Genomic DNA, 46108 nt, shown 5'->3' with positions numbered 1-46108 from the left:
CGTTTTCGCCAGCTTGATCAGGTCTTCCTTCGTCAATGGATTGTCCGGATTGGTTGAGATTGAAAAACCTTTACCACCTTCTTTCCAGCTAAGCGTATTGCCGAGTTGCATGTGATGTTTCTTTGTCATGTCCTCAGCGGATGTATAAACATAATCTTTTTCTTTCACTTTTGCTTTCCCGTCTTTATTTTCAAGGCGTGAACTCGTCAATTGGATATAATCCTCTCCATTCGTGTACGTTAACACGATATAGTTGGTATATGTCCAGTCAACCTTTTTGGAATATATCTTCTTCCCTAATTTTTTAGCTTCGGCTTTCATTTCTTCGGTATATTCAATGATGTGCGGACCAATAATTTGTGCCTCTTCGAAGGTATAGCCCTCTGGCAAGTCAGCAGGTTGTTGCGGCCTCGCCTCCTTCACACTGGATACTTTCTTCAGATAGTCCTCATATTTATCATAGCCACCCTTGCCGTTGCTGTACCCCCAAACTTCGCGGCCCTTTGGTTGAAAACTGCTATATGTCAGATAGTTATCAAACGGATTTTTTTTCAATAATTCGTTGATTCTAGCTATCTCTTCTTTTTCTAGTTTCTCCCCTTCGCTTTCAGCCTTTGGTTTAGCGGCCGCGGTCTTCAGGGCAATATCGCTAGAAGCGGGGGACTGGGCGGCCCCCACATCGTTTCCCTTCGCATTTACCAGCGTCACGCTGCCAAGCGCAACAATAAGCGCCATCCCCCAAATGGACAAATGATAGGATTTTTTATGAAATCGCTTGATCATTAACAATCTTTTCTTCATTTGTTTATGCGTCGCAGACAATCCGGCAATCCCTGGTTGATGTTGCGTGCCTGACAAATGAAAATGCTCCAGCACATGGATGATGGTGTGCCCGTATGTATTGATATGCTGCAGATTTGGCTCTGAACTCATCCGATTCAGTACACATGCATCGCAGGCCATCTCCTGATCCTGCCTTGCTTTATGTACGGCAAGCCACAACAATGGATTAAACCAATGGAGAATGAGCAGAATGTGCATCATCCAATTCACCGCCACATCCCGCCGCTGTATATGCGCGAATTCGTGCGCCAAAATACACCGAAGCTGATGCTCTCGCAGCGTAACGAGCAGACTCGGCGAAACAACGATCGCCGGCTTGCGAAAACCGACTACGGCAGGCCCAGGAATGCGCTCACTGGCTACAAACCGCACTTCCCGCTTTACGCCCATTAGCTGCTTCGTTTCCTGGAATACGGCCGCTAACCAAGGCGTATCAATACATCGGCCCGCGCGCAGAGCTTGTGCCAATCGTAGTTGGTCGTATGCTGTCTTCGCCGCAAGAAACAGCACGCCCGCAAGCCACACCGACATCAGCAGATGGATGAATCCCATTGGCTTGAACCCGCTCCACCCGATACTTATGTCCTGCCCAGTTCCCGATTTATGGGACGGATCTGATACTTCCTCATTTCCTCTTATTAGGCTGCTTTTCTCCGGGGCGTAGAAACGGTCTGCTTGAGCTGTCTCTTCGTAATCTCCCCCTGAACCCTTCTGCCATTGCTGCCAAGCTGATGGATTTGAAGTTTGTTGTTGAATTCCGGGCGCTAAGATATCCACAGGCAGAACATTGTATAAGCTCAGCGAGGATTCCGGCGCCCAAGGGAGCAGCAGACGAATCGCCACAGGCAACCAGAGCCAATATTTCCATCTCGCCTCAAGCCTTTTGCGCAGCAGAAATTGCAAACTCAGGACAAGCACGACCAGGATGCCGGCCATTAACGACCCGCGAATGACCCAGCCGAAGAACGACAATAAACATTCGTTCCATGCAGGACTCATCAGGGTTCTCTCTTTTCCGATTCCCCGTCGCTGCGGTTTTCGTCAAACAATGCCTTCAGATCCTCGATTTCTTGCGCATTCAGCTTTTTATCCTGCAAAAAGTTGGCCAACATCGGCTTCAATGCTCCGCCATACAGTTTTTTCATGAACGATTTGGTTTCGGACCGCAGGTACTCCTGCTCGCTGATAATCGGATAAAATAATTGGGTGCGCTTCGAACCCTTTTCCAGCTTCGCACCCGCCGCTTCCTTCTGCACAAGACGACTGAGGAGCGTCCGAGTCGTATTCGGGCTCCATCCCATTCGATCTGCCATTTTCTTGACGACCTCGCTCGAAGGACAATTCGGAATTGACCACAAGACGCGCATAACTTCCAACTCTGCATCCGTAATGGGCGGTATTTGATTCATGTATACAACCTCCAAAATCAACGTGAAAAACTACGTATGTAGTTACAAATCATGTTACAACTGTAGTCTGGTTAAGTCAACATACTTTGTGCAGAATGCAGTGATGTAAGAGGTCGGGGGCTAGGCCCCCTCCTGCTCGATTTTGATGTTGCTTTTCATCGTCTTACTCGCTCTTGTACCGTTCCAGCGCCATGGCTGCCGCTTCCCGCATCCGCTTCTTCACATACGAACCTTTCATGACGCGGATGCGCTTTCCGAGAAAGCGAATTTTAGTTAAGAGGAACTCCACTTCGTCTCGAGGAAGAAAAATTTGAATCTGGTACGTATTATGCTCCTCGTCGTAGACCACGTTCTTCTCGAAGCAGGAGAAGGCGTACAAAATACGGGACAGCTCTTGATTATAATCGCGAATCACTTCAATGACGATTTCGGACTTGTGCGGATGCTTGAGTTGGGCGAGTTGATCAAGAATGCGCTCCGTCTCCGATGGCGGAACCGGTTCCTCGGACAGCGAGAGAATGCTGCTCAGCTTCGTGGACATAAGTCTCCGCTGCCGAAGATGGTACCAGAGCAGGTACCACTCCCGCTTGATCATGGAGTATTCCAATTGATAAGGAAAGCCCTCGTGTTCCGTATGTACACGGCCGGTTCGGACCACGTAGCTGATCCGAATCCCCATCTGTGCTGCAATATATCGCCGCAAAGGACGAAGCAGCGGGTGATAAACATGCTTTTCCTTGCTTTTGGCCTTCTCGATGAGATGATGAGAAGTATCCATCATCACTTCCGCGTGAAGGATGCGGTTCAACTTGGCCAGCGTCTCTTCCGGGAACGCCTCGGCAGCCGCAGGATGCGCCAGCATCGTCTTCAACCAAGCCCGTTCCTGGGAGGTAACGATCAGCGTTCCGGCCTCCTCCAGCCGGGAGAGAATTTGGTAGTTGAAGATTTTTTCAAATGGATTCATAATACGCGGCGATCTCCTTCCATTCCTCGATCAATTCTTTGCGAAGATGCCGGGGTTCAAGCACTTCGCAGCTCGATCCGAAGCTTCGAAGCCATGGCTTGATCTCCATAATGCCATTTACCGTAATCTCGTAGACGAAGGAATGCTCATCTTCCTCGACGATTTCTCCCCACTGACCTTGCAGTTGGACCCGCTGCTTGATGAAATTCGGTTCATCGGGTTCCGGATGATAAAAGCGGGCGCGCACCTTCACGGGGCGGCCGGTATCGATTAACCAGCTTCTCTGAAGCTTGTCCATCATGGCTGCCGTGTTCTGCTGAAAGGCCTCTTCCGGCACGGATTCCGCCTCTTCGAGCTGTGTTATCCCTTCCATACGGAATTTGCGAATCCCTGCCCGGTCGCTGCTGAGCAAATACCAACGCCCGTACTGATGATCGTACACAATTTTAAGAGGGCATGTTTTGTGCCATTTTCCTTCGGCCTCCCGCTCGAAGCGCGGGTTCGTCTGTTGTGCTGCATAGCTCTTCTCGGCCTTGGGCGAGAAATAAAGGAAACGTATCCTTCGGTGATTGCGAATCGCCCGCAGGAGGATGAACAGATGGGCCTCGTCCAAAATTCGAGAAGGGTAGTGGTATTTGTAAATGAGAGGATCGGGAATGCCGCTTCCTTCATGAATGAGCATCAATTGTCTCTTCAAGACATCCCGCAGCAGATATCCTTGGACCGAAGGCACCTGCGTATTCGCCATCACATCCACGAAGTCATATACATCGGAGAGCTCTTCGGCCGACAGTTGATGCAAGAGCTCATTGTGCAAGCGATAGCGATAAGGGCGAGCAGCATTCTCTTTGCAGACTACACCGACCGCTTCAAGATATTTCAGGTCGGATCGAATCGTCTTCTCATCCGGCATAGCCACATCTGCCGGGGTTCTGCTGCAGCATATTTCCATCAGCTCTGTCACCGTCATTGCCTGCTCATGCAGCGCCTCCAAGATGATCGAGATGCGCAAGGATTCGGATTCCTTCAACGACTTGGCGCGGAATAAGAACATGAGGACCGGCTCCTTCGTGTCATAGCAGCTATGCCGGAGCGCCTCCGACAGCTCCTGGCTCTGTGTAGGCATGGACTGCGGATAGGCAGCCGCAGCTATCTCCTTCAAGCGGCGAGTTGTCTTATCAAAAGTATGTACAGAAATTCCGAGCCGTTCTGCGAACTGCTGCCGGTTATAGGCCCCGCTCGTCAGCATCAGCATGCGCAGAACTTGAATTTCCTTATCAAAGCTCTCCTTTGCCACTGTTTTTCCCCTTTCCTTCTATTGCTGTTCCATTTATTGTAGCAGGCGAACAAAATTAGAAAGTATGAAGTAATTTCCTTCGCAATACATGGCAGGGAGTTCATCCGATTGGACTCTCTGTTTTTTCGATCACACAGATAAACAGATAGGCCGATCGAGCAAGACTTAGCGCTTGTCGGCTTTATCCAGTAGCGACGTCCAATATCGGGCCGTGCGCAATTGGAGCAGTCTGCCAGTAAATTAAATGGAAGGATATATTTCCTTCTTGTCGAATGTAATGACTTAGCATGAAAAGGCAGGGGAATGAACATGGAGAATCTCAAAAACAAAAAAATACTTATTGTGGACGATGATTTGGATATTCGAACCATGATTGATATGCTGCTGCGCAAAGAGGGGTATTATCGAATTTATGCAGCACCCAATAGCGAGACTGCATTAGCCATTTGTCGCATAGATAAGCCGGATATCGCGATATTAGACGTGATGCTGCCCGATCAGGATGGATTTGCTTTGTTGACAGCTATACGTCAGTTCTCCAGCATACCTGTGCTGTTTCTGTCTGCCCGCGGAGAAGATGAAGATCGTCTGCTTGGGCTTGGACTTGGGGCAGACGATTACATCGTGAAGCCCTTTTTGCTGCGTGAACTGATACTTCGGCTGAACGCCATTCTGAAACGAGCCTATCAGCCGCAGGAACGAGAGCGATTGCCAACCTTTCAATTGGAGGACTGTACGGTAGACCTGGAGAGTGCAATCGTGCACCGTGAGCACGGAGAACAGCCGTTGACTGCGAAGGAACATGCCCTGCTGGTGGAACTGTATGAGAACCGGGGAAGAATTGTGACAACGGATGCGTTATTTCAGGCAGGATGGGGAGATGTCGACATCGGGTATGAGAATACATTAATGGTGCACATTCGGCGAATTAGAGAGAAGATTGAGTCCAATCCTTCCAAGCCGCGCAGTCTCCTTACCGTAAGAGGTCTCGGCTACAAATTGATTGTTAAGGAGCCGTAAGCCGATGGATGACGTTATCCGCATTATTCGCCGCTTTACGGGGATTACATTCGCCATTTTTGCCGGAATGATCGTATTGAATGCGGTCATGTTGAGCCTGTTCATCTTCAAGGAAATAAATAGCGGGCACTCCCCGCAGTCTGTACTGGAGTACGTAGCGGATCATTTGCGGCGGAAGGATGGAAGCTATGAATTGCATGGTCGAGCCGAAGAATTGCTGGCGGAGAACCAGGCTTGGGGCATGCTGCTCAATCCGGACGGGGACGTGATCTGGGAACACCGCTTGCCGGAAGAAGTGCCGCGTTCTTATACATTGACTGAGGTGGCGAAGTTTTCCCGGCATTACTTGCAGGGATATCCGGTATTTGTATGGGAAGTACCGGATGGATTGGTTGTCATCGGCTACCCGAAGAACAGTTACGCCAAGTATCAATTTTCTTTTCTTGCCTCTTGGGTAAGCTCTCTTCCTAAGCGGACATTGTTTCTGCTATTGGGCAATATTGCGCTTGGCTGCATGCTGTCCATTATTATCGGTACCCGTCTTGCCCAGTCTTTGAAGCCGCTTGCAGGTGTGGTGCATGCTCTGGGCAAGGAGGAAGCCGTGCATGTGGAGGAGAAAGGTATATTCGGCCATCTTGCCAAAAGCATCAATGACACCGCCGAAATGCTGCAAGAAAAGCATGTTGCTCTTCGCGCCCGCAATGAAGCGCGTTCCAATTGGATTGCCGGAATCTCTCATGATATTCGCACACCGCTATCGATGATTCTGGGCTATGCCAGCGCCCTGGAGGAGAATGAGGCCGTGTCTGAAGAGCAGAGACAGCAAGCGGCCATCATCCGCCAACAAGGAGAGAAGCTTCGTTCACTGGTCAATGATCTGAATCTTGTATCCAAGTTGGAATATGATATGCAGCCCTTGAACGTCAAGCCGACTCGCTTGTCCGCTCTTGCCAGACAGATAGCAGCAGACTATTTGAATCACGGGCTTGATGAGCGATTTACGATAGAGGTGAAGGTCATGGACGAGAACATTCAGGTAGAGGCGGATCAGAAGCTGCTCCTGCGGGCCGTTACGAACTTGGTGCAGAACAGCATAGACCATAATCCGGCCGGATGCGTCATCAAGCTGATCGTTCGCCGTGAGTCCGGTCACGGCACTTGTCAATTCATTGTAGCTGACAATGGCGGCGGCATTCCGCGCAGAGAGCTGGCGAATGTCGTCGAGCTTTTGTATACTTCTACCCGGCCGGATCCGCTTCCGAACGGTCACGGCTTAGGATTGCCGATGGTGGCGAGAATTGCCCAGGCTCACGGCGGACGGTTGGTATTGGACAGTGATACCGGACAAGGCGTACGGGCAATGATTGAACTGTCCAGCTATGGTTCTGCGGGAGAAGGATAAATAGGAAGGAAAAAGAGAATAAAAAAATATTATTTACAAAATAATACATCTATGATAATATAAATATATAAGGGTTTTACATTACTTTAATTGAAATATAAGGAATATATAAACTCTCCCTTATACTTACCTGCACGGATTTGACTATCGCTTACTGAGGTCTTCAATTTTTGAATATGCTGTGTCTATGCACTTTCCAACCTCTTCATCATCAATCGCGGGCTATTCTACCAGATAACCTATGACTGCTGCCGGCAGAAGGAAGCATCTCAATCCTGGTGTATACGCTTATTTAAGCGAATACATATATTACAGCGATCAAGGAGGTGTCAGGTCTATGAAGCATTTCGATCTGGAAGCATTGAAAGCAATTGAAGACATCAATGATGAGGAGCTCATGACGCTTACCGGGGCAGGCAGTGTGGAAGCTCTTGCAAGCGGCGGAATCATCTGTACCATCAGCCATGAATGCCATTATAACTCGGTGTCCCCATCATCCTGGGCTACTTGTTGCAAGTAATTGTTCTTGAAGGTGAGCACATAACTTGCTATGACTCGTCATAGCAGTTATGTGCTCAAACACATTATAGGGCATGCCTTTCATTATTTTGCAGTGAAGGAGACGGAACAATGAGGATAACGGAACTCTTGGACGATCCGTGTTGGGGTGAAGCATTGAATGTGAAGGAACGTTATGAGCAGATCGTTCGCGTTCCTGACAACCTGGAACAGCCGCAAGATACCGTGAGGTTGCAGCAGTGGATAGAGAAATTTTTCGGGGAGCGCGACTTGCTGGAGCAGCGGATTGTTGCCGACGGGATGGACCCGGATTGCTTCTATGCGATCATAGATGCGCCTGACACGATTTACGACTGCTCTCAGGCAGCATGGTTTCAAGAATTGGTACAAATCTTTACGGCTCAAGAACAGTATAATCTGGACACTTATCTCTATGTCAACAAGGAAGAGATCCCTTTTATGGACTTCACGCACCCCTTTCTTCAGCGAACGATACGCGTGCTGGAGCAAGGGCTGGATGATGTCGAGTGGATAGGGAAAGGGAAAGTGATTGGCATCGTTTTGAAAATCGTAATGGACAAAGTGTTCCACCTCTCTGTAAAAACATTAATTTACGAGTTAAATAAATCACGCTTACACCAGGAACTGCAAGGCGAGACGCCGAATCAACGCTACAAGTCGTTTACCCAAGTAAAGACGGGGAGCTATGAAGACATTCTGGCCCTGCTGGGCGAATATCCCGTGCTGGCTCGAATGCTGTGTGAAAGCCTGATTCGCATCCATTCCAACATGTTGACGGTAATCCAACGATTGATACACGACAAGCGTGAGATAGAACAAGCTTTTCAAGTTAGACTTGACAAATTGATTGATATTCATTTCCTCGGTGACATTCACAACGGGGGGGCTTGTGTGCTGCGGCTGGAATTTTCCAATCAAGTCAATCTTATTTACAAGCCAAGAGATTTGTCTGTAGACAGGGGTTTTGCACATTTATTAGCATGGTTGAATGAGAAGGGGATACATAAACCTTTCAGCATCACGAGGATGCTCAATAAAGGAGAGTATGGGTGGCAAGAATATATTGCCTATGAAGCATGTATAGATGAAAGCGGTGTCGAGAGTTATTTTGAAAGGCAGGGCCAGTATCTTGCGTTGCTATACGCAACCAATGCAACCGATATGCATATGGAAAATATTATTGCGCATGGCGAACATCCTTTCCTGATCGATTTGGAGTCATTATTCCATCATCAAGCCTTCGTCAGCATGGAGGAGAAGCCAGCATATTCCGCACTTGAGAAAACGGCCGTTATTTTGAATGATTCGGTATTGAAGACCAATATGCTTCCTGCATTGGATGCCAATTTTCTGTACCATAGCGATCTTAGCGGCCTGGCAGGGGATACGGTGCAGACGTTAAGCACGTATGAAGTTATTGATAAAAATACAGATACGATGAAGATTCGGCGAAGCAAAATCGAGGTTGAAAAGCATACTCACTTGCCTTCTTTCAACAACCAGCCGATTACGCCGAGGACCTATATGGATTTGGTCAAGCGCGGGTTCTATCAATGCTACCGGCTTATCTCCTCCCATAAGCAGGAACTGGGAACCTTCATTGATAAGTGGTTCCACGGCTGCGTAGTGCGTACCATTATACGGCCGACCATTACTTATTTCACCTTGCTGGAAGCGAGCAACCACCCCAAATATTTGAAGAGCGGCGTAGATAAGGACTTGTTGCTGGATCATTTGTGGGCGATGCTCAAGCAAGATCCGAACCGAGCGCAAGCGATCCGGTGCGAATGCAGCGATCTGTCCAGCGGCGATATACCGATGTTCAGTACGAGAATTGGTGACATTTCCCTGCACCATCATCAATGCAATGAGGCGATCATCCATGCCTATTCTACCGATATTATAACGACAACGTTGAAGAAGATCGAGCGAATGAATGAAGACGATGCAAACCTGCAGTGGGAATTTATCGAAAGAACGGTTCAGACCAAATATTTGTTGCAAGACACCTATACGATGGAGAAAAGCAAGTTGAGCGTTTCATGGGAGCAAATTGAACCCTATATGGACAATGACGTTGACAAGCAAGCGTTTCTTGAAGAAGCGATTCGAATCGGAGATTACATTAAAGATATTGCAGTATTGGGGGATGACGGCCAGACGGTATCATGGATTAGCATGGGGATGGACGCCAATGAGCGGCTTATTTATAAATCCTCTGAACTAGGGTTGTACAACGGGGTAACGGGCATCGCCTATTTTTATATTTATTTGGCCCAGGCAAGCGGAAATAGGGAATATGACCGTTTTGCCGATTTGTGCATCAACACGGCATTGGAAATGATAGAGCGAAACGTTGATAAAAATGTATCCGTATTCACGGGGTATGGCTCGCTGTTGTACCTTCTGTTGCACAAAGCAGTGCTGACAGGCGAAGCGGTACTGGCTGATAAAGCGATTCGTCTGTTGGATATACTGGAACAACTTATTGATACCGATGAGCATCTCGATCTTATCGCGGGTTGCGCAGGCACTCTGATGACATGCGTCGATTTCTACCATGCGTTTCATGCGCCTAAAGCGTTGGATGTCGCTATAAAATGCGGGCAGCGTCTCTTGGACAAATCGCAGCAGATGGAGACCGGCATTTCATGGGTTACCTCGTCCATTCATTCCATCCCGCTCAGCGGTCTGGCGCACGGGAGTGCAGGTATCTGCCTTAGTCTTATGAGGTTATATGAAGCGACAGGCGATCTCAAATATTACGAGGCCAGTATGGAAGGCATTCGATATGAGAATAGCTTGTACCTTCCGCAGGAAAATAACTGGCTGGACCTCCGGTTTTCCCAAGGAGAGGTTCCGGATGGTCATCACGTGATGTATTGGTGCAATGGTGCGCCTGGCATTGGCTTGGCAAGAATCGGAACGAGCAGAATTCGCGAGTCAGATGTTCTCACCGCGGATATCAACAGAGCGCTGGATAAGACGATGAAGGACGGATTTACCGAAGTTAGCTACTCGCTGTGTCATGGCGATATGGGGAATTTGGAGCTTATCATGCTCGCGGCAGACGATACTCAGGATGCGCGGCTGGAGAAGTTTGTGAAGGGCATGAGTCACTATATATTGGCGCAAGTACGGGAAAATCAAATGCATTGGAAATGCGGGATACCTGGAAGACAGCAAATTCCTGGACTGATGCTTGGACTCGCGGGTATCGGTTATCAACTGCTCAGGCTGCACAATCGTCAATTGCCATCTGTGCTGCTGCTGGAAGGTCCGGGGCGCATGTCCAGACTCCAACAGCCGACGTGTCCTGATCTGGAGTACAACAATGCCTGAACGTACGTCGTGGCTGGCGCGGCTCAAGCCCCGGAAGAAAGTGCCTGTCCGCTTACAGATGAATCAATATGATTGCGGCCCAAGCTGTTTGCACATGATATTGGCTTATTATGGATACGAAGCTGATTTTTCGAAGCTGAAGGAACGGTTTACCGCCATTGGAAATGGAAGAGATGGCAGTTCCATGCTGAAGATGAAGGAAGTAGCAGAGACGTACCAGTTAACCTGTATGGCGAAGAAGGCGAATGCCGATCAATTGGACAATGGCTTTCTGCCTATTATTTTATTCTGGGAACATAAGCATTTTGTCATCTTGGAGCAAATATCCAGACGCAAGATGTACACGATCATCGATCCAAGCCTAGGAAGGCAGGTGCTCTCCAAGGAAGAGTTCTCCGATAAATACTCTGGAGTGTTTCTGTTTGCTGGTCCGGGGGAAGAATTTCATCCAGGGAAAGAAAAGAAATACAACAAGCTGGAGTTTTTCACAAAGATTATTAACAATAATAAAAGGTTCTTCCTACTGGCTGTAGCGTTGGCGCTTGTCTTGCAGCTTGTGGCGGTGGCTGTGCCTGTATTCATGCAAATGAGCGTGGACGCCGCCCTGGAGTCTGGACAGTATTCATTCGTTACCGTCATTATTGCGGGAATGCTCTTGCTCACGGTATTGCAGCTTTCTTTTGGCTACTTCAAAGAGATATGCATCGTGAAACTGCAAGAACTGCTCGATTCCCAATTAACGAACAGGTTTGTTAACCATCTGCTGCGCTTGCCGTACAAATTTTTTGAAGTGCGCTCGCGCGGGGACTTGATTCTCCGGCTCAACAGCAATGTGACGATACGAGAACTGATGTCGCAGAAATTCATCTCTACCGTCATTCATTTGCTGCTGGTGGTGGTCACTTTTTCTTATATTTTCATTCAGTCGAAGTTGGTCGCTGCAGGCTTGCTTATGATGGGAACAATGCAAATATGCGTCTTTCTCGGGACCCGGAGCAAGTTCAAAAAGCTAACACAGACCCAAGTCGTTTCGCAGAGCATGGCCGGATCTTTTATGACAGAAGCATTGGAGGGCATGTCCACGATCAAATCGCTCAGTATTGAGGATACGATTGGGGCCAAGTGGAAGCAACTGTTCGGCTTGCAGTTGAAGGCGGTAAAGGAGAAGTCGTTCTACCAAGCGAAGATCAACACGATGAATCATGCGTTCAATCTATTGACACCGCTGCTGGTGCTGGCTACCGGAATTTATCTCGTCATTCATAACAGCATTACAATAGGCATGCTATTCGCCTTTCAATCCTTGGCGATGTCCTTTATCGGGCCTCTCAATTCCTTGGCGCTTATGCTGAATGATTTCGTTATGGCGGATACGTTGCTGGATCGGATCTACGATGTGATGCATGAGAAGGCAGATACCCCGGATCATGCGAAGCCCCAAAGGCAGATAGCCAAATTGCAAGGGAATATTCGAATTGAAGGGGTTAGTTTTCAATATACCGATTACAGCGGCTATGCGCTGCAGCATATTGATGTTGATATAGAGGCAGGTCAAAGAGTAGCTCTGGTCGGGAAGTCTGGATCAGGCAAAAGCACGCTCGCCAATCTATTGGTTGGATTGTATATGCCGACGACGGGGGCAATCTATTTTGACGGCTGGAAGATCACAGAACTGGATAGGAAATCATTACGGCAAAAAATTGGGATTGTGCTGCAAGATAATTTCGTATTTAATCGTACGATCTACGATAATATTACGATGCATGCTCCTGCGGCAACGATAGAGGATGTACAGTGGGCAGCCCATATGGCAGAGATTGCGGTCGATATCGAGAAGATGCCGATGAAATACAATACCATTATCTCGGAATCCGGCACGAATCTGTCTGGCGGCCAGAAGCAGCGCATGGCCCTGGCCCGGGCATTGGTGAATAGGCCGAATATCCTGCTTCTCGATGAGGCCACCAGCGCGCTGGATACGGTCACGGAGACAAGGATTGGAGACAACTTGCGGAGCTTGAATTGTACGCAGATTATTATAGCGCACCGGCTGAGTACGATCATTGCATCGGATATCATCTATGTTCTGGATGAGGGGATGATCGTGGATGCAGGCTCCCATGAGGAATTAATGAGCCGCTGTCATCATTATCGCCAACTTGTTGCCTCTCAGCTTGCCGATCATCGGACGCATCAACGTGTATAGCCGTCACGTTCTGGCAGCGGCAGAAGTGCAGGAGGAAGTGCAATGGGCTGTCCCGGAAGTCATCAAGGATGACAAGCGGACAGCCCTGCTTTGTTTGATAATACTACGGCTGGTACCGTTTCTTTACACGCTCGGGCAGATCATCGTACGGAATCTCCTGCCAATACGTGACCCCACGGAATGTCGTCGTATACAGTTCCAGATATGCGCCTTCCCGCAAAGACTTGCTGGAAGTGAAGTTCAATACCTTCTCCTCTCCCCGAGTGCTATAAGCAGGAAGGTTGTATTCATACCGGCCTTCACTGTTTTTGAAGGCTTCTTTATTGTTAACTTGCGTATAATACGGCGTCTTTCCTTCTGGATTCTCCGGCGTCAGCCGTTCCGGCGTAAAGAGGAAGAAGCCAAATGCAATAACCGCAACGATAAACAGTCCGACCACGAGCAACGCTTTCCTCATCGTGAAACACCTCCTCTTCGCTTATCAGGTTTAGGCGACATCGTTTCTGTACACCCTGCGAATGGCAAGTAAGACGAACAACAAAATATACAGAATGCTCATAACATAAAATTGAAGATGCTCTGCTCCTCTTAATCCTTCCTGGCTCAGCGCGCCCATGCCGATCGTGAGCAGTGAATAAGGGAAGAACATGCCGAGCTTCGCTACGTACAAGCCCAAGCCTAGGAAGACGGCGCATAGACAGATGCCGATGGGTGCGGCAAAGCTGTGAATGCGCAGCGATAATCCAAGCTGGATGGCCGCTATCGATAAGGAGGCAACCCATCCCCGGAATATCCAGCCCCATGTCTCTGCCGGGAAGGCCGAAGAGATGCCTAGAAGGTGACCCGCGCCAAAAAATAAGGCAAGAAAGAAAAGCTGTACCATGAAAATGAGCAGTCCGACGACGACCAGCTTGGCAACAATGACGCTGGTTATCGCTACGGGAGCCGTTAATACGGCATTCCAGTTCCGGTTCATATGTTCCAGCCGGCACACGTAAGCACAGCAAATGGCAATTAGTACGGGAAGAAAGAATTCCCCATAAAATAGAGCGACTTGTGTCCACAAGCTGTGCCATCCATATTGCAAAACGCTTTGATTGAAATAAAAATTGGTACAGCCGATGAGAAGGCTAAGGGCAGGAAGAGCCATCAGGATCAATCCTAACCGAGAATGACGCAGTTTCAGACATTCAGCGGAAATGCTTCTTAACACAGATATCACCTCCTATACTTCCTGACGGGAGACGTGGATGCAGCCTGCAGCATAGAACACGATCCCCATCAACAGCACAGCCAACCGCAATCCGAAGCTTGGCGGCTGTACAATGAATATGGCGGATTGCTCCGTATACAGATAGGTAACGGGAGACAGCCCCGAGTAATAGGACCAGATGAATACCCGCCGCACCATTGCAGGGAACAGATCTGCCGTCATCCCAATAAAGCCGCCTATCATTCCCAGGGAGAGGGCAAAAGATTGATTGGTCACGGCCAGGGAAATCCATTGCTGCAAGGCAATAATCGCCATGCTTGTCAGAAGCGCCCCTCCGATATACTGCAGCAGAAGCAGCAGAGGAAGAGACTTGAAGCCATACATGATGCCGAATCCAGAGATGATACCGGCTTGCAGGACAATATACAAGAGCAGGAGTGACAGGGCACATATATATTTGGCCGCATAGATTTGGCCCAGACTCATGCGTGCGGTTATAATCATTTTCCATGTATTTCCCTTATGCTCCATATCGCACAAGCGGGATACGATGATAGCGGAAATGAGCGGCAGGAATAACCCGTTCATGGAGGCGGTTGTTGCGATTACGGTTTTCCAGTCTGCGGTGTCCGGATTGCGGGCCATCGACATCGTCACAGACACTAGTGCCCACAGCATTTCGACACAGAGAAATAAAGCCGCCATAATAATGATCCGCTTGCGGCGGAGCTTGAAATATTCCAGGGCCAGTGCTTTGATCATAAGCTCCGCTCCTTCCCCGTAAGCTCCAGGAATATATCCTCCAATGTTTTGGAGTGATCCTCGATGCGAAAAACATCGATCCCCGCTATGACGAGATCTTTATTCAGCTTCGCTACCTGCCGATCAGATATATTTTCGAACTGGAGGCGCCCGTTATTGGAGGCGGGCATGAAGCCGCGTTGATGCAGCAATGCGGCGGCGGCGCCATCATCGCTCGTTCTGAGCGAAATAACAGGTATATTGCGGGCCCAGAGCGCATCCATGGTTCCTTGAAAAATCAGCTCGCCATCGTTAATAATGCCGACCGAAGTAGCGATCTGCTCAATCTCGGAGAGCAGATGACTGGAGAGGAGAACGGTCATTCCATAACGAGCGGGCAAAGACTTTATCAATTCGCGCACCTCACCAATGCCGGCCGGATCGAGTCCATTCGTCGGTTCATCCAGTATGAGCAGCTTGGGGAAGGAGATGAGCGCCATGGCGATACCAAGCCGCTGCTTCATGCCAAGAGAATAATGCTCTACTTTTTTATTTTTTTGATTTTCCAGACGAACGATGCGGAGCGCTTCTTCTATGTTGTGATTCGGCACCCCGCGCAGCTTTTGCATGACCCGCATATTTTCCAGTCCGGTCAAATGTCCATAATAGGAGGGAGACTCAATTAGGGAACCGATTTGGTTCAGAATGGAACGCCGATGTTTGCGGAAATCCTTGCCGAATAGGGTGACCTGGCCCTCTGTAGGTTTGACAAGACCTAGCAGCATCTTCAGCGTCGTCGATTTGCCAGCTCCATTCGGACCGAGAAAGCCATAAATTTCTCCTTCCGGAACCGCCAAATTGATCTTGTTCACCCTGCATACGTTGTTATAGACTTTCGACAAGTGGTGGGTAGCAACGATAGGTTGAGCATTCATCGATCATCACTCCGATCTTTCGTTCTAATCTTTTTGCTACCCTTTCACCTTAAGCCACGCACCTTTCCCGGGTATGAAGATAACCTAACGACAACCTTAAATGCTGTTCCCGAATATCCTGCTTTCAAGTATGAAATAATTTCCGTCGTAATACTTCCGCCATGTTCGACGCAACCAAAATAAAGGATGATATAGAGGCAATGAGACAGGGAAGGAGACAACGGGACTGATGGCTATCGTACAATTGACCTCTACGAACCCGCAATTTTCGTTCCTCATTCGGAAAAATCCGCATAATGGAATGATATTGAGGGCAATCCGCAAAGGAATGGCATACGGGTGGTATACGGATGAGTTGACATATAACGTCTATTTTAAAGATGCAGACAATGAAATCTCATATAAGCAGCATAAGCAGGAAGTATTCGAATACTTGAATGTATCCCGTTATAATACGCCCTTATTTCCGCTCAACGCGATCAATGAATTCTTCTCGGCTCCGTTGAAGGAACAAGGAGAACGCGACATCGCGGGTTATCAGCATATGTTCTATATCCACATGATCCATATTGAGAGAGTGCGGTATATCGAGTTTTTCCAAAAGCATTTGCCTGATTACTCCTTCGAGCTGGAGCACCGGGCCGCCAAAAGCTATGCCTTGAAGGTCACAACGGAAAAGAGCTTGTACGAGCTGCTGCATGTCGTAAGCGTGCTTTGCTTGTTTTTGGCGATGTTCGGCAATGAAAATCTCGAGATTTCGGAGAGCATCCTTCAGAAATATATCAAAAGCTTGAACATCATCGATGCGCCCTATTATATTCGCAGCTTATTCGTCCGCATCATGTTATCGGGTAAAGATCATTTTCGCAAATATAAAGCGGAGCTGGAGCAAACGAGCCGGTATTCGATTCAGTTCCATTATGGCGGAACGGCTATGCAGCGAAGAAGCTTTATCGGAAGCCGGTTGCCCTTCAATAAATCCATACTCGATGTCGGATGCGGAGAAGGGTTCTACGCGCTGCCGTATGCGGCAAAGGTGGAAGGCCATTATTATGCCGTGGACATTAATGAGGAGCTGCTGACTGTCGTGCAGCGGAAGGCCGATGCCAGAGAACTGGATAATCTCGTGACCTATTCTTCCATCGCTCAGTTCATGGAATCGTACAATGGGGAACAAGTCGACGTTATTTTGACGGAAGTGATCGAGCATATGAGCAAAGAGGAAGGGGCACAGCTGATCCGGGATATTTGTACGCATATTGACTTTGATTATTTTATCGTGACCACGCCGAACGCGGATTTTAATACGTACTATGAACTTACGGAATATAGGCATTTTGATCATCGATGGGAAATGGGACAGCAGGCGTTCGAAGCGTGGTTTGCGGAAGCCGTGTCGCCTTATGCGCTGCAATATGAGTTTGTAGAGATTGGTGATCGGGTGAACGATATAGCGACCACACAAGGCGTGATTGTAAGGAAGAGGGGGGATTCACATGGAGATAGTAACTAACGTTCATACCATCTATCTGTTGATCGGGCCCACAGAATGCGGCAAGACGACATTTGCCCAAGAGGTGCTGATCCCGCAATTAAAAGGAAATGCAGAAGCCCCTGTTCCGGTGAATGTTCAATATCTGTCTTCGGATGGGATTCGCCAGGAAATCCTGGGGCATGACTACGATAAATATGATCAGGCCATGCTGGAAGCAAGCTCGCAGGCCTTTCACTTGCTGTATGAGAAGCTGAACATGGTGACCTCTTTTCCGGTTCATGCCGAGTTCGTCATCCTGGATACGACCGGGCTTGCGGAGGACTTCCGCGCGAAGGTCAGGGAGATAGCCCAGCAGAATCACTATAACGTCGAGGTCATCCTGTTCGATTATCGCAAGCGCGAGGACTATTATGCCTCCGAACGCTCGAAGCGGTTGATCACGACTCATATGAACCGATTGAAGAAGGAGGTTCTCGGTTCCTTGGCGCGTGAAGGCTATGACCGGGTGCATCGCGTGCAGGGCAAAGATTTTTATTCGATGGAAAATGGGAGCGTGATTACAGATTATCGCGTAGTCGTTGAAAATTATGCAGATTATGCGGCTACCTTTTTGCCTCCGGAGAAGAATTATATCGTCGTCGGGGACGTGCACGAATGTATTGAAGATCTGCAAGCTCTGCTGCGAAGCTATGGCTATCGGATCGAAGCCGGCAAGCTTGTCGCTACGGATCAAGTGAGAGATACGGCCATCATCCTGGTGGGAGATTGGATTGATAAAGGCAAGGCAACGAAGGAGACGATTGAGTTCCTGTATCGTAATCAGGAGCATTTCCGGTTCGTCTTGGGCAATCACGAGAACTTTGTATACAAATATATACAAGGGGAAATTAGCGGTGCGGATCAAGAGATGGTGCGCACGTATTTCGACTCGATTCAAGTGCTGGTGGGCGATCCGGAGCTGCTGGACCGATTCCGCCATCTAGTGCGGTTATCAAAGCCCTTTTATCAATATCGGGGATCGAATAGGCCTTCGTTCTATGTCACCCACGCGCCCTGCAAGAACAAATATATCGGCAAGCTGGATGAGAAGGCGGTTCGTCATCAACGGAACTTCCGCATCGATCGGAGGGCGCCGCTGGAGGAGCAGTTGAACTTCCTGGCCGAAGAAGCGGTCAGCAACCAGCCCTACCATCTATTCGGTCATATCGCCGCCAAGACGGCTTTCCGCATCAAAAACAAAATTCATCTCGATACCGGCAGCGTGCACGGGAACAGACTGACGGCGGTAAGCATCTCGTGCAAGCCGTTTTTCAAATCGCAGCCATCCAAGCAAGCCGTTATTCCGGAGGAACTGCAAACGTTATTTGCCGTGCAGCGCAAAGTCTCGGTTCACGATCTGGATGATGAAGAAGTGCGGAGACTGCACTACTGCTCGCGCCACAAAATTAATTTCATATCGGGAACGATGTCGCCCGCCGACAAAGATAAGACGTCTCATGAATTGGAATCGTTGAAGCGGGGACTCGATTATTTCGCGGCGCAGCGGGTCAATAAGGTCGTCCTTCAGCCGAAATATATGGGCTCGCGATGCAATATTTATCTTCACCGGGACATCGAGCAGTGCTTCGCCGTCAGCCGGAACGGATATCGGGTGAAACAGGTTGATCTGACGGAGATTTACGAACAACTGCTGCAGAAATTCGCGGGGTATATGGAAGACAACGGGATTGCGATGCTTCTGCTGGACGGGGAGCTCCTTCCTTGGAAAGCGTTGGGGGACGGGTTGATTGAACGGCAGTTCAAGCCGATTGCGTCGGCCTTGGAGAGCGAGCTTGCGTTCCTGAAGCAGAACGGATTTGAGCAGGCATGGGGAGCTCTTGCCGCAGACTATCAACGGAGCGGATTTGAGCAGGATCAGTGTCATATGGCGAAATCCGCCCTGAGTGAGAAATATGGCAGTCATCTCTACCACAGCTATAAGTATATGCACGATCTGCTCAAGACACATATGCCGCTGCATGAGCATGAGCAGGCCTATGAGACGTATAAGACACAGCTCGAGCTGTATGCGGGGGACAGCAAGCTGGAGTACAAGCCATTTGCCCTGCTCAAGGAGATATATGAGTCGGGGGAAGAGCGAATTCCAGAGGAGAGCACATCCGACATGTACCGGTTCGTATCCGACGATGAATGCCTGGTCTTGGATCTTACGGACCCGGAGTGCTGCGAGCAGGCCAAACGGTTCTTCTCCAAGCTGACGATAGAGCAGCGTATGGAAGGGGGCGTGATCAAGCCCGAGCATATCGTTGACCACGCGGTGCCTTATATGAAGGTGAGGAATGCCGATTATTTATCCCTTATTTACGGATATGATTATCGCTTCCCGCACAAGTACGACAAGCTGATCAAGCAGAAAAATATTACTCCGAAGCTGCGCGCATCCATCAATGAATACCGGCTGGGCCAGCAGATGCTGGCGGTGAAGCGGGAAGAGATTACTCCGGGAAATGAGGAGTACCAAGACGTGGCAGCCAATCTGTTGTTCGAAGTGGCTGGTGAGAAGGATATCGATCCGCGATTGTAGGCAGTACGGCGAGGCTGGGCGGGCATCCCTGCTTGATCTGCTTCGGAACACTCAAAACAGATATTATCTCCGATGTCTAGATTCATTCCAGAGCTGATATAATAGAATCATACGATAAAACGAGAAAGCAGGTGGACGGTGTGGAGCTTGAACAAATCAATCGATTGAAGCAACAATTGGATTCGCTTCGACCCTTGCCTGCTGCGGCCGTTCACAATCTGGAAGAGGTCTTCCGTGTGGATTGGACCTACAATTCCAATGCGATCGAAGGGAACACCTTGACGCTGCTCGAAACGAAGCTCGTGCTGGAACAGGGGCTGACCATCGGGGGGAAAAGCTTCGGGAGCATTTGGAAGTAATCAACCATGCGGAAGCGATACAATATGTTCAAGATCGGGTTCAGCGTAAGCAAGAGCTTACCGAACATGTGATCAAATCTTCTTATGAACCTTATCCTGATGGAGCATGGCTATCCGCCGGCGATAGTCAAGGCGGCCGATGCTGCTCGGCTGCGATATTACGAGACCTTGGAAGAAGTGAGCGTGCACGGTCACCTGCAACCCTTTGTCAGCTTGATTATGGATTGTGTGGCCGAGAGCCTGCAGGCGTATTTGTTTGCCGTGAAATAAGGTGTAAGGTCACGGTCTAAGAACAAATAGCCATCTCTTTGAACCGTAACTCTTTACGTGGACCTATAAACAAGCAAAGCACTACGCTGCCTGAAGATGCCCCCTGAATTGGTTAGGGGGCATCTTCTTTAATCTCTAATGATATCGTTCGGTGTTTCCAAAGTGAATGTACTCACAGTTGGGCGTTCCGCATTCGTTCCTGAACAACAAGGAAAGGGAAGTTCGGTAGGAAGGATCTTGAGAGATGCTGTAGAATATTGTAAATGTGGGGCGGTATGGAAAAGAAACGCGCAGGAGCTAATAATTTATTGAGGGAGGCAGAGCTGTGAACCGACAAATGATGAGGTGGATTTTGCAGCAGATGGAAGAATCCGTTTTAATTGAATGGGCGGGTTCGGACAAAATAACGATAGATGGTTTTAGAACGAGGAAATTTAATAAAAATATAAAAATTGTTAAAATAAATCTGATAAATAAGTTAATTGCCAAAGGAAAGTTATTTGATCATATGAAAGAGTATATCGAAAAAATGTTTCCGAGGGAGAAGATCTCTGAAATTTGCAATATGGGAGAACAGGAACTGTTTCATTTATATCATGATGTACCGTTCGAATTCAGTTTAATGATGTTAATAACCAGGCCCGAAACCGATTTTGCTGAAAAGGCGAATCGCTTATTCGAACTGATTCGGAATCAAAATCATTTAGTGGATAGGAAGATGTCTTCTTCTCTCGAAGAAAAAGGGGATGACAGTGAATTGCTGCTGGTTGAAGAAAAATTGCGTAAACTTGATGAGAAACTTAAACAAGAAAGAGAAAAGATAACCCAATATGAGAAGACAATAAAAGAGTTAAGGGAGAAAAGAAAGGAGGAATCGAAAGAATGGAAAAAACAACGGACTACCTACATGGAAGAGATAGGAGCACTTAAGAGAGAGCTAGGAACTAAGAATGAAGCGATGGAACAACAAAAGCAGGAAATGCAGGAGTTGTATTTCAAACTCGATCAAATGCAAGCTCAACTGTCCCAAGTCGCCAGTTCTTCAGATTATAGTGCTCATGAGAACGGTACATCCGGATCGAGTAGAAGAAAAGTAGCTTTGTTGGGAGATGAAATTAAGAAATCGATAATTGATACCTCCAAATTCGAAATAAAGCAGATAACGAATAGTCAAGTTGAAGATTTTCTTCGCCATGAGAGCAATTCGGACGAGATATGGATGCTGACATTTCAAATTGCCCCCAAAAAACAGCGAAAAGTACGAAGTGTATACCAGGGAACAAAATTAATTGAGTTTGGAACCATTGATCAATTACAAGCCTATCTTAAATAAGGAGAGGGAACATGAATAGAGAATGGGATGTAGAATTTGTAGGAGTACTTGCAACGGAGGAAGAAATCCAAAAACGACCCATTATGATAAACTCTCAAAATTCGATTCAGTTCTATGTCAAACTCATATCCGATACGCCTTACGATTTTCCAAATGTTCAATTATTTACTTTTTATCCAAATGAACTTAAGCAGTATGGGTTCGAGGATGAGTACTACAGGCCAGAAGAAGATAGGAAAGAGGGTCTGGAGAGATTCCTGAACAATTATCTCATTATCTTTAAACCCGTAAAAAAGGTTCTACACAATCATAAAGAAGTGTATATGGGGAAAAATATCCGCCTTGTTCGCAAATCAGACAGTTATACTGATGGAACTACGTACATACCTTTTCCTGTTTTTAGTCAAGAAGAACACGGTATTACATTTGATGTCTTTGTAAGTAAAATCATTAATAATGGGTATGTTGGGAAAATACATAATATTTCAAAAGATCTGAATGATACCCCTCAATTTATACTTTGGAAAGAAAATGAAAAATATAAAATTTTAGGTGAGTTTACCAGTCATCAATATGCGTTTGGAGGTTTCTCATTCCAGTTAGCAAATCAACTAAAAACTCAAATTTTTCAGGAGCGTTGGCTGGAAGATTGCTACAGCACTCCAGAGAATCCGACCTTAATATTTATACCATTGAATATTGTACGTGAGATAGATCAAGTCATGAAAGAATCTCTTCCATGTGAAGCATTGTTGGGACAAATGGAAGCGTCTTCAACGTTGCAGAAGGAGGGCGAGGATAAGAAGCTGATGGATAAAGAGAACATGCAACCAGATGCAACAAATCCTTATTATGACGAAAACAGATTTATGGAACACTTCATCCAGACAACAAAGGAGATGGGCTTGCAGTATAACGAAAAAGATTTGTATAACTTTCATGCGGCTATCAAATCCGGTTCCCTCACCATTCTTGCCGGCATGAGTGGTACCGGGAAATCCAAACTAGTGCAAGCCTATGCGAGAGCGCTTAATCTGGATGACGATCAATTTTTGATGATTCCTGTTCGCCCTTCCTGGACAGATGATTCTGACCTTATTGGATATGTTGACATGATGAATATGGTGTATCGCCCGGGAGACTCAGGATTAATGAATACGCTGATTCAGGCGCAAGAACATCGTGAAGACAAGCTGTATATTATTTGTTTTGACGAGATGAATTTGGCGAGAGTGGAGCATTATTTCTCTCAATTTTTGTCTGTGCTCGAGATGGAACCGCAGAAGCGCTTCATCAAGCTGTATAACAAAGATCTTACCGGAAGACTGTACAATACGGCACAGTATGAACCGGAGGTCTTGATACCGGAAAACGTTAAATTCGTGGGCACCGTAAATATAGATGAGTCCACCCATCATTTTTCGGATAAAGTGCTGGATCGTGCGAATGTTATCTCTTTGGAAGTATTGCCTTATTCCGGACTAAGAAGTTCGGGACAGAAAGAGCGGAAGCAGCCGCGAGATCAGCAAGGGAGGAAAGCAATTTGCAGCTGGCAAGACTTTAAAAGTTTTTGCAATATGGATAAGTTTTCGCTCAGCGATAGGGAAGTCGATATGTTATGGGGGATTCATAATGCTATGCAGGATTGTTCCAAAGATTTCGGTGTTGGCCCGCGTATTGTACGCCAAATTGATGCATACATGGGGAATGTGCCGGTCAATCCGCATTTGTCCAGAAAGGATGCAATGGATATCCAGATAGTCCAGCGTATATTTACCAAGCTAAGAGGACCAGAAGGGCTGCTAAGAGATTTAATTGGGAAGATGGATGGGAACGGAAATGTAAGCGATAGCATGTTGGCGGAACTGCTGAATGAATATGCAGATGTCTCGGATTTCACAGAATCAAGGAAAGTCCTGATTCAAAAAGCGAAAGAGTTGAAGAACAATGGTTATACAATCTAATCGGCTTCCATTCTCTCTGTCATTTATTATCGGAAGTAAGAATAAGCAAGAAAACAAAACGGTATATCGCTTTTATGAGAATGAAAAACAATTTTTTGAACAAATTGATCATCCGTCTGTGGATTTAATGGAAAATCAGGATATCAAGATACGGTTCATTGCGGACAATGATCATGCCAGGCTATATATGTACGGGCTGGACATGATTCCATCATCTGAAGTGAAGATGGATGAGCAGGGGGAAGCTTACATTCAGCCGGGCCACGAGATGATTACATTGTTCACGAAGGATTATTATCCTCTCATTCCTGGCGGTACTTATCAAATCCGCGTTGTAGCCGATAATCGAACATGGTTTGCTCCTTTTGCGATTTTGCCGAAGCAATTGACATTTGAGCAGTTGGATATAATGAAGCAACAATTAGAGGAAGCGATACGAGGCTTGGCATTTGATTTTATTAGTAAAAGATATTCACAAGGAGGCCAGATCGGAAAGGCAATGCCGCCAAAGTTACTAATGCAATTCATGATTATCAATAAACATTTTACGGAGGTCATGGCGGCGTTAAGCGACCTTTATTCAAAAATTAACTTCAAAATGAGCAAAGAATATCAAATCGTGCGGTCAGACGAAGCCAAAGTAATAGATGGAGTCACGATTCGCCACCAATTGAAGCATCCTGAACTGAAGGGACATCTTAAAGCCCCGATTCGTACGATCACGTACAAGTTACCCGAAAATGTATGGTTGAAACGTATGATAAGGCATTTGATATCGATTTTGAATGAATTTATGTCCTCGGTCGAAAAATATGAAAAACAATTAATCGAAGAAATAGAGCAACTGCAATTGTTCGAACAGCAACAGAGTACTCGCAATGTACTTCGGGAAAAACAGAAAGTGCATCGTGAGCTATTAAAATATGTTGACATCGTTCAGCGCATGAAAATAGGCTTCCAATATATTAAGTCAGCACCGTGGTATGATAAGGTGGACGAAGCAGGGGCAGGAACGGTGCCTTATGTTTTGACTACAGATTCGAGATACCGCTCCATTTATTTGCTATTTTGCGAGCTCCAGCGGGATGAACCGGAGTTGACTCTGGACCCGTTATATTTAATTCAGTGGAAGCGTACGGATTTGCTTTATGAAATGTGGGCTTATTTCGAAATTATAAAAATAATAAGAGATGACCTGCACTTCCATCTTGCCAGCGGAGGAATATTCGATCTGGACATCGGTCATAAGGGGGCGTTGATTCCCTCGCTTCCCGAAGGGGAGAGGGTAACCTTTGAAAAGGATGATATTCACCTTCATTTTATCTACAATGGAGTGATTCCCTTAACAAGCAAAGAGACAAAACCGCTGGAACATCCTCTATATATGAGACAGCAACATAACCGCCCAGACGGGAGACTGGATGTATACAGCAAGGGAATATACTGCGGCTCCATCATGATGGACTTTAAATATCGGCCACTCACAAATTTCTGGGACACGAATCGTATTTATCGTGACCGCACGCAAGCGATGAGACAGTTGATTGCCTATAGCGATTGTCGATCAAATTATTTATATGGATTACGCGGCAAGCAAAGAGTGACGCCCGTTCCCGAGGTATGGGCTTTCTATCCCGTTAAGAGCGGAAGGACTGAAATCCCTACATCCTCGGATGATCATGATATTTGCTTTATTCCATTGAGTCCAGGTGAAGATAATTCTTATGTCGGGAGTGAACTGGAGAGAGTAATCCAACAGATGTTGAAAGATTGCGTAAGTGCCTCCCTCGATTAAAAGCCAGTCGCGCGGCACTATATCATGCTGATTTTTGCGGCGTTACATCATATTTTTGAAGATATCCTTATCGGAACAGCCGAGAGTCCAGTGATTCGTTCACCGGGCTTTTTTCTTTGCCGTCGGCTTGGTGCTGATTTTTTTATTCTTAAGCGTTCCTGAGCTTGTTTCCCGGCGGGGGAACCTTTTGAAGTCCGATTTATATGAGTTGTATTTTTTAGTATTGAAATACTAAAACGAACGGTGGTATATTTAAGGCATAAAGTCCTAATGCAAGGGGGTGGTTATTTGAACGAGCAATTTTGGAATATTTGTTTGCTGCATGATATCTACACACGAGACCAGCTCCTCCGTGAAGCATTGCGTGTAAACAGGACGAAGCAGAGCCTTGAACAACATGCTGCACCTGTTCAATTGGAAACCGAACCGGAGAAGCTGTTCCAGTGGATGAAGGAGCATGTTGAAGTACAACAGTTAGGGCATTTTCCGGGCGATCGGGATTTATTCTATAAATTGTATCATGCAGGTAAGCAAATAGATATGCTGGAGTATGCGCTTCAAACATTACAGCATGATCGGGTAACCGGAAATGTCATCGTGCCAACGAGTATCATGACGATGTTCCTTGATCAGTGCGAACGGAATCAGTACAACAGTATCCTTGTAGCAGAGGCGGAGAAATATATACGCGGAATCTGGGAGACGCAGTGTTATAAGAAAACTACATATCAGATCACGTTATTGACCGAGAGTTATATCTTGGCACAAGTGTTTCGCACATACTTTGCACCTTATCCGAATGTATCGGTCATTCAAGGCACGATTTATCAACCGTTACCTTTAGAAGATAAGTATGATGCTATACTGACCCTTCCACATTTCGGTATGAAAATAGATGAGCAAGAGACTAGTATGATGATCCGGGATTCGGAAGGTGTAGCGGTTCATCATTTGCTGCCCCTGCTGCAAGATCACGGAATGCTCAGCGTAACGCTGCCCGCACGCATGATGTTCCAAGCCGGTGAGTATGCGAACTGGCGCAAGCAGCTTCATCAAGCCGCACCTGTACATGCCATTGCATTACTTCCGGACGGACTCCTTCGTCCCTATACTTCTGTTCGCATGTATCAATTAATGTTAGGTACTAGGATGTCGGAAGAAGTGAAGCTTGTCCGAATGCGCGCCAAAGGGACGGAGCTTGTCATCGAGCAGGAAGCGGAGTTGTCTCCCGATCATTTCGCGGCATTGAAGGATTGGCGGATTGACCTGTTATTGGACAACAATCAGGATGCGCTGCGTGCATTTCGCGATGCTCAAGTGCCGAAGGTGAAAATGAGCGAGATTGCAGAAATATTCCGCGGCAAGTCGATTATGAAAAACGACTTGAAACCGGGCAAGATTAAAGTGCTCAATATATCCAATATTGAGGATAGCGAAGTTGTGCTCAGGCAACTTGACACGATAGACGAGGAAGAGGGTAAAGTGAAGCGGTACGAGATTTTTCCTGGCGATTTGGTCATGACTTGCAGAGGCACTGTGACGAAGCTGGCTGTATTTCCACAGTGTGATTCGATCGTGATCGCTTCTGCGAACATTATCGTCATTCGGTTTAAGTCAAAGGTACGCAGCCATTACGCCAAAATCTTTTTGGAGAGCCCAACAGGTATGGCGCTTATCCAGAGCTATCAGCGGGGAACGACAGTCATGAACTTGAATCCGGCTGATGTAGGCGAGATTGAATTGCCGCTTCGTCCGGAAGCAGAGCAAGATAAGCTGATTCAGCGCTATATTCAAGAGAAACAACGCTTCTTGACCTCCATCCAGCAAGCTGCAGCGAGATGGGAGCAAGTAAAAAATAACGTATACAGCGAGATATTCTAAGGGGGATTGAAACATCATGGCTACAGCCAATCTTGGATTTGAAGAGAAGCTATGGAGTATGGCGGATAAACTGCGAGGAAGCATGGATGCTGCAGAGTACAAGCATGTCGTACTGGGGCTGTTGTTTCTCAAGTATGTATCGGATGCATTTGAAGAGAAGTATGAAGCATTGAAGAATGAACCATATGCCGACCCGGAAGACCGGGATGAGTATCTGGCCGCGAATATATTCTGGGTGCCGAAGGATGCGAGATGGAAAAATATTAAGGATAACGCCAAAAAACCCGAAATCGGACAAATAATCGACCAAGCGATGATGGAAATCGAACGAGAGAACCCTTCTCTGAAAGGGGTATTGCCGAAGGATTACGCAAGACCTGCACTGGACAAAACCCGATTAGGCGAAGTCATTGACTTGTTCTCTTTTAAGGTGGGGGACGAAGAGAGTCGTTCCCAAGACGTACTTGGGCGGGTATATGAATATTTCCTCAGCAAATTCGCAAGCGCGGAAGGGAAGAACGGAGGGGAGTTCTATACGCCTTCCAGTGTCGTGCGGTTGCTTGTTGCGATGATTGAACCATACAAAGGCCGGGTGTACGACCCTTGCTGTGGCTCGGGCGGTATGTTCGTGCAAAGCGAGAAGTTCGTCGAAGAGCATCACGGGAAGCGTGGAGATATTGCGGTATATGGTCAAGAATCGAATCCAACGACATGGCGTCTCTGTAAGATGAACTTGGCGATTCGCGGCATTGACAGCAACTTGGGGGAGAGTCATGCGGATACATTCCATAATGATCTTCACAAGAGCCTGAAGGCTGACTACATTCTTGCCAATCCGCCGTTTAACATTAGCGATTGGGGCGGCGACCGGCTGACGGAAGATGCACGTTGGACGTTTGGCGTTCCTCCTGTGGGGAATGCGAACTATGCATGGATTCAACATATGGTGAACAAGCTGGCTCCTAACGGCATTGCGGGATTTGTACTAGCGAATGGTTCGATGTCGACCAGCACGACGGCAGAATTCGAAATCCGCAGCAAACTGGTGAACGCCGATCTCGTGGACTGTATTGTGACGCTCCCTGGGCAGTTGTTCTATTCGACGCAAATTCCGGTATGTCTCTGGTTCCTGGCGAAGAATAAGACTCCACGCGGGTTGCGCGACCGCAGAGGCGAGATTTTGTTCATTGATGCTCGCAAAATGGGACATATGGTGGATCGAACACATCGTGAGCTTAGTGCAGAAGATATGAAGAAGGTAGCAGATACGTATCATGCGTGGCGCGGACAACCAGAAGCGGGAACGTATGAAGATGTGAAGGGCTTCTGCAAGGCAGCGAAGCTGGAGGAAGTGCAGGAGCATGAATATATATTGACACCGGGTCGATATGTCGGCATTGAAGATGTGGAGGAGGATAGCGAGCCGTTCGAGGATAAGATGGCGCGCCTGACATCGGAGCTGGCGGAACAGTTCGCGAAGTCGCGGCAGCTGGAAGACGAGATTCGCAAGCAGCTTGGGGGGATCGGGTTTGAGTTTTGAGGGATGGAAAAAGGTTAAATTAGAAGATATTCTTGCTTTTTCTAATGGGAAAAAAAGACCTTTGGAGAATGGGAAAATCCCGGTTTATGGAGGAAACGGGATAATGGATTTTACTGAGATCAGCAATTCACAAGGGGAAATAATAATAATTGGACGTGTTGGGGCTTATTGTGGGAATGTATACTACGAAAACCGACCTTGTTGGATATCGGATAATGCAATTGGTGCGAAACCTTTGGAGGGAAACTCGGGGAAATTTTTGTACTATAAATTACGGAGTTTGGATTTACACAATTTACGAGTTGGAAGTTCCCAACCACTTTTGACACAATCAATCATAAAAGAGATAGTTGTGGGAATCCCAGCATTCTCTGAACAAGTTGAAATCGAAGCAATATTGTGTGCAATTGACGACAAAATCGAACTCAACAACACCATCAACAAAAATCTTGAAGAAATGGCACAAGCTATATTTAAACGTTGGTTTGTGGATTACGAATTTCCTAATGAAAACGGAGAGCCTTATAAGTCCAGCGGCGGTGAGTTTGAAGAAAGTGAGTTGGGGTTGATTCCTAAGAAGTGGAGAATAGCACCGTTAAGTGAAATAACAAATGTCTTGATGGGACAGTCCCCTAAATCAGAATTCTATAATACCCTTGGAGAGGGGCTTCCTTTTCATCAGGGAGTTTCTAATTACGGTAGCAGATTTCCGACACACAATACTTATTGTACTCAAGCACTAAGAGTAGCTAAGAAAGGCAGTATTCTAATAAGTGTACGTGCTCCTGTAGGCAGACTTAATATAGCAGATGAAGATATTATTATTGGAAGGGGCCTTGGAGCGATAAGTTCTAAAGAAAAATGTAATTCATTTGTATATTACCTATTAAAAAGGATATTTGCTATAGAAGATCAGCATGGTTCTGGAACAATATTTAACTCAATTACAAAAAAAGAATTAGAGAATATTAAAGTGATTGTCCCAAATAGATCTATAGTTAGAGAATTTGAGAATATTGTCATTAACATTGATGGGCAAATATTTAATACCGCTAAACAAAATGTTTCATTAATAAACATCCGCGACACCCTTCTCCCCAAGCTCATGTCGGGAGAGATTCGCGTACCGCTAGATCAGGCTTAACTACTTCAGGAGGTTGAGACATGGCGCTATATACGGTTTCCTATGCAGAGAGCGATCTCGAGCAAGCCGCGCTGGAATGGTTTGAGGAACTGAACTATGACAAGGCTTATGGTCCTGATATCTCCCCGGAAGGCGAGTATCCGGAACGACAGTACTATCAGGATGTGATCTTGGAGGAGCGGCTTCGCGATGCTCTCATTCGCATTAATAAGCAGGTACCGCGAGAAGCCATAGAGGAAGCGGTACGGATCATTACGATTCCGCGCAGCCCAAGTCTGTTAATCAACAATAAGGCATTTCAGAAAATGATCACCGATGGGATTGACGTGCAATATCGCAATGCCGACGGAGATTACCCAACGGCGAAAGTCTGGATCTTCGATACTCATCCCGATCGAATTCATAACAATGACTTTCTCGTTGTGAATCAGTTTACGGTCATCGAACATCAGACGGAGAAGCGGCCGGACATCGTTGTATTCGTCAACGGACTGCCGCTTGCTGTCATTGAGCTGAAGAGCGCCTCCAATGAAGAAGTCGGGATCAGCGACGCTTATAATCAAGTACAGACATATAAGCACGCGATTTCGTCGCTATTTACCTATAACTCTTTCATGGTTATTAGTGATGGAGTGAACGCGAGAGTCGGAACGCTGACAGCAGATGAGGATCGGTTCATGATGTGGCGGACGATCGACGGTAAGGATGTAGCCGCCTCCTCGATTCCACAACTGGAAGTATTAATTAAGGGGATGTTCGAGAAACATCGTTTACTGGATATCATCAAGCACTTCGTCTTGTTCCAGACAGATGGCCAACATATTTACAAGATTGTAGCGGGATACCATCAGTATCATGCGACTAATAAAGCGATCGAGAGTACGAAGCGCGCGACACTGCAAGAAGGGGATCGCAAGATCGGGGTGATCTGGCATACGCAAGGTTCTGGCAAGAGCTTGTCGATGGTGTTCTATGCAGGCAAACTCGTGCTGTCCTTAGACAATCCAACAATCGTCGTCGTGACCGATCGTAACGACCTAGATGATCAGCTCTTCGCTACATTCAGCAAGTCGAAGGATCTGCTTAGGCAGATACCGCAGCAGGCTAAGGATCGGGCGCATTTGCGAGACTTGCTGGCGGTAGAATCTGGGGGCATCATCTTCACTACCGTACATAAATTCACTCCAGAGGAAGATGAGGCAGCATATCCTGTCCTGACGGATCGCCGGAATGTCATCGTTATCGCGGATGAAGCCCATCGCAGTCAATATGGATTCCATGCCGAAATGGTAGGCAAAGACGATGAAGCGGCTATTAAGTATGGTTACGCGAAATATATGCGCGATGCGTTGCCGAACGCATCTTATATTGGATACACGGGGACCCCGATTGAACTAGCGGATAAAAATACGCCAGCTGTATTTGGCGATTATATCGATGTGTACGACATGACGCGTGCAGTTGAAGATGGGACAACGGTTAAAATTTACTATGAAAGCCGTATTGCTCGCTTGGAGTTATCCGATGAAGAGCGTCCGCGGATTGATGATGACTACGAGGAAATCACGGAATATCAAGAGTTCAGCCAGCAACAGAAGCTGAAGTCGAAGTGGGCCCGACTCGAAGCCTTAGCGGGCGCGGAAAAACGTGTCAACAAAATAGCGAAAGATATCGTGACCCACTACGAACAACGGCAGGGAGCGATGGCAGGTAAGGCGATGATCGCCGTCATGTCCCGACGGATTGCGATTGATCTGTACAAGGCGATTATTGCGCTTCGTCCGGAATGGCATAGTGATGATGACAATGAAGGCAAGATCAAGATCGTCATGACAGGCAGCTCCAGTGATCCCGAAGAATGGCAGCCGTATATCGGGAACAAGCGCCGTCGTGAGCATTTGGCAAAACGAATGAAGGACTTGAACGATCCTCTGCAAATTGTCATCGTCCGCGATATGTGGCTGACTGGCTTCGATGTTCCGAGCATGAGTACGATGTATATCGACAAGCCGATGAAGGGGCACAATCTCATGCAGGCCATCGCCCGCGTCAACCGGGTATTCGGCAATAAACCAGGCGGACTTATCGTCGATTATATCGGTATAGCGGATAGCCTCAAATCGGCATTACAGCAATATACCGAAAATGATCGCAAGACAGCAGGCATTGATACGGATCGGGCCGTCGATTATATGGTAGAGAGAATCCAGTTAATCCGTGAGCTATTATATGGTCACAACTATACGAAGTTTGCATCGGAGAAAGCTTCGGAACGGATGCAGGCTATTGTGGAGACCGTAGACTACGTTCTTGGTCTAGGCAAAGAAGATAAGCGTAATTTCCTGAATTGGACAGTAGAGTTGGCGCACTCTTATGCGCTCTGTGCGACGACGGAAACGGCAGAGCAATTGAATGTGGAAATCAGCTTCTATAAGGCCGTCAAGTCGGGAATCGTGAAGTTGATTACGCCTGAGAACAAAAGGAAGACTACCAGCGAACTGGATGCCCAGTTAAATCAGTTGATCTCGAAGTCAGTGATTTCGGAAGAAGTCGTAGATATATTGGAAGCGGTAGGCTTACAAAAGCCGAATATCGCGATATTATCCAATGAGTTTTTGGAGCATGTAAAAGGCTTGAAGCAGAAGAACCTGGCTGTTGAACTTTTACGACGCCTGCTTCAAGGTAAGGTGAAAGCTGTCTCCCGCACCAGTGTGGTTCAGTCTCGCAAATTCTCCGAGATGCTGGATGAAGCGATTCGGAAATATAATAATCGTACGATCGAGACGACTCAGGTGATCGAAGAGTTGATCCAGATGGCGAAGGAGATGAATGCTGCTGTCAAGCGCGGTGAAGATCTCGGTCTTATTAAGGAAGAACTTGCATTCTATGATGCGCTTGCTTCCAATGAATCCGCGAAGCAGATGATGGGTGACATCGTATTGAAGCAGATTGCGCATGAGTTGACACAAGCGATTAAGAGCAATATTAAGGTGGACTGGGCATTGCGTGAGAATGTCCGGGCACAGATGAGAGTCATTGTGAAGAGACTACTGAAGAAATACGGATATCCGCCGGATCTTGAACAAATGGCGATTGATCTCGTGATTGAGCAGGCGGAAGTAATGGGGAAGTCTGAGTTAGAAGAATTCTACTATTAAAAATGTAATCTTTAATATGATAATATGATCATCTATAAAAATTTTTAAGAGAGGAGGTTACACAACTCCCTATGGCATCACTATTTGCATTTTTGGGTGAGGTGAGCGAGGAGCTCTATGCCGTAGCGATACAAGCAGAGGCGGATGTGTGGAGCAACCCGCGCGCGACCCTTACCCAGGGCAGATTATTTAGCGAAGAAATGGCGACGATGGTGTCTAAGCAGGAGAAGGTGGAGCCCGTTTATTTTATAAAGCCGAGCGAACGTGTGCAGTTATTAGCCCGCAAAGATATCATATCGGATGAGATCAAAGAGAGCTTCGATTGGTTGCGTAGGAATGGGAACATGGCTGCCCATGATGTGAAGCCCGTACCGCCGGATCTGGCCTTAACCGCTCACCGGCATTTATTTACGTTAGCTTTATGGTATGTGGAATCGTATGGGCCGCTAGAGATTGAACTTCCGACTTATATCATGCCAACCATGCCTTCGAACCCGGCGAACACACAGGTAGAACCAAGGTTCGAAGTGAGCGAGCAACTGAAGCAGTTATTGAGTGCACAGGTGGAAGCACAGATTTTGCCGACAATTACGGAGCAGTTTAAGCATTTGCATGCGACGATTAGCCAAGTTGCTGGGATGAATGCTTCTGTCTCTGCAGGTGCATCGTTACCCGGGGAAGAGGCTGCTGACATGGCGGCTTCCGTGGGGATGTCGCCGCAGGAAATGAATGCTGTTGTTGCGAGCGTGGAAGCAGCTGCGCCAGAGGAGTTGGCTTCAGAGCAACCTCCAGTCCCGGAAGTGGGCAAGTCGGTAGAAGTGGGCGATTACCTCTCCCATCAAGGACTGACGGTGGTCGACAAGCGGCCTAATGGCGGGGCACTGTGGATTGTCGGCGGCTGGGAGCTGAAGGAAGCGTTGTTCTCTCTCAAGCCGCAAGGGATCTTTTTCAAATATGCCAAGAACGGCAGTCAGTCGACGAAGCGGAAGTCTGCTTGGTTCATGATCGGGAAAAACCCGTCCCAATCGCGCTGGGTCAGCCTCCCGGCTGAAGAGGGGAGCAATAAGGACGTAGCGGTTACGCAGGAATTCAGTGCTGATGTTGTATCATCTGGGAAAGCTGGCATAACAAAGAACACGGTAACGTGTGAACGTGCCGGGCAAGGGCATTGCTCAGCGCCTAAAGTAGCAGAACAGACCGAAACGCAAACGCAAGTGACAGGTCCGTTCGAGGTGAATTCGGAAGTACCAAGAGAAATACAGTCCGAAGAACCGCAAAGGGTGCAGGTTCCGTCTCTAGTGCAGTTTGGCGAGCCGTCGACAGTACATAACGTACCACCGTCTCAAGGAGAATCTATAAGTGAACAAACAATGCAATCTACGCAAGACTTAGAGACCGTCAATGAAGAAAGAACCGAATTACGGAAGTCTTTTCTCAACAAGGAACTGATCTTTCCAGCGTCAATGATAGACATGGGTCTTGATGACCTGCCTATTAATGGTTGTGCGAGCTTGATGCAATATCTGAAGGATGAATGCAACGTAACGGCGATTCATGAGCTTCCTGAAGATCTTTCGAATTTGACGGAGAAGATAAGCGGTGTCGGACCAAAGACAATTGATCGTTTCGTCAATCAATTGGAGGATGCGATTGCGGAAGAGAAGCGTCTAATAGGATCAGGTAAACGAAAAGAACATGCGGTGGGCGCCTATCGCGAACTCAAAAAGCGGTTGGGTCGCCGACCTACGTACATGGAACTGCATCGACTTGGAAAGGCGGATAGTCAAGAATATCGGCAGTTATTCGATTCCTATTATACGTTCTTGCTGCAAGCAGGTGAGCTCACCAAGGAAGAAGCGGGAACGGCAAGAAGACATGCAGATTGGCTAAAAGAAGTAGAAAGTACAATTATCCGAAAGAGCTATAAGATGGTACTGTTGCTTGCCATGCTTGAACGAGGCGAAGGCGGCTGGATGAAGCCGATTACTGCGGAAGAAGCTGCCCCATTCTTTTATGGGTATTATATGAGCGACCCAGAACGCAAACAGATTGACTTCTCGGATAACGAGACGAAAAAACTATGGGACGCTCCGTTAGAACGTACTGCCCAACTTATAGCTCGTATGCCGATGGCTCACTGGGGGAAGGGGAGTAGCCTGATTCGCATTTCAGATGGCAGTTTCGAGATACGCCTTAAGACTAAGGAAACGGATCAGAAACGATTATATTCGTGGACCAGGGAGATTTGCGAGTACCGGCTGTGCTGGTATTTTGACCGGAGGAAAGGAACCTGATGCTCGATGGGAGACATGAAATTATTTCGGCTCGTAGGCAATGCAGTAGAAGAGTTAAGCGGATATACAGTAACGGTAGAAAAATCATTGCAAACCTTGATGGAGCGAAACTTGGAGGCGTTGTTGGGCATTCGATTCCTGGTTTCCGAATATTCTACGGGCAAGAAGCATCGGGGAAGAATCGACACGCTCGGCATTGATGAGAATAACTCTCCGGTTATTATTGAATACAAGCGCTCCACGAATGAAAATGTGATCAACCAAGGCTTGTATTATCTGGATTGGCTGATGGATCACCAAGCGGACTTCGTGGTACTGGTCATGAATCGTCTAGGTCATGAGATAGCCCAATCCGTCGATTGGAGCGCTCCAAGACTTCTATGTGTAGCTGGAGGATTTACCAAGTACGATGAACATGCTGTACAGCAGATTAATCGCAATATTGAATTATATACATATAAACGGTATGGTGACGATCTGCTACTGCTCGATTTGGTGAATGCAACAACGGCTCATTTCGAAACGGAGGACGGGGAACTTCTGGAAGCCAAGACCCCATCTTCGTCCAAGACAGTTTCCGAGTACCTTGCCCAAGCAAGCGAGGAACTGACGAATCGTTTTGAAGCGTTGCGTGCCTTTATGATAGCGCTTGGAGACGATGTACAAATGAACACGCTGAAGCATTACTTTGCGTTCAAACGGATAAAAAATTTTGCATGTGTTGAGATTCACCCGCAAACCAAGTGCATTTCCGTATATGTGAAAGTCAATCCCGATTCGGTTGAACTGGAACCATCCTTTACGAGAGATGTGCGCCAAATTGGCCATTACGGGACGGGAGATTTAGAGATAACGATCGCTAATGATGAACAACTGGAACGAGCGAAAGAGTTGATTCAGCGAAGCTATGAGATGAGTTGAAGCAGACGTATACATGACAGGGAGATCAGTTGAAGTTATTCCAATTGGACTCTCTGTTTTTCAATCACTACAAGATAAAAGATAGGTTGACGGATGAGGCTAGATACTCGAACTTCCAGATCACCGCTTTCCCTCGGGCCGTAACGATTGAGGCAGTGACGCAGGACCGGTTCGCGGGCAGGCGCCATCGGTCGAGCGATTGCCGCAGCCTGCTTCGGCCCATACGTGGCTTGCCGTAATCTGCTCCGCCAATACGCAGCTTGCCGCAGCTTGCTCGGCCATACGTGGCTTGCCCGCAGCCTGCTCCACCATACGCAGCTTGCCGCATCCTGCTCGCCAATACTGCAATAATGCAGCAATTTCATTGACACGAGTATGCGAAATTAGGATTGCTGCAAAAATACAGCAATTCCGCTGCGGCAAGCTATAGATTGCGTCCAAAATGGGAAAATGATGTAATTTTGCAGGATTTTCTCGGAATTTAGCTTCTTAAGATGAAAAATGCTGCGCTGGTGCAGCATTTTTCATGTGGAGCAGTTTGCTCTAACCTAGCCTGACCTGCCCTGCCTTTCCTGGCCCCGCCCTTCATAAGAAAAAAGACTGTCGACAGGACTTTGCCGACAGTCTGAAGCGGGGCGCATGAGGCGCCCCGCTTGTTCTATGTCAGCCGGAACCGTTCGAGGTGCTCCCATTGCCGCTCCTGCCGCAGAATCTCCCGCTGGCGCGGGCCGATGAGATCAAAGTGGGGAAAGGGGCGGCGGGCATGGATATAGCGCGGGTTCAGGCCATGCTTTACGCACCAGGCGGTCAGGCGGGCCATGTCGGCACATCCGACCTTGGTGACGGTCGTGATTCCCGGGAAGCGTTCATCCTGCCAATAATGCGTCAAAAAAGCGATTTCCCCGCGAGCAACGCGACGCTTCCACTCGTTGAGCTCCGTGCGGGATATGCCGAAGGCCATCATACACCATCCTTATTGCTCTGAAGTGCTACCGCAAGCCGTGTCCCGGGCATCTTCCTCAGGAACGGAAGGTACCCGCTGCGGAGCAAGCAAGCACTCCTTCATTCTACTCCTCATTATATAACATCCGGGCTATCGCTTCCCGCCATTCCGCATTTTCCGGCTTGACCCTCTCGTTGCGTCACCCCGTACACTGCATAGGAGACGCCAGTTCAGCGCGGTGATGCGCAGTAAGAGCTACAGAAGCGCAGTAAGAGCTACAGATGCGCAGCCAAAGCTGCAGTTGCGAAGCCAGAGCTGCAGATGCGCAGTCTCTGCATCAACGACTGCAACGGTGCGACATAACAGGAGGGATTCACCATGAAAATAAACGTCATCGACACGATGGCCATGTATGAACGAATGTATGATCAACCGGCAGCCAAGCGGGAGCAGTTGTTCCGGTATGAGCTGATGCAGCCGTTCGAGCCGATGTGGACGACGATACAGGTGCCGCTCAAGGCGGCGCAGCCCGGCGGATATGATGTCGTGATGGCCGCCGGGATGCTCGGCTGCCTCGATGCCGCACGCGATGACCTTGGGCAGCCTGCGGTGAAGACGCTGCGGGAGCAGGGCTGGCCGGAGAAGGCGCAGCAAGTGCTGGAGCAGTGTGCCGCCTATGCCGGCCGCTTTGGACTGAAGGTGAAGGCGGATGAGATCCTGTGCGGGTTCTTCCTCGCCGATCCGGACAAGCTTCGCCTGCAGCGCAGCTACACCGGCTTCGGCGGCATCCCCGGGTATATCCAGATTATCGTGTACCCGACGGAATATAACCTGCCTCGGCTGCCGTCGATCTTGGCTCATGAATTCCACCACAATCTCCGCTTCTCTTACACCGATTGGGATCACGGCAATGTGACGCTGGGCGAATACCTCGTCATTGAAGGATTGGCCGAATCGTTCGCCAAGGAGATGTATGGGGAGGAGCATCTTGGGCCGTGGGTCGCCTCGTTCGACGAAGAGGATCTCGCTTATTCGATCGAGGTGATTGGGGAACGGCTCACGATGAAGGGATTCGCCGAAGTGGCCGCCTATATGTTCGGCGACGAGATCGCGCGGGCGCAGGGCTTTCCGCCGGCGGGCCTGTCGGAATGCTCCGGATATGCCGTCGGATACCGGGCCGTCCAGTCATTCCTCGCGCGCACCGGCATGACCGCGGCCGAGGCGACGACGCTGGATAGCTGGGACATTGTGCGGGAATGCGGCTTGTTCTAAGGATGGATTTCCGCTTTTTCTATTTTGCAAGCAAACGAAGGTCTGAATTTGTCTAATATAGGCGAAAAACGTTCATTTTCTGTGAAATCAGTGAATGAACGTTTTTCTGTTGCGGTTTTTTATTTATTTTTCTCTTCCGAGAGCGGATTTTTAAAATTCATATCATGCCCTATAGGGAAGGATATCGGAGGGATTTTTTGGAACCTCTCTCTAATCTCCCCTGTTCCCGGGTCAGGAGGGCTGAGGAGGAATAAAGTGGGAATATCAAGGGTGAGATACAGGCAGGAACATGTTACCCTTGAATAGGGCCCCAAAAAAAGGGAAAAAGGAGTTGTCGGATGAAGAAATGGTATTCGTATGCATTATGCTGCGCCCTGGCCATCCTGCTGGTGAGCTGTGCGCCGCAGCACGGCGATAGCCGGACCGAACCCGGCGGCGGAACATCGCCCCGGCAGGAGACGGCCTTGGAGAAAGCGAGGCGGGAAGGATATGTTACCGTAGGCTTCGCGAATGAGAAGCCGTATGCGTACGCCACGCCGGATGGCCAACTGACGGGCGAGGCCGTGGAGGTGGCCCGGGAAGTATTGAAACGGATGGGCATCGAGGAGATGAACGGCGTCCTGACGGAGTTCGGTTCTCTCATTCCGGGGTTGAAGGCGAAGCGGTTCGACATCATCACCGCGGGAATGTTCATCAATTCCGAGCGGAGCAGGGAAGTTGCCTTTGCGAACCCCGAATACAGCATTGGCGAGGCGCTCGCGGTCAAGAAGGGGAATCCATCCAATCTGCGCAGCTACGAGGACATTGCCGGCAGCAAGGATGTCAAAGTCGCCGTCATGGTGGGTGCCATCGAACTCGAATATTTAGCAAAATCAGGTGTCGCGAAGGAACAAATCGTAACGGTGCCGGATCAACCGTCGGCCATCTCGGCGCTGCAGGCGGGTCGTGTGGATGCGGTGACGATGACCGGACCATCCTTGCAGGCGATGCTTGACTCTACGAAGGACGATCAACTGGAGCGGGTCATGGATTTCGAGCAGCCCGAGATTGACGGGAAAAGCGTAAGAGGCTATGGCGCGGCGGCGTTCCGCAAGGAAGATGCCGACTTCCGGGAAGCATTCAATCAAGAGCTGGAAGCGTTGAAGCAGTCGGGCAAGCTGCTTGAACTGCTCGAGCCGTTCGGATTCACGGAGCAGGAGCTGCCTGGAGATATGACGGCGGAACGGCTGTCGCAGGAGTGAAGCCATGAAGACTTCCGCCATGCTTGAATATGCGCCTGCGCTGCTGCAAGGAGCGTGGGTCACGCTGCAAATTGTATGCTTCTCTATGATGCTGGCCTTCTTCTGCGCTTTTGCGACGGGATTGGCTCGCCTGTCCAAGTACCGCACCATCTGCTTTGTCAGCGGGGTCTACGTAGAGGTGTTACGGGGAACTTCTTTGCTGGTTCAGTTGTTCTGGTTATATTTTGCGCTGCCCATGCTGCTCGACGTCCGCATGCCGGCGATGACCGCGGCCGTGCTCGCGCTTGGCTTGAACTATGGCGCGTATGGTTCCGAGGTGGTGCGGGGTTCGATCCTGTCCGTGCCCAAGGGCCAGCATGAAGCGGCCATCGCGCTTAATATGAGTCCGTGGCTCCGGATGAGAAAAATCATTTTGCCGCAGGCGATGGCGCTCATGCTGCCTTCGTTCGGCAATCTGCTTATCGAGCTGCTGAAGGGGACATCGGTTGTTTACCTCATCACATTAATGGATTTGACCTACCAAGGGATGGTATTACGCTCCTTCGACAACTCCAGCACGCCGCAGATTTTTGCGTTATTGCTCCTGATTTATTTTATCATGGCCTATACCTTGACGCTCGGCATTCGTTTTTTGGAGCGCAGGGCCGTGAAGGGGAGGATATAGCGTATGTGGAGTTGGGACTACGCATTGGAGATTCTTCCTCAACTGCTGCAGGTACTTCCGATTACGATCGGAGCGACGCTGCTCGGATTTGCGGCGGCATGTCTGCTCGGATTGCCGTTGGCGCTTGCCCGCCGATCCCGATATCGAGCCTTATCCGTGCTTGCGAATGCGTGGATGGAATTCATCCGCAGCACTCCGCTGCTCGTTCAGTTGTTCGTACTCTTTTACGCATTACCGCTTTATGGCATTTCATTCTCCCCGTTTGTCACCGGAGTCATCGGATTGGGTTTGCATTATAGCGCTTATCTTTCTGAAGTATTTCGCTCGGGAATCGAGGCGGTGCCCGCCGGTCAATGGGAAGCGGCCAAGGCGCTTAACTTCGGCAGGCGGAAGTCATGGACGAACATCATCCTTCCCCAGGCCATACCGCCCATCATTCCCGTCATGGGCAACTATTTGATTACGATGTTCAAGGAAACTCCCGTCTTATCGGCGATTACGCTGGTCGAACTGCTGCAAACGGCGAAAGCGATCGGTTCCGGCTCATTCCGTTATCTGGAAGCCTTTACGCTGGTCGGCTTATTGTTTCTGCTGCTTAGCTATCCGTCATCCCTGCTTGTCGGCAGATTGGAGAGGAAGTATCAGATCAAATAGGGGGTGAAGAGCAAAGATGGAAAGCGTTCCATGCAGACCGCTGGCCCCGGACACGGCGCACGAACCAATCGTCATTTATCGGGATATCTGCAAGTCATACGGCTCAGTGAGCGTGCTGCAGGACATTAATCTATCCATTAATCCGGGGGAAAAGGTTGCCGTCATCGGCCCAAGCGGATCGGGCAAGACGACGCTGGCCCGCCTGCTGATGACATTGGAGCGGCCCACCTCGGGAACGATTCAAGTCGATGGCGAGTGGCTGTGGCACCAGGAAGCGAAGGGGAAGCTTGTGGCGGCGAAGGAAAAGCATCTGCACAACGTACGCGGAAAAATCGGCATGGTCTTTCAGCACTTTCACCTTTTTCCGCATATGACCATTTTGCGCAATGTGACGGAAGCGCCGGTGCACGTATTGGGATGGAGCAAGGAGGAAGCCGAAGCGCGCGCGCTGGAAATGCTGGCCAAGGTCGGGCTGGCAGACAAGGTGAATGAATACCCTGCGCGCTTGTCCGGCGGGCAGAAGCAGCGCGTCGCGATTGCCAGAGCCGTAGTCATGCGTCCGAAGGTGATGCTATTCGACGAAGCGACCTCCGCGCTCGATCCGGAGCTGGTCGGCGAGGTGCTGGCGGTCATCAAGGACTTGGCGGCCGAAGGCGACATGGCGATGATGCTCATCACGCATGAAATGGATTTTGCCAGGGAGATTGCCGATCGGATCATCTTTACGGATGGCGGGTCCATCGTCGAACAGGGAACGCCGGAGCAAATCTTCGAGAACCCGCAGAGCCCGCGTTTGCAAGCTTTTTTGAGCCGCTTCAGACAGACGTGGTATATGGGAGGAATTCAGCAAGCTTCACCATCTGCGGAAGAGGAGGGGATCTGAGCATGGAAGCAAATGTAACGCGCTCCTTGCCCTGCACGATCCGCAACGCGCGGAAGGGCGATGGAACGGAATTATGGAAGATGGCGAAAGAGAGCGGGACGCTAGATGTCAACTCGGCCTATTGCTACATCATGCTGTGCGAATATTTCGCCGATACCTGCTTCGTGGCAGAACACAATCGGAAACTTATCGGTTTTGTATCCGCGCTGCGGCCGCCAGAGATGCCGGACACGTTGTTCGTATGGCAAATCGCGGTGCGCGACGGCTATCGAGGCAGAGGGATCGCCGAATCGCTGCTCCGCACATTGCATGATGCGGCATGCCGAGCTCGGGTGCGGTTTATGGAGACGACGATCACGCCGAGCAACACGGCTTCCCAGCGCCTGTTCGCCAAGATGGCGAAAACATGGAAAAGCGCGCTCGTGACGAAGGAGGGATTCTCCGCTCATCTGTTTCCGGAAGGAGCGCATGAGACGGAGAAGCTGATCCGCATAGGGCCATTGCGCCACAATACACACGATAGAATGGAGACGGTGACATGAAGGTATTGGATGGAAGAACGCCATCGCTGCAAGTATTCGATTCGCTGGAGTCTGAGGTGCGAAGCTACTGCAGGTCGTTCCCGGCCGTATTTACGAAGGCGCAAGGCTATAAGCTGTGGGATGCCGACAATCGCGAATATATTGATTTTTTCGCCGGAGCCGGAGCGCTCAACTACGGGCATAACAACCGGGCGATGAAGCGGAAGCTGCTGGACTATATTCAGCAAGACGGCGTGACGCATAGCTTGGATATGGCCACGAAGGCGAAGGAACGATTTCTGCAGAAATTTCACCAAGTCATTTTGAAGCCGCGGGGACTTGAATACAAGGTGATGTTCCCTGGACCGACAGGGGCGAACTCGGTAGAAAGCGCCTTGAAGCTGGCGCGCAAGGCAACGGGGCGAGCGACCGTCTTCAGCTTCACGAATGCCTTTCACGGAATGACGCTTGGCGCCTTGTCCGTCACGGGCAACAAGTTCAAGCGGCAAGGGGCGGGCATCCCTCTGCATCATACGGTCACGATGCCGTATGACGGATATCTGGGTCCGGATATCGATACGCTCGACTATATGGAATGCTATATGAATGACAGCGGAAGCGGGGTGTCGCGGCCGGCCGCCATCATCGTGGAGACCGTTCAAGGGGAAGGCGGGATTAACGAGGCGAGCAATGAATGGCTGCAGCGGCTGGAGCGGATTTGCCGCAGCCACGAGATTGTGCTCATCGTGGACGATGTGCAGATGGGGTGCGGCAGGACAGGGACCTTCTTCAGCTTCGAGCGGGCGGGCATTACGCCGGACATCGTCTGTCTGTCCAAATCGATAGGCGGATACGGGCTGCCCATGGCGCTTACGTTAATCCGCCCCGACCTGGATATCTGGGAGCCTGGCGAGCACAATGGCACGTTCAGGGGGAATAATTTGGCTTTTATCACCGCAGCCGAGGCACTTGACTATTGGAACAATGAACGCTTTACGCAAGACATCATGGCAAAAGGAAAGATCATTCGCTCTTGCTTGGAAGAGCTGGTCGCACAATATCCTGAACTACAAGGAACGGCGAGAGGCCGGGGATTGATGCAGGGGATTGCCTTCGGCATCCCGGGCATGGCGGAGCGACTCTGCGCCAGAGCCTTTGCGAAAGGGCTTATTATGGAGACATCGGGTACAGACAGCGAAGTGGCGAAGATTATGCCGCCGCTCACGATTGATGACACGGGTCTGCTTGCAGGCTTGGATATTTTGCGAACATGCGTGAAGGAAATGGCGGAGGAGTTGTAACCAGCCATCCTCTCACGGCACGTGGAATTTTGGAGAATATAAACAATTAGGAGGAATTTGCGATGATCGTCAAGCAATTATCTGATATTCTCGGCACGGAACAGGACGTGAAGGCGGAGACATGGAACAGCCGCAGGTTGCTGCTCAAGAAGGACGGGGTCGGTTTTTCCTTGCATGATACGTTAATCAAGGCAGGCACGGAGACGGAAATCTGGTACAAACACCATGTGGAGGCAGTCTACTGCATCGAAGGAGAAGGGGAAATCGAGGTGGTCGAGAGCGGAGCCGTCTATCCGATTCAGCCTGGCACGTTATATGTGCTCGATGGTCACGAGAAGCATCTGCTGAGAGGGAAGAGCCAGATGCGCATGCTGTGCGTCTTCAATCCGCCCTGCACGGGCAATGAGGTGCATGATGCGGAAGGGGCATATCCATTAGAAGTCTAATCGCGGGCGCATATGAACGAAGACTGTGTCATGACAAAAAAGGCCGGAACGCGAATGGCCGATACATTTTCAGGGAAGGAGCCTGATCATATTGACAGGACAAAGCCAAGCTCGGCAGGCCGCAAGAACGCCGGATTTATATCCGTCCAGAGTGAATACGGAGACCTTATTGTTGAAGCGCCAGGATCCGGTTGTCTACAACCATGCGATCGGGCAGGCGGAGATAACGGCCGATCAGCTTGCTTCTTATGAAGCGGACGGATACTTGTTCCTGGATTCGTTCTTTAGCGAGGACGAAGTGCAGGTATGGAAGCGGGAACTGGTCCGCTTGTTCCAGGATCAGAAGGACAGCGCGAAGCCGGAAGTGATTCGGGAGCCGGGCAGCGAAGAGATACGCTCGATTTTTGCCGTGCACCGGGAGGGCATATTCCAGCAGCTGGCGAATCACCCGAGAATTATCAAGATCGTGGAGCAGATTCTCGGCAGTCAGGTCTATGTGCACCAATCGCGCATTAATTTCAAGCAAGGCTTTACGGGCAAAGAGTTCTACTGGCATTCCGACTTCGAGACATGGCATGTGGAAGACGGCATGCCGCGCATGAGGGCATTGAGCTGCTCCATCGCGCTGGAAGAGAACAATGCGAACAACGGTCCATTAATGGTTATCCCCGGCTCGCACCGCACGTTCGTCTCCTGTATCGGGGCCACGCCGTACGACCATTATAAGTCATCGCTGCGCCGCCAGGAATACGGCATTCCCGATCGGGACAGTCTCATACATCTGGCCAATCAAGGCGGCATTGCGGCGCCTACGGGCAAGGCCGGCTCCATTCTATTGTTCGATTGCAACGTGATGCATGGCTCGAACAGCAATATTACGCCGTTCCCGCGCAGCAATGTATTCATTGTCTATAACAGTGTCGATAATCAGCTTGAACCGCCGTACTCAGGCAAGCCGCCAAGACCTGATTTTATTGCGGCCCGTTCATTCTAGCTGAGGATGAGAGAGCGATGAATCGCTTGCTCGCTCATATGGAGAAGACCCATCGCGCGGTGGGTCTTCTTTTGCCGTAGGGCCGGCATGGGCGTCGTCTTTCAATAGAATCTCCTAAAAAGGAGACGGATTGCCTTGCGGAGGCCTTCATCTTGAATTTAATAATAAAACCAAATATGGATCTTATAATATAATTGATATATAATCTTCCGCCTCCTCGCTATACTGAATGGCTTACAGTCTGAATTATAGAAAAATAGTCAATACTGCTCAGTATTACGTTAATAGGAGCGGATTGATAAATGTGGACCTCATTAAGCAGTAGTGACAATTTGATCATGGACATGTTTAACGTAGCATTGCAGTTGGAAGAGCCATGGAAACTGACGCATATTGAGTTTGACGATCAGGAACAAGCTTGGCACTTGCATCTTGATTTTGAGCGCGGGGCAGTATTTGCCTGTCCGCGGTGCAGCGCTGAATGTAAGGCATACGACAGTGAGATCAAGCGCTGGCGACATCTGGATTTCTGGGACTGG

35 protein-coding genes and 2 pseudogenes are annotated in these 46108 nt (G+C 48.7%); 27 read left to right on the top strand and 10 right to left on the bottom strand.

The window, feature by feature from the left end:
- From ABD76_RS16970 to ABD76_RS16955, 4 genes are all read right to left on the bottom strand, one after another.
- A partial coding sequence (locus tag ABD76_RS16970; protein ID WP_197258411.1) for a M56 family metallopeptidase occupies nucleotides 1-1842 on the bottom strand: 1842 nt, incomplete at its 3' end.
- Complete coding sequence (locus ABD76_RS16965; protein WP_197258410.1) at nucleotides 1842-2252, bottom strand: BlaI/MecI/CopY family transcriptional regulator; 411 nt, start codon at nucleotides 2250-2252, stop codon at nucleotides 1842-1844. The genes ABD76_RS16965 and ABD76_RS16970, both read right to left, overlap by 1 nt.
- Before the next feature lie 163 nt (nucleotides 2253-2415).
- Complete coding sequence (locus ABD76_RS16960) at nucleotides 2416-3216, bottom strand: WYL domain-containing protein (RefSeq protein ID WP_197258409.1); 801 nt, start codon at nucleotides 3214-3216, stop codon at nucleotides 2416-2418.
- Complete coding sequence (locus ABD76_RS16955; protein ID WP_197258408.1) at nucleotides 3203-4513, bottom strand: WCX domain-containing protein; 1311 nt, start codon at nucleotides 4511-4513, stop codon at nucleotides 3203-3205. Before ABD76_RS16955 ends, ABD76_RS16960 begins: the two co-directional genes overlap by 14 nt.
- Nucleotides 4514-4822: 309 nt before the next feature.
- Here ABD76_RS16955 and ABD76_RS16950 point away from each other — a divergent pair, with 309 nt between their 5' ends.
- The 5 genes from ABD76_RS16950 to ABD76_RS16930 all read left to right on the top strand — a co-directional run bounded on the left by ABD76_RS16950 (nucleotide 4823) and on the right by ABD76_RS16930 (nucleotide 13023).
- On the top strand, nucleotides 4823-5533 hold the full coding sequence (locus ABD76_RS16950; RefSeq protein ID WP_197258407.1) for a response regulator transcription factor: 711 nt from the start codon (nucleotides 4823-4825) through the stop codon (nucleotides 5531-5533).
- 4 nt (nucleotides 5534-5537) lie between these two features.
- Nucleotides 5538-6935 carry a sensor histidine kinase gene (locus tag ABD76_RS16945; RefSeq protein WP_197258406.1) on the top strand — a complete coding sequence of 466 codons (1398 nt, stop codon included), beginning with the start codon at nucleotides 5538-5540 and terminating at the stop codon, nucleotides 6933-6935.
- A gap of 337 nt (nucleotides 6936-7272) precedes the next feature.
- The gene (locus tag ABD76_RS16940) at nucleotides 7273-7455 is read left to right on the top strand and encodes a type A2 lanthipeptide (RefSeq protein WP_197258405.1); all 183 of its coding nucleotides are present in this window, start codon (nucleotides 7273-7275) and stop codon (nucleotides 7453-7455) included.
- A 110-nt stretch (nucleotides 7456-7565) separates the two neighbouring features.
- Complete coding sequence (locus ABD76_RS16935; RefSeq protein WP_197258404.1) at nucleotides 7566-10817, top strand: type 2 lanthipeptide synthetase LanM family protein; 3252 nt, start codon at nucleotides 7566-7568, stop codon at nucleotides 10815-10817.
- Nucleotides 10810-13023 (top strand): peptidase domain-containing ABC transporter, encoded by a 2214-nt coding sequence (locus tag ABD76_RS16930; RefSeq protein ID WP_197258403.1) that lies wholly within the window; start codon nucleotides 10810-10812, stop codon nucleotides 13021-13023. The genes ABD76_RS16935 and ABD76_RS16930 overlap by 8 nt, the downstream gene beginning before the upstream one ends.
- A 103-nt stretch (nucleotides 13024-13126) precedes the next feature.
- Here ABD76_RS16930 and ABD76_RS16925 read toward each other — a convergent pair whose 3' ends face one another.
- Genes ABD76_RS16925 through ABD76_RS16910 form a run of 4 tightly spaced genes read right to left on the bottom strand, consistent with a single transcriptional unit; the run spans nucleotide 13127 to nucleotide 15912 of the window.
- Entirely contained in the window at nucleotides 13127-13480 is a 354-nt protein-coding gene (locus ABD76_RS16925) for a YxeA family protein (protein WP_197258402.1), read from the bottom strand.
- A gap of 30 nt (nucleotides 13481-13510) precedes the next feature.
- Nucleotides 13511-14236, bottom strand: a complete 726-nt coding sequence (locus ABD76_RS16920) for an ABC transporter permease (RefSeq protein ID WP_197258401.1) — start codon at nucleotides 14234-14236, stop codon at nucleotides 13511-13513.
- Nucleotides 14237-14248: 12 nt separating this feature from the next.
- Nucleotides 14249-14998 (bottom strand): ABC transporter permease, encoded by a 750-nt coding sequence (locus ABD76_RS16915; RefSeq protein WP_197258400.1) that lies wholly within the window; start codon nucleotides 14996-14998, stop codon nucleotides 14249-14251.
- Complete coding sequence (locus ABD76_RS16910; protein ID WP_197258399.1) at nucleotides 14995-15912, bottom strand: ABC transporter ATP-binding protein; 918 nt, start codon at nucleotides 15910-15912, stop codon at nucleotides 14995-14997. The genes ABD76_RS16915 and ABD76_RS16910 overlap by 4 nt, the downstream gene beginning before the upstream one ends.
- A gap of 229 nt (nucleotides 15913-16141) precedes the next feature.
- Here ABD76_RS16910 and ABD76_RS16905 point away from each other — a divergent pair, with 229 nt between their 5' ends.
- The 12 genes and pseudogenes from ABD76_RS16905 (at nucleotide 16142) to ABD76_RS16850 (ending at nucleotide 36650) form a co-directional block, all read left to right on the top strand.
- The gene (locus ABD76_RS16905; RefSeq protein ID WP_197258398.1) at nucleotides 16142-17425 is read left to right on the top strand and encodes a class I SAM-dependent methyltransferase; all 1284 of its coding nucleotides are present in this window, start codon (nucleotides 16142-16144) and stop codon (nucleotides 17423-17425) included.
- Complete coding sequence (locus ABD76_RS16900) at nucleotides 17409-19991, top strand: metallophosphoesterase (RefSeq protein WP_197258397.1); 2583 nt, start codon at nucleotides 17409-17411, stop codon at nucleotides 19989-19991. Before ABD76_RS16905 ends, ABD76_RS16900 begins: the two co-directional genes overlap by 17 nt.
- A gap of 131 nt (nucleotides 19992-20122) precedes the next feature.
- Nucleotides 20123-20620 (top strand): annotated as a pseudogene (locus ABD76_RS16895) (Fic family protein).
- Between the two features lie 325 nt (nucleotides 20621-20945).
- Nucleotides 20946-21953, top strand: a complete 1008-nt coding sequence (locus ABD76_RS16890) for a serine--tRNA ligase (protein WP_197258396.1) — start codon at nucleotides 20946-20948, stop codon at nucleotides 21951-21953.
- Between the two features lie 11 nt (nucleotides 21954-21964).
- Nucleotides 21965-23917, top strand: a complete 1953-nt coding sequence (locus ABD76_RS16885) for an McrB family protein (RefSeq protein ID WP_197258395.1) — start codon at nucleotides 21965-21967, stop codon at nucleotides 23915-23917.
- Nucleotides 23901-25712, top strand: a complete 1812-nt coding sequence (locus ABD76_RS16880; RefSeq protein ID WP_197258394.1) for a DUF2357 domain-containing protein — start codon at nucleotides 23901-23903, stop codon at nucleotides 25710-25712. Before ABD76_RS16885 ends, ABD76_RS16880 begins: the two co-directional genes overlap by 17 nt.
- A gap of 288 nt (nucleotides 25713-26000) precedes the next feature.
- Nucleotides 26001-27593, top strand: coding sequence for a restriction endonuclease subunit S (locus ABD76_RS16875; protein WP_242069611.1), 1593 nt, complete (start codon nucleotides 26001-26003; stop codon nucleotides 27591-27593).
- Nucleotides 27594-27609: 16 nt separating this feature from the next.
- Nucleotides 27610-29133: a class I SAM-dependent DNA methyltransferase gene (locus ABD76_RS16870; protein ID WP_197258393.1), complete on the top strand. Its 1524-nt coding sequence runs from the start codon at nucleotides 27610-27612 to the stop codon at nucleotides 29131-29133.
- Complete coding sequence (locus ABD76_RS16865) at nucleotides 29123-30277, top strand: restriction endonuclease subunit S (protein WP_197258392.1); 1155 nt, start codon at nucleotides 29123-29125, stop codon at nucleotides 30275-30277. Before ABD76_RS16870 ends, ABD76_RS16865 begins: the two co-directional genes overlap by 11 nt.
- 20 nt (nucleotides 30278-30297) lie before the next feature.
- Nucleotides 30298-33435: a type I restriction endonuclease subunit R gene (locus ABD76_RS16860; RefSeq protein WP_197258391.1), complete on the top strand. Its 3138-nt coding sequence runs from the start codon at nucleotides 30298-30300 to the stop codon at nucleotides 33433-33435.
- A 71-nt stretch (nucleotides 33436-33506) separates the two neighbouring features.
- Complete coding sequence (locus ABD76_RS16855; RefSeq protein ID WP_197258390.1) at nucleotides 33507-35729, top strand: DUF4145 domain-containing protein; 2223 nt, start codon at nucleotides 33507-33509, stop codon at nucleotides 35727-35729.
- Nucleotides 35730-35735: 6 nt separating this feature from the next.
- Nucleotides 35736-36650 carry a DUF5655 domain-containing protein gene (locus ABD76_RS16850; RefSeq protein WP_197258389.1) on the top strand — a complete coding sequence of 305 codons (915 nt, stop codon included), beginning with the start codon at nucleotides 35736-35738 and terminating at the stop codon, nucleotides 36648-36650.
- A gap of 120 nt (nucleotides 36651-36770) precedes the next feature.
- On the opposite strand, the gene ABD76_RS16845 is transcribed toward ABD76_RS16850, so the two are convergent.
- Complete coding sequence (locus tag ABD76_RS16845) at nucleotides 36771-36962, bottom strand: hypothetical protein (RefSeq protein WP_197258388.1); 192 nt, start codon at nucleotides 36960-36962, stop codon at nucleotides 36771-36773.
- A 346-nt stretch (nucleotides 36963-37308) separates the two neighbouring features.
- Entirely contained in the window at nucleotides 37309-37611 is a 303-nt protein-coding gene (locus tag ABD76_RS16840) for a hypothetical protein (protein WP_197258387.1), read from the bottom strand.
- 360 nt (nucleotides 37612-37971) lie between these two features.
- Between ABD76_RS16840 and ABD76_RS16835 the strand changes: the two genes are divergently transcribed.
- From ABD76_RS16835 to ABD76_RS29010, 10 genes and pseudogenes are all read left to right on the top strand, one after another.
- A complete protein-coding gene (locus tag ABD76_RS16835; RefSeq protein ID WP_197258386.1) occupies nucleotides 37972-38865 on the top strand; it encodes a DUF2268 domain-containing putative Zn-dependent protease in 894 nt (297 codons plus the stop codon).
- Between the two features lie 338 nt (nucleotides 38866-39203).
- Nucleotides 39204-40106, top strand: a complete 903-nt coding sequence (gene ehuB, locus ABD76_RS16830) for an ectoine/hydroxyectoine ABC transporter substrate-binding protein EhuB (protein WP_197258385.1) — start codon at nucleotides 39204-39206, stop codon at nucleotides 40104-40106.
- Between the two features lie 4 nt (nucleotides 40107-40110).
- Complete coding sequence (ehuC, locus tag ABD76_RS16825) at nucleotides 40111-40770, top strand: ectoine/hydroxyectoine ABC transporter permease subunit EhuC (protein ID WP_197258384.1); 660 nt, start codon at nucleotides 40111-40113, stop codon at nucleotides 40768-40770.
- 3 nt (nucleotides 40771-40773) lie between these two features.
- Nucleotides 40774-41424, top strand: coding sequence for an ectoine/hydroxyectoine ABC transporter permease subunit EhuD (gene ehuD, locus ABD76_RS16820; RefSeq protein ID WP_197258383.1), 651 nt, complete (start codon nucleotides 40774-40776; stop codon nucleotides 41422-41424).
- Nucleotides 41425-41440: 16 nt separating this feature from the next.
- Nucleotides 41441-42307, top strand: coding sequence for an ectoine/hydroxyectoine ABC transporter ATP-binding protein EhuA (ehuA, locus tag ABD76_RS16815; protein WP_197258382.1), 867 nt, complete (start codon nucleotides 41441-41443; stop codon nucleotides 42305-42307).
- A gap of 2 nt (nucleotides 42308-42309) precedes the next feature.
- Nucleotides 42310-42849 (top strand): diaminobutyrate acetyltransferase, encoded by a 540-nt coding sequence (gene ectA / locus ABD76_RS16810; protein WP_197258381.1) that lies wholly within the window; start codon nucleotides 42310-42312, stop codon nucleotides 42847-42849.
- Nucleotides 42846-44129 (top strand): diaminobutyrate--2-oxoglutarate transaminase, encoded by a 1284-nt coding sequence (gene ectB / locus ABD76_RS16805; protein WP_197258380.1) that lies wholly within the window; start codon nucleotides 42846-42848, stop codon nucleotides 44127-44129. Before ectA ends, ectB begins: the two co-directional genes overlap by 4 nt.
- 62 nt (nucleotides 44130-44191) lie before the next feature.
- Nucleotides 44192-44575: an ectoine synthase gene (locus tag ABD76_RS16800; protein ID WP_197258379.1), complete on the top strand. Its 384-nt coding sequence runs from the start codon at nucleotides 44192-44194 to the stop codon at nucleotides 44573-44575.
- A gap of 91 nt (nucleotides 44576-44666) precedes the next feature.
- Complete coding sequence (thpD, locus tag ABD76_RS16795; protein ID WP_197258378.1) at nucleotides 44667-45569, top strand: ectoine hydroxylase; 903 nt, start codon at nucleotides 44667-44669, stop codon at nucleotides 45567-45569.
- A gap of 302 nt (nucleotides 45570-45871) precedes the next feature.
- A pseudogene (locus ABD76_RS29010) lies at nucleotides 45872-46108 on the top strand (hypothetical protein); the annotation flags it as partial.

The sequence above is a fragment of the Paenibacillus dendritiformis genome (genome assembly GCF_015845845.1).
Lineage (GTDB): Bacteria > Bacillota > Bacilli > Paenibacillales > Paenibacillaceae > Paenibacillus_B > Paenibacillus_B dendritiformis_C.
The sequence above is the reverse complement of the archived record's forward strand: the minus strand, read 5'-3'. Positions and strand labels throughout refer to the sequence as shown.

Coding starts and splice junctions, on each gene's coding strand:
- ABD76_RS16845 (WP_197258388.1), bottom strand. CDS start 36,962: ATGGTGGAGCAGGCTGCGGGCAAGCCACGTATGGCCGAGCAAGCTGCG.
- ABD76_RS16885 (WP_197258395.1), top strand. CDS start 21,965: ATGAATAGAGAATGGGATGTAGAATTTGTAGGAGTACTTGCAACGGAG.
- ABD76_RS16950 (WP_197258407.1), top strand. CDS start 4,823: ATGGAGAATCTCAAAAACAAAAAAATACTTATTGTGGACGATGATTTG.
- ABD76_RS16840 (WP_197258387.1), bottom strand. CDS start 37,611: ATGGCCTTCGGCATATCCCGCACGGAGCTCAACGAGTGGAAGCGTCGC.
- ABD76_RS16905 (WP_197258398.1), top strand. CDS start 16,142: ATGGCTATCGTACAATTGACCTCTACGAACCCGCAATTTTCGTTCCTC.
- ABD76_RS16850 (WP_197258389.1), top strand. CDS start 35,736: ATGGGAGACATGAAATTATTTCGGCTCGTAGGCAATGCAGTAGAAGAG.
- ehuC (WP_197258384.1), top strand. CDS start 40,111: ATGAAGACTTCCGCCATGCTTGAATATGCGCCTGCGCTGCTGCAAGGA.
- ABD76_RS16960 (WP_197258409.1), bottom strand. CDS start 3,216: ATGAATCCATTTGAAAAAATCTTCAACTACCAAATTCTCTCCCGGCTG.
- ABD76_RS16925 (WP_197258402.1), bottom strand. CDS start 13,480: ATGAGGAAAGCGTTGCTCGTGGTCGGACTGTTTATCGTTGCGGTTATT.
- ehuB (WP_197258385.1), top strand. CDS start 39,204: ATGAAGAAATGGTATTCGTATGCATTATGCTGCGCCCTGGCCATCCTG.
- ABD76_RS16870 (WP_197258393.1), top strand. CDS start 27,610: ATGGCTACAGCCAATCTTGGATTTGAAGAGAAGCTATGGAGTATGGCG.
- ABD76_RS16945 (WP_197258406.1), top strand. CDS start 5,538: ATGGATGACGTTATCCGCATTATTCGCCGCTTTACGGGGATTACATTC.
- ABD76_RS16880 (WP_197258394.1), top strand. CDS start 23,901: ATGGTTATACAATCTAATCGGCTTCCATTCTCTCTGTCATTTATTATC.
- ABD76_RS16935 (WP_197258404.1), top strand. CDS start 7,566: ATGAGGATAACGGAACTCTTGGACGATCCGTGTTGGGGTGAAGCATTG.
- ABD76_RS16835 (WP_197258386.1), top strand. CDS start 37,972: ATGAAAATAAACGTCATCGACACGATGGCCATGTATGAACGAATGTAT.
- ABD76_RS16900 (WP_197258397.1), top strand. CDS start 17,409: ATGGAGATAGTAACTAACGTTCATACCATCTATCTGTTGATCGGGCCC.
- ABD76_RS16800 (WP_197258379.1), top strand. CDS start 44,192: ATGATCGTCAAGCAATTATCTGATATTCTCGGCACGGAACAGGACGTG.
- ABD76_RS16930 (WP_197258403.1), top strand. CDS start 10,810: ATGCCTGAACGTACGTCGTGGCTGGCGCGGCTCAAGCCCCGGAAGAAA.
- ABD76_RS16860 (WP_197258391.1), top strand. CDS start 30,298: ATGGCGCTATATACGGTTTCCTATGCAGAGAGCGATCTCGAGCAAGCC.
- ehuD (WP_197258383.1), top strand. CDS start 40,774: ATGTGGAGTTGGGACTACGCATTGGAGATTCTTCCTCAACTGCTGCAG.
- ectA (WP_197258381.1), top strand. CDS start 42,310: ATGGAAGCAAATGTAACGCGCTCCTTGCCCTGCACGATCCGCAACGCG.
- ABD76_RS16915 (WP_197258400.1), bottom strand. CDS start 14,998: ATGATCAAAGCACTGGCCCTGGAATATTTCAAGCTCCGCCGCAAGCGG.
- ABD76_RS16855 (WP_197258390.1), top strand. CDS start 33,507: ATGGCATCACTATTTGCATTTTTGGGTGAGGTGAGCGAGGAGCTCTAT.
- ABD76_RS16940 (WP_197258405.1), top strand. CDS start 7,273: ATGAAGCATTTCGATCTGGAAGCATTGAAAGCAATTGAAGACATCAAT.
- ABD76_RS16910 (WP_197258399.1), bottom strand. CDS start 15,912: ATGAATGCTCAACCTATCGTTGCTACCCACCACTTGTCGAAAGTCTAT.
- ectB (WP_197258380.1), top strand. CDS start 42,846: ATGAAGGTATTGGATGGAAGAACGCCATCGCTGCAAGTATTCGATTCG.
- ABD76_RS16965 (WP_197258410.1), bottom strand. CDS start 2,252: ATGAATCAAATACCGCCCATTACGGATGCAGAGTTGGAAGTTATGCGC.
- ehuA (WP_197258382.1), top strand. CDS start 41,441: ATGGAAAGCGTTCCATGCAGACCGCTGGCCCCGGACACGGCGCACGAA.